The sequence below is a fragment of the Candidatus Marsarchaeota archaeon genome (assembly GCA_023485295.1).
In the GTDB taxonomy this organism is placed as follows: Archaea; Micrarchaeota; Micrarchaeia; order Micrarchaeales; family Micrarchaeaceae; genus Micrarchaeum_A.
On record JAMCZQ010000006.1, the window covers coordinates 109,895 to 166,640 of the forward strand.

Consider the following 56,746-nt stretch of genomic DNA (forward strand, 5'->3'; position numbering starts at 1 on the left):
TGCGCCTGTTTATCTGAGTCTTGTTTGCCGCTGCATGCACCACGAACATGTCTTCGCCGTTGTAGCCCTTGGCTTTGGCATTGCTTATAGCCACGCTTAGGACTTTCCTCGCTATTGCTGCGCACTTCATCGGGTACCTGCCCTTCATGCCTCCAAGCTCGTGCCTTGAGCCCATGCCCTTGTTGTTTGTCCTGAATCTAACTGCTGCTTCGCCGTCTATGACTTTCTGCAGATCTTGGAGAGCCTGGGCCGCATTCTTATAGCGTATGTAGTCGCACACTGCAGCCATGTCCTTGAAACTGGCATTTATGTCTTTTAGACCGGAAAATACAACCTTGTCTGTTTTTATGTTAAAGGAGTAATTCACTTAGCACACCTCACTTCTGCGATAAGAACTTGCTGCCACGAGTTGCCTTTATTCCTGGCGCAGAATGCTGCACGCGCCTTGTAGAGTATACAAACTCGCCAAGCCTGTGCCCAAGCATGTTTGGCTCTATTGTAAGGCGCTGGTATTCCTTACCGTTATAAATATCAAATTGGATTCCGACCCATGAGGGCAGTATTAGCGCTTCCCTAGTCTGCGTCTTTATGGGCTTGCGGTTGCCCGACGCAATGACCCTGGCGACTTTTTCGTTGAGCTTCCGCAGCTGCAGCGAATTTCTTTTCAGCCAGCGCCTCTGCCTTGATTTCACAGTACTTAAGTAGGCTTCGGCGCTAAGCTTCGCTGCCTCTGCTGGAATTCTGCCTCTATATGCTATTCTTTCTGCCATCTGAATCCTTTATCTTTAATTTCATTTCTTCTTGCGGCCCCTTGCCTGCTTTACTCTTGAAACGAAGCCATCGGAATCCACATAGTACAGGTATCCTTCAGCTCTTTCTACTTTTTCGTTGCCTACGCGGGCCTTCCTGCCTGACTTGTTTGCCCTGGTCGGATTCTGCCATACGTAACCATCCTTGCCAAGGTAGTACAGGTATCCTTCCTCTCTCTTTATTGCTTCTCTTGAAATTCTCTCGGCCATGTTAACACCTTAATATTATAACGAGCGAAGCCTTTAAATTATAGACTTTCCGCGTTCTTTACTTTTGTTAAGCGGCCGGATTGCCCGTGCATGGACAAGGATTATATTGATGCCGGAAATATTAATATACCTTTCGTCGCATGCTGCCTGAATTTATTTTACATTTACCTGGTTGAACCCGAACTTTGGCGCGAAATCGTTGTATATGCTTACGGATTCCTTTGCGGTTTCAAGGTCCGGGTCTACATCCATTGCAGTTACGGTGTTAAATATGCGCTCCATCGTCAGCTCCTTGTTTGCAGCAACAAGGAATGTTATTGCTAGTATGTATACGTAATGGTTCTTGTATTTCAGCATGCCTACGCCGTTTATGATTATCCTGTCTACTTCTACGTCAGCACCACGAAATATTCGCTCTATGTTGCTTTTTGTTATTTCTTTGCCTGCAAGGTCTAGCACTCCAGCAGCAACGAAGTACGGAAGCAGCTTGTTCGCTAGCTGCATTGGTATGAGCTTGTTTACCATCTCCAAGCCGCGGCTTTCCTCGCGCTTCAGTAGGTATTCAGACACCGAAGTAAGCATTTTTATTGACTTGTCCATATAGCCTTGAAGTGTTTCGCCTTCTTCCATAAGTTTGCACCTTTGTTTAGTCTGCGAGTATATTGACGCCAGAGGATGTTATCTGGTACGGGACATTAGACAGCCTGTGCGAAGAGTTTCTGAGCTTTGATATCTCTATCAGGTATTGCGCAGATCCGTTGGACTGGTTAACCGCAAGCTTTATGAGGCCATCGAACATTGAGGTTCCGTAGAGGCCTGTGTCGCTTACAAGCACCCTTTCCGGTGTAGCTTCCGCAGTTATGAATGCTGTGATATTTTCCGACTTGAATGCTTCTGTCATGTAGGTTATTGCGCGTGTGTATGTCCTGTCCGAATCCATTACCGGCCTGAGGCTGCTCATGGAGTCGAATACCACTATGCCTGACTTGTTCTCGTTAACAACACCTATTACGTCGTCAGCCACAAACTTCTGGAAATTTTCCCTGCCTTTGAATTCCTCTATGATTGGTTTGTGCACTATGTGTATGAGCTTTTTATCGACAAGGTCCGAAAAGTCCTCAAACGCATAAAAGGCGTTTGTCGCATTCTCGATTATGTCCTCGGCAGTCTCTTCTGTAGTTATGAATGTCGTCGGCCTCTCCAGCCTGGCGTTATGATATAATATTTCCAATGTCATAAGGGTTTTGCCTGTTCCAGGGCCACCCAGAATCAGCACCTGCGAATTTATAGGAATGCCGCCCGCTATTATCCTGTCCAGACCAGGTATGCCGGTCTTGAGCCTTTTTGTCACGCCAGATTCTTGATCCACGTTCATAACAATCACCATTTAGCTTGATCCTGGAATTTTTATTACGAATATGCCTTCGTCCTTGAATTCATAAGGCACGACATTGAAGCTGTGTCCAGTGCCCCTCATTTTTATGACCTCTAACGAAAGCGTGCGGTTGCTTCCCTCGCCGCTCAGATAGAGAGCAATTATTCCGTCGTAAATGAAAAACTCAGGTTGAAATATGAGATTTTGCGACATGGGCGTGCTTACCTCTACAGTAAGCATTGAGGTTACATGGAGCCTGCGCAGTATCTTTACCAGGTCCATAGAAATATTCCTGTATTCCAGCGGGTCTTTTATAAGCAGGCTGACTGCAGATATAGAATCTACAACGACCCTCGATGCTCCGGTAGAAGTTATTACCGATTCTATATTCGATATCCACGTGCCAAATGCGTAGGTATTGTTGTCTGTATTCTTAGCTATGTATCCCTGCTCTACGTCGTTTCCGAATATCTGCAGCTTTTTGCTAGCAATAAGGTCGTCAATGTCCGTCATTTTAGGGAACGCGGTTTTTGCGTTCTCTATGATCATGTTTGTCTCCTCTTCCAGGGAGAATAATATTCCTGTTTCGCCGTTTTTTGCATTGCTGTACAAGAATTCGAATGCCATTAGTGTTTTGCCTGCACCGGGGCCGCCGGCAATGATTACCTGATTTCCCTCTGGTATGCCGCCGTCTATCATTAAGTCTAGATTTTTTATGCCAGTCGCAACGCGGTTCCTCATGCTATCCCGTAGGCTATACTTTTATTATGTACAGCTATTTAATATAACTTTTTGTTTTTGCTTTAACGCGTTTGATGGCAATGTGCATTGCAGCACATTATTTTTTCTTTCTTCCTACGCGCCTGGCTGCTATATGGCCTACCTTCCTTCCTGGCGGTGCATTTCTGGAAGTCATGCTGCTTTTGCCTTTATGATGCTGTTTGCCTCCAAATGGGTGGTCCACCGGATTCATTTTGACTCCACGATTCCTTGGCCATGTGGTATTAAGCACATGGTACATATAGTGGCTCTTTCCCGCTTTTACTATCGGCTGGTCTGTAATTCCTCCGCCAGCAGTCATGCCTAATTGGGCCCTGCACCTGAGATTTAGCGTCGTTGTGCTTTTTGATGGAAGTTGCACGGTTGCCCCTGTGCTTGATTTTGATGTTATTATTGCGAATGTGCCTGCCGAGCGGACAAGCTTGCCCCCATCTCCCGCAGTAGCCTCCAAATTGTATATTGGTATGCCTTCAGGTATGTCCTTGAGCTCTAGTATGCTGCCAAGCGTTGGCTTTGCGTCAGGGCCAGCATAAATCTTGTCCCCTATCTTTATGCCTTCAGGAGCTATTGCGAAGCTGCGGTCAAAATTTTCATACATTAAGCACATGAGCGGCGCAGTGTGGCCGGGATGATTGAAAATGTCTACCACTTCTGCGGTTGTAGACTTTTCCGGGCTTATGTCATAGCTTACGCTTATGTCGAAAGTATTGGGCAGTTTCCTGTAAAGATTTGAGCCCTTGCCTCGCCTTTGCTGCCTTAATTTTTTACCCATGGTTCTACACCAACTTTAGTTTCATTGCAATATCGCTGGCCTTGCTATCCTTTGAAAGGGTTATAAATGCCTTTTTGTCGTTGTACGGCATCCTTACAGTATGCACGCTGCTGACCTTGACTTTGAACACCCTTTCAAATTCATCTTTTATCTCTTTTTTTGTAGATCTGCTGTCCACTATATACACAAGTGTATTGTTCTTCGATATCATGTTCACTGCTTTTTCAGTAGCAAGTGGATATTTTAAATTTGACATGCTCATGCCTTTTTGGATTTTATAAGCGCTGCATTATCTATTGCGGAATCAAGCCCTTCGATGGCGTTTTTGCTCCAGATGACATTCCTTATCGTAGTGCCACCGGGTGCCAGCGCCGAGACTGTCAGCTTTGATAGCGTGCTTGTTACTACCCCTTTGATATTTCCTGCTGGCTTGAAATTGCCTTCTTTGTCTGACGTCACTACGAGCACAAGTTTTCTGTACTTGCGTGCGCCTGTTGGACTTGACCTTTTTTGCTTCATGTTTTCTATTTCTTTATAGACTTCTATTGCCTTAAGGAATTTTACGAAATCCTTGGTCTTGGACAACTTAGAGATTCCCTCAACGACCACTGTGTGCTTGTCCTTGGATTTTGAATATGATGCTGCGACTGCGCTTTTTAAGGCGTTCGAGTACTCTTTGTTATTTACATATTCGACCAGCTTCTTTTCGACCATGTGCGGGTGTGCGCGCTTGCCGCTTACTGCAGAAGGTATTCGCCTTACCCTCCCTAGGGCGCCGCCGCCTAGCTTTTCCCTTGGCCTTATGGCCCTGCCGACGTGCCTCCCTGTTCTGTAAGAGGACATTGCCCCGAAGTACGCTGCTGTTGTCTGCATTCCTGCAAGAACGTAATGCCCCTGCGGCTGGAGCTTCGTAGTCCTTTCAGCCAGGGCTGCCCTTGAAATAAGCCATGGCTTCGGCTCGGCTTCGAACGCGTGCGGCAATTGCACTGTGCCTATGCGTTTCCCGTCAACGTCAATAACTTCAAGTTCCGGCAAGCAGTCACCTTATTATGCTAAGTTTCGGCTCTTTTATGCCACGGCTGTTTCTGTTTTCGACTGACTTCTTCAGTCTTACGATCCTTTTTGCTGGGCCGGGCACTGACCCTTCCAATATGATATAGTCACTTCTTACGAGTCCATAATTCTTAAAGCCCGAGGGTGGGTTTATTTCTTCATTGGATTCCTTTTTGCCCAGTTTAAGTATCCTTTTGTTGTGCTCCGTCCTGTAATTGAAGCCCATCTGGCCTGGCATTGGTACTGTATAGAATGTTTTACCTGGAGTGAATGCGCCAAGCGTGCCGACGTGCCTTATTTTGCCTGTAGCTTTGTGATTGAGTCTTTTTATACCGAAGCGCTTTATCGGGCCCTGCCAGCCCTTGCCCTTGGACACGGAAACTGCATCTACGAATTCGCCGTTCTGGAAAAATTCCTGTGCAGTTATCTCCTTTCCCAGCTTTTCTGAAGCAAATTTTAGCCTTTCTTCGATGTTGCCGCCAGTAATTTGCGCTTCGAATCGCTCTTTGTGGTTTACGCTCGCACCGGTCTGCTTTGGGCTTGACACCACAAGCAACGATACTGCTGTTATTCCGTCTTGCTTTGCAATTTCAGGCAGCTTGGATTCATCAATTTTTGCTTTCTTTGAGCCTATGTGCTGCAGCAATTGCTTGCTGAGTATATCGACTGATGCTTTCCTATATCCTGTGTTCTTGTCTGTTTTGTAAATTCTTATCCCGTAAACTTCCATATGTGGAAGTTCCAGCACAGTGCATGCCTTTATGACCTCTTGCCCTTTTGTAGGAGATTCGCTATCGTCCATTATAGAAACAGACAGCATGCCTGCCTTGTAGGCTACAAGGTTGGATGGGGCTACCGAATCCTGATGCCCTACGCCCCTTATGCGGGGCAGCCTGCGCTGTGCCCGCCTTCTAGGCCAAAACTCTAATGAACCTGCCATTTTGAACACTTATGAATATATATTAGGATTTACAAGATGGGCTTGCTATGCAAAACCGTAGGCTTACAGTAACCAGCGCTTTTATATTTGTGACTTATATTTATATATTTTTACTTTTTTGCGATTTATGGAATTGTCGCTTACACTGCTGATTTCTTCCATCAGCCTTATCTCGTTCAGCGTGCTTTTCAGCGCTGCGTAGAGCGCTGGCGTGTCGGTCGCTTTTATTTCTATGTCTATGCCATCCTTGTTTTCTTTTATGATTATTGTGCTGCGCTTTTGCTTGATTGGTTGCATGGCTTTGCTGTAATAAAACCCTGTGCGCTTTGAAATGTGCAGCACAGCAGTACATTCCATTTTTCCACTATTAATGCAATCCGCGCATCCTTCTGCCAGAAGCAGTCAATGCACGCTCTGCCCTTCTTGGGCTCCTTATTATATTTTTGTAAGCGCTGTCGTTTTTCAACGCAGGGCTGTCTTTAGATGCAAGGATGACCTCATAATATCTCTTTGTCCCTGTTTCTCCTACAAAGTAAGAATTTACTACTTCGTAGTTAGTGAACTTTTTTGCGACTCGCTCTTCGGCTATAAGCTGCACGCTTTTGTGTCTTGAAAAAAACCTGCCGCTTTTTGAGGGCTTTCTGCCACCACCGGCAGTTTGCCTTTTTCTGGTGCCCTTTCTTACTCCGGTCCTGGCTATTATTATGCCTTCTTTGGCCTTGTAGCCCAGCGCCCTTGCCCTTGGGAGATTTGATGGCCGCTCTACTCGTGTTATTGCTGGGTCCTTGGACCAGGCAGCAAGCTTTTTCTTGTAAACATCGCCGCGGTTCTTATAATCATTTATTATAGTTTCTCTTATGTATTTATTTGCGCCCATGTAATCAACGCCTTATTTATATTAGCAAAAGTTTGCACAATATTATGAGCAGAAAAGTTATTAAAGTGTTTGACGGTGTGTTTTGCCATTGCAATGCCAAGGCCTCAATATAGCATAGATCATGCATGCAGCAAGCAGGTGTGATAATAATATTGCTATATTCTTTGGAAATATGCTATGCATGCATAGATTTGAAATTTGATTCTTATGCATAATTTGGATTATATTTAAAATTTATAAAAAAGTAAAGATAGATTTAAATAATAGAAAAGTCATAATATATAAGCACTCATTCTGCGCGGTGCTTCTATGGCTAAAACAAACAAAAACACTAAAAAAAGATCGTCTGGGCCTAAAAGTATTAGGCATAAAACGCATAACAAAAGAGACCAGAAAAAAACGCACAGCAGCTTTAAGAAGATTTCCAAAAATATAAAGAAAGAAAGACAGGTTAGTCGCGCGGCAAACAACGCCAAAAAAAACAGGGCAGGCACGCATTTAAACAAAGTTGCATATGCATCAGAAAATAGCAAAGCCAGCAAGAGCAGCAAGGCCAAAACGACCGCCTTAAAAACTTCGCAGGAAGCTGAAGAGCGCTATACGTCCAACGCAATACAGTACATAGACATGCTCGTAAATGATGCAACAATTGCAGATTATCTGAATAAAAACGTAAGCAGGCATGCGCAAGAAGTTTTGCGGCTTCTGGACACGCCGAAAACGGACGAAGAAATTGCGGCTTCGCTGGATCTTAAAATAAATGCTGTCAGGAGGATATTGAATATAATGCAGGGCTACGGAATAACAAATTACAACATACTCAAAAATGTTGAAGGATGGCTTTCGTTTGCTTGGTATATTAATGGCAATAAGATAGACCAGTTTTTTGACTATGTTAAGAATACTGATATGGCCCAGGGCATTTTGAAAGACGACTGCAACGATTATTTTATATGTAACAACTGCTACAACGAAACTAAATTCATATTCACATTCGACGCAGCTTTCGAAGCAGGATTCAAATGCAACAGTTGCGGGAAGCCCTTGAATCAGGTAGATAAGTCAAAAGTAACTGAATTGCTCAATGCAAAGCCTAAAAGCTTAACAGCATTGCAAAAATAGCTTTTGTAATAGTATTTTGCGTAGCGAGGTAGGGTAGTCTGGAGTGCCCGCCGGGCTCATAACCCGGAGATCGATGGTTCAAATCCATCCCTCGCTAATTCCTGCCACGCACCCCATACTTCCGCTATTCGCAGCTGTTTGTTATATATATAAGTTAATAAATCAACAGTTTATAATCTAAATCAGTAACCGAAAAACAAAAATAAAGATTAAATTTCTAAAACAGCATCAATAATACCGGAACTGAGGGGTAAGCATGGATAGCAAGGTAGCATACCAGTTCGTATGGGATGTATTGCAAAAGGAAAGATCTAGCAACATGCTTCAAATACTGCCAAAAGAATTTTATGCCAATATAAAAGAAGAAATAAAGAACATCAAGTCCCAAAAAATCACAGAAGAGCAGGAACTAGCATTACAGAATATACAAAAAATAACGCAGGAAATATTCGAAAAGAGAAAGCAAAAAATTTTATTGTATGTTGCATACAAGAGGCAATTGCCTTCTCCTGCAATAAAAGAAGAACAGGAATTATACAATAAAATAGCAGATGTATATGCAAATGCAAAATTATGGCTGGATTCAAGCCAAAGGCAAGAAACACAAAAAGAAACACTGCGTGTGATAATAGATCAGCTGCCTGAGGTGTTCTTGCCGTCTGGCAGAAAAATAGGGCCTTTGCAGAAAGGCCAATTTGTAGAAGCCGAAAACGATATTGACAAAGAATTTTTAATTAGTAACGGACTATGTATTAACCAGCAATGATCAATAAACAAACCAGAAAAGAACCTATTTAAGTGATTTTCATGAAAATAGCACGAGAACTCAATGCATACTGCCCAAAATGCGGAAAGCATACGCCTCATAAGGTCTTGATATACTCAAAGAAGCAAGAAAGCGGCTTAAATCTCGGCAAGCGCAGAAGGGCAAGAAAGCTGAAGGGATATATAGGAAAGGTAAAAGGCCAGGCAACAGTGGTCAAAATCGCCAAGCGGCAAAAGGTACTGCTGCAGTGCGATACGTGCAAGTACAAGGTAGAGCGTGTACTTGGCTCCAGGACTAAGAAAAAACTGGAATTCGCAATATAAATGATATAAATGGAAGGAAAGCTGCAACCAAAGAAGCCAGCGCCAAACGAGCTCGCAATAGCCCAGGTCACCAAAATAACAAGGTTCGGGGCGTACTGCAAGCTCTTGGAATACGATGGCGTAGAGGTATTCATACCGATAAGGGAAGTATCGTCAGGCTGGATAAAAAACATACACGAATACCTGCACCAGGGCCAAAACATAGTCTGCAAGATAACCTACATAGACAACCAAAAAGGCACAATAGACGCTTCCATAAAGAAGGTAATGCCGAGGCAGGCTAAAGAAAAGCTTAGCGTATACAATCTCGAGAAAAAGGTAGCTGTTCTGGTGCAGAAAATCCTAAAATCGCTTAACGAAGAAAAGCAGAAAGACAAGGTAATAAGCACAATATTCTCAGAGTTCGGCGGCTACGCGCAGATGTACCAAAACCTGGTAGAAAATACCGAGCAGTTCGACAATTCCAAGCTTCCAAAAAAAATCAAGACGGCACTGCAGGACTTTGTAAAGGAAAACGAGGCCAAAAAAACACACAAGGTATCATACGTCCTCAAGATCCTTAACGAAGAAACCGAAAATGGCATTACCACAATCAACAATGCCCTTTCAGACGCAGAAAAAAGCAACGTAGAAGTATATTATCTAAGCGCGCCGAATTATCGTATAACTGCAGAGGGCAAAACATACCAGGAATCCGAGCAAAAGATTAAAAGGGCGATAAACACAATAAAAGCAGAAATGAAAGGCGTTGACATATCTGTGGAAAAAGAAAAGCTAAAGCGCGACACAGAAAATGTGATGGACAATATATAATAACAGGTAGCTCTTAATGATGGAAACGAGAATAAGGTACAAAAAAGGGCTTAAGCTCAAAAACCCTGTGCTAATTGTAGGGCTTCCAGGCATAGGCAACGTGGGCAAGCTGGTGGCCGAGCACTTGATAAAGGAATTCAAGGCAAAAAGAATCGCAACACTTTACTCGCCGCATTTTCCGCATGAGGTATTTATGACAAAGCACGGCGGAATAAGAATGGTCAGCAACAGGTTTTACCTGATTCAAAGAAAGGGCGGCAATGACATAGTCATACTTACTGGCGACGCACAGGCACTTACCCCGGAAGGGCAATACGAAGTAAACGACAAAATAGTGAAATTCTTTAAGGAAAAGCTTTCAGGCAACTTCATATATACGCTCGGTGGCTACAATGTCAACGGAAGCGTTGTGGCAAAGCCAAAGGTGTTCGGCAATGCCAATTACAAAAGCGTAATAGAGGAATTCAGCAAAGACGGGATTATATTTGGCAAGGCACATACTGTAATAATCGGATCAGCCGGGCTGATACTGGCATTTGCAAAGATGGAAAAGGTGAAAGCGATATGCCTGATGGGCGAATCCACATTCTTTGACATGGACCCTGCAGCCGCAAAAGCAGTGCTTGAATTTTTAATGAAAAAACTGAAGATCCAGATAGACACTTCGAACATAGACGCCATGATAAAAAAGACAGCAAAAGCACTAAAAGACCTGGAAAACCAGATAAACAACACAGTGCCTTTCCCGAGCACTGGCGACCAAAATCCAGACAAACCGTCATACATACGCTAAGCGCCAATAAAATGCGCCAGTAATCTAGCCTGGTAGGATATCAGCTTCCCATACTAGATGCGATGGAAAAAGCTGAATGCCCGGGTCCAAATCCCGGCTGGCGCATCATACGGCAAAATACGGTGGAAAAATGGCAAAAAGCACTGTTTTTACAGACACTGTGCATATATACGACACAGACGCGCAAGGCATCGTGCATTATGCCGGCTATTACAGATTTTTTACTGATGCCACTGAAAAATTCATGCGCGAAGTAATAGGGATAAAATACCCTCTCCTGAACGAAAACATATGGTTCGTTGTTGTGGAATCAAACGCAGTATACAAAAAGCCTGCAAGGCTTGGTGAAACGCTCACTGTTACTGTAACTCCGGAAATGCTCTCAAAAAAGGCGTTAAAATTCAATTTTGAAATAAGCGGCATAGCGGGCGCCATTTGCAGCGGCTATATAACGCAAGTATCTATAGACAGGCGCAAGTGGCATGCGGTAGAAATGCCCGCAGAGGTCGTGCAAAAGCTTTCAAAGTAAGCCTGTTGCGGCCGCAACTATCACGCTAAAAGCTACAGCAAGCACCGCCGCGAAGAAATTAGAGGTAAACTTATTCCCGAACCCTTGTTCTTCGAATACCCCAAGCACCGAATCAAACACCGTCCCTAAGAACCCTGATACAAGCGTCAGCAGGATCAGGGCAGAGAATGCTGGGCCAGGCGCAATAGAAGCCCCAAGCGGCCCAAAATATATCGAAAACGTAATCAGGAGGCTGCCCAAAAGCCCAGCGCCCAGGCCTGCAAGCGTTATGCCGCCCGAGGTGCCCTTTCGCACATGCTTGAACGTTATTATTGATCTGGGCTCTCCGTCAAGCACGCCGAGCTCGCTGCTGAATTTGTCTGCAGCGACTGCTGCAATGGCCGACACAAAGCCCAGGGCTGCGAACAGCGAGAGCAGCTGCAAATGCCCAGCATTTGCAAAAAAGTAAAGCAGCGCCAAAGCCACAGGCAGGATCCCGTTGGCTATTACGTTTTTAACGCCACGGCTCTTCTCATAAAGCCCCTTCTTTTTCTTGTAGCGCGTGCCTGCCACCGTGGCGATTGCAGATATGAGCAGGAACCAAAGCATGGACAAAAAGAAATAGGGCCCATAGCTGTAGCCGCCGGCAAGCAGCAGCACTACGCCCATGCCCAATGCCACCAGAGTTGCCTTATAATCCAAAGTCAAAAACGATTTCATACTGGAGCCTTTAATAATATTCCACTATTTAGAAAGCTTTTTAAAAGTTATCTTTCATATTATATTACGGGTTCTCTACTGTAGGAAGGTCGTGAAGAACTGGTCGCCTTGCCAGCGTGCAATGCACGCTGGCACTATTTCTTCTTAATGTAGTAAAATGCCTAGCACTTCAGCCGTTGTGCTCTTCAATCGCCATATCCAAACTACTGTATATTAAGCTTAGAAAGGTATATGAATATGCAATACGTAGAATTTGATAGTGAATTTTTAAACGGTGATGCTTTTGCCTAAGGAAAAAGGTGTAAAAACACTTGAAGATTTGCCTGGGATAGGGCCAACAACTGCGGAAAAACTGAGAAATTCAGGCATAGACACACTGGAAAAGGTCGCTGTAACCCCACCGTATGACCTGTCCGAGATTGCAGGGATAAGTGCGGAAAATGCAAAAAAGGCCATACAAGCGGCGCAGGAGGCCACAACAATAGAATACGAGACAGGCAGCGCCATACTGGAGAAGCGCGATGTACTTGGCAGAATTACAACAGGCTCGAAAGACCTTGACGAGCTAATAGGCGGCGGCGTCGAGACAAACGCCATAACGGAAGTTTACGGCAAGTTTGCCAGCGGAAAGACGCAGCTCGCCTTCCAATTGGCTGTCAATGCCCAGCTGCCTCCAGCCCAGGGCGGCCTTGGCGGGGCAGTGCTTTTTGTAGATACTGAAGGCACGTTCAGGCCAGAAAGAATCGTTGAGATATCAAAGGCAAAGAAGCTTGATCCCAACACGGTGCTAAGCAACATAATAGTCGTAAGAGCAACAACAACAGAGAAGCAGATGCTTACTATAGACCGCGCAGACAGCCTGATAGTGGAGAAAAACATAAAGCTAATAATAGTGGATTCGCTTACCTCGCTGTTCCGCTCAGAATTCATAGGAAGGGGCTCGCTCGGGGAAAGGCAGCAGAAGCTCAATGTGCACATACACAAGCTTCAGGCCCTGGCAGACAAATTCAGCCTTGCTGTATACATAACCAACCAGGTGATGGACAACCCTGGCATACTGTTCGGCGACCCTACAACGCCAATAGGCGGCAATATAATAGCTCATGCTGCGACCACCAGGCTGTACATGAGAAAAAGCAAGGAAGACAAGCGCATAATCAGGCTGGTTGACAGCCCAAGCATGCCTGATGGCGAGTGTGTAATAAAGGTTACTCCAGAAGGCATAAAGGATTAAGCAGAATGCTACTGCTCTGCGCCTTCAGACAGCAGCTGTGCGTCAACCACAGTAGCATCGTCAAGCTTCATCAGCCTTACGCCTTTTGTGCCCCTGCCTGTAGTCCTTATAGAATCAACGCTGAACCTTATCGACAATCCGCTAGAGCTGAGCAGCAGTATGCTGTCAGATGTGTTGCAGCGCAACGACTTCACTACGGTGCCCGTCTTCTCGCTGACTCTTATGTTTATGACTCCCTTGCCGCCCCTGTTCTGCAGCCTATACCTGCCTATCTCGGTTATCTTGCCATAGCCCAGAGTGGTTATGCTTGCAACCATGTCGCTCGGTTTTACGGCTATTATGTTTGCAGCAACATCCTTCTGCGAAAGCTTGATCCCGCGCACGCCCATGGCTGACCTGCCCACGGGCCTTACGTCGTCTTCATTGAAGCGTATTGCCTTGCCCTGCCTAGTGGTTATGAAAAGCTCTGACTTCCCGTCAGAAATGCACACATCTGATATGCTGTCGCCCTCTTGCAGCTTCAGCGCTATTATGCCGCTTGCGCGCGGCCTTGAGAACAGGGTGCCCTCGCTCCTCTTAATTATGCCGTGCGAAGTCAGGAAGTTTATGAACAGGCCCTCAAAGCTTCGCGTGTTTATTATCTTTTCTATACGCTCGTGCTCGCCAAGCGGTATCAGGTTCGGCGCTGCTTTGCCTGAACCGTACCTGCTGCCCTCAGGTATCCTGTATGCCTTGAGCCAGTAAGCCCTGCCAAGGTTCGTTACTGCAAAGAGGTAGTCCTTTGACATGCAATGCACTGCCTGCTTTACATAATCGCCTTCCTTCAGCTCCATTGTTATGACTCCCTTGCCGCCCCTGTTCTGCATTTTGTATGCGCTGTCAGTAAGCCTTTTCATATACCCGGCAGCCGTGAGTATCACAGTGCTTTGGTAGTCCTTTATAAGCTCCTCGTTCTCTATATCAGAAGCATCCTCGTATGCAATCTCGGTTCTCCTTACTGTGCCGTAGTGCTCCTTAATTGCTGCAGTTTCGTCCTTTATTATCCTGTACACCACATCCTCGTGCGACAGTATATCATTGTAGTACTCTATGCTTTTGTCAAGCTCGGCCTTTTCAGCGTCTAATGCAGAGCCCTCAAGCTTGGTAAGCTTTGAAAGCTTCATATCAAGTATTGCTGCCGCCTGCTTCTCGGACACGCCATAGCTGTGCATAAGCGCCTCCTTCGCAGCCTTTGTGTCAGAACTGGATTTTATGGTAGTGATGATTCCGTCTATGTCATGCAAAGCTATAATGAGGCCTTCCACTATGTGCCTCCTCTCAGAAGCTATGTTAAGGTCGTAGGCAGTCCTTTGCCTTATTACGGCAACCCTGTGCTCCACAAAAATCCTTATGAAGTCCCGTATATTCAGCGTGAGCAGCCTGTTTCCAAGCACTGCAATGTTCATGACCGGCATCGAAACCTGCATCTGCGTGTGCTTGTAGAGCTGATTTAGCACAACATCCGAATTGGCATCCGACCTTAGCTCAACCACTATGCGCATGCCGCTTTTATCGCTCTCGTCCCTTACTGCACCAACGCCGTCGATGAGCTTTTCCTTAGCAAGCAGGGCAATCTTTTCCACAAGTGCACTCTTATTCACAGTATAAGGTATTTCATCTATGACGTACTGCCTCTTGTGCTGGTGCTCTTCTATATGCGCCTTGCCGCGTATGATGACGCTGCCTTTGCCGGACAAGTACGCTGTCTTTAGCCTTTCGTCCATGAACACAATGCCCCCAGTCGGGAAATCGGGGCCTTTTACATAATCAAGCAGCTCAAGCGGTGTGATCTGCATGTTGTCTATATAAGCCGCTATTGCACTGCACACCTCAGACATGTTATGCGGCAGTATGTTTGTCGCAACCCCTACTGCTATCCCCGATGAGCCATTTAGCAAAAGGTTAGGCACCTTAGAAGGCAGTACAACTGGCTCCTCTTCTGTGTTGTCGAAGTTTAGCGAGAACGGCACTGCACGCTTCTCAAGGTCTGAAAGCATTTCTTCCGCAACCTTGGTCAGCCTTACCTCAGTGTAACGCTGTGCCGCAGGCGGATCGCCATCTACCGAGCCCATGTTCCCCTGCCCTTCTACAAGCGGATAGTTCATTGAAAAATCCTGGGCCATCCTCACCAGCGTTTCATATACGGCTGCATCACCATGCGGGTGGTACTTGCCTATGACCTCTCCGACAATCCTGGCGCTCTTTTTTGTGGGCTGGTCATGCGTATTCCTAAGCGCGTACATTGCATAGAGGATCCTGCGCTGCGCGGGCTTGAGGCCGTCCCTTGCATCAGGAAGAGCCCTGCCCACAATCACGCTCATGGCATAATCTATGTAGCTGCTCTGCATTTCGTTTTCAACAGATACGTCAAGCACATTCGGGTTCTGCTCTTCTGCCATAAATATCACACATCAAGGAACGAAACCTCAGTGGAATGCTCCTCAAGGAATTTTCTCCTTATTTCAACATCCATGCCCATGAGTATGTTGAAAAGCGTATCGGCAAGCTCCGCATCCTTTATTGTTATGCGTTTCAGTATGCGCCTTTTCGGGTCCATTGTGGTCTCCCACAGCTGTTCCGGATTCATCTCTCCCAAGCCCTTGTAGCGCTGCACATTCGCCTTCCCGTCATACGCTTCAAGCATCTTGTTCAGCTCAGCGTCGCTATAAGCGTACTTCACCTCTTTTCCATGCGCAACCCTGTATAGCGGAGGCTGTGCAGCGTAAACATTGCCTCTTTCTATCAGGGACCTAAGGTACCTGTAGAAAAAGGTCAGCAACAACGTCTTTATATGGCTTCCGTCAACATCGGCATCAGTAAGGAATATGATTTTGCCGTATCTTAGCTTTTCAGGATTGAAGCTCTCCTTTATGCCAGTGCCCAAAGCGGTTACTAAGGCATGAAGCTCTGCATTGTTGAATATCCTGTCTTCTGTGGCTTTTTCCACGTTAAGTATCTTGCCCCTAAGCGGAAGTATGGCCTGGTAAAACCTGTCCCTGCCCTGCTTGCTCGAGCCCGCAGCGCTGTCTCCTTCGACTATAAATATCTCGGATTTGACAGGGTCTGTTTCAGTGCAGTCAGCCAGCTTTCCAGGCAGTACTGTCCCTTCAAATGCATTCTTCTTTCTTGCCAGCTCGCGCGCCCTTCGCGCGGCTTCACGCGCTGAAGCTGCCTTTATTATCTTTTCCAGCATCTTGCCTGCTTCGCCAGGATTTTCCTCCAGATACTCTGACAACTTCGAATAAATAGTGCTTTCTACAATGCTCTTTATATAGGAATTCCCAAGCTTCTCCTTTGTCTGGCCCTCAAATTCCGGATTTGGCATAAGTATTGATATTATCGCAACCAGCCCTTCCCTTATGTCATCCCCCTCAATTTCAGGCATTCCCTGCTTTTTGTAATTTTTTTGCATATATGATACTACTGCGCGTGAGAGTCCGGACCTGAAGCCCATCACGTGTGACCCGCCTTCAGGGGTTTTTATACGGTTTACAAAGGAATACAGGTTTTCCCCGTAATCTTCAGTATACTGTATGCCTATCTCCACCTTTACTCCTTCGACGTCCTTTGCTATGTACATCGGTTTGGTCAGCGTGCTCTTTGAAGTTGTCAGGTATGCCAAAAAATCCATTATTCCGTTTTGTGCATAAAATTCCAGTTCTGACTTTTGACCTTCCCTCTCGTCTATTAGCTTTATGCGCAGCCCTGGGCTGAGGAATGCAGTGTCGCGCAGCCTTTCCACAAGCGCTGTAAAATCAAATTTGTTTGTGGAAAATATCTCAGAATCAGGCTTGAACCTTATCGTAGTGCCTGTTTTGCCATTGCTGCTGCCCACCTCTTCAAGTTTTGTTATGGGCATGCCCCTGCTGAAGCTTTGCGAATAAACCTTGCCATCCCTCATAACTGTTGCGTCTGTCCTTTCGGACAGCGCATTTACCACAGTCATGCCGACGCCATGAAGCCCGCCAGAAACCTTATATGCCTTGTTGTCGAACTTTGCTCCTGCATGTATGGATGTCATAATCACTTCCAAAGCAGGCTTGTTCTCCTTGGGTATGATATCTACTGGTATGCCCCTGCCATTATCAGTGACTTCTGCAATATCGCAGCCGTCAGCGTCACGCTCCAGATGCACTGTTATCTCAGTGCATACTCCAGCAAGCGATTCGTCTACTGAATTGTCAATTATCTCATAAAGCAGGTGATTCAGGCCCTGCACGCCGGTAGAGCCTATATACATCGCCGGCCTTTTGCGTATGCCCATGGTTCCGGAAAGGACAACGATGTCTTTAGCACTATACTCATTTTCACTCATAAAACCAACCAGACTAAGGCATGCAGGCAGCAATAAAATGATGCGCAATATCGCCTAATATCTATTGGCATTTTACATTTAAAACCCTTTTGGTAAGCCAAAACATGCAAGACGCTACCAGACACTGGCTGAATGCCAGCCCCAAAGGAATGTCATAAATCAGTCCATGCGCTGTGAAAAGTAAGGTATAAATACTTAACGATGCATAATTATATGAATACATGTATATAAAAAATGTAGATGCTTATTATAAACGACCGGATAAGATGTGAGGGCAAATTTGATCAATTCAAACCGACGCATCAAAAACGGCAGGCATGTTATATACTATAAATAGGTGTAAAAATGGCAGAAAATAACTCAGGACAGGTTGTATTGCTTCCAGAGGGAGCAACAAGACTTTTAGGCAGAGACGCGCAGCGCACAAACATTGCGGTTGGCGTAGCAGTAGCGAATGCGGTAAAGACCACCTTAGGACCAAAGGGCATGGACAAAATGCTAGTAAGCGACTTGGGAGACATAGTAATAACCAACGACGGCGCTACGATACTGGAGGAAATGAATGTAGAGCACCCAGTGGCAAAAATACTCGTAGACGTGGCAAAAACCCAGGACAGGGAGGTTGGCGACGGCACCACAAGCGTTATAATAACTGCAGGCAGTCTGTTGAAGGGCGCCGAGGAGCTCATAGAGCAGGGCATACACCCAACGATAATAATAAAAGGATATAAAATGGCAGCTGCACGTGCTGCTGAAACACTGGCCAAATATTCAAGGAGCGTAGATCTAAACGACGACCAAACGCTGCAGAAGATAGCTATGGTGTCAATGGGCTCAAAGAATATAGGCGATGAAAATACAAAAATGCAGATTGCAAAGCTTGTGATAAAGGCAATCAAGCAGGTAATGGAAAAGGACAAGGCAAACCACGTGCACGTGGACCACGACTTCATAAAGGTAGAAAAGAAAGCAGGCGGCAGCATATCAGATACATCCCTGATAAACGGGGTGCTGATAGACAAAGAAGTGGCGCACCCAGGCATGCCGAAGTCCATCAGCAACGCAAAGATTGCGCTTCTTGACGTAGCGCTGGAGATAGAGAAGACAGAGACAGACGCAAAGATAGAGATAACGTCGCCTGAGCAGATACAGTCCTATTTGCAGCAAGAAGAGCGCATGCTCAAGGAAATGGTAGAGAAAGTCAGGAAAAGCGGCGCTACCTTTGTTGTGACGCAGAAGGGCATAGACGACGTTGCACAGCACTACCTTGCGAAGGCTGGCATAATGGCAGTAAGGCGCGTCAAGAAAAGCGACATAGAGAAGCTCGCAAAGGCAACCGGCGCAAAGATAATAACAAGCCTCGATGACCTATCGCAGGATGACCTTGGCTTTGCAGGCCTCGTTGAGGAACGCAAGATAGCTGGCGAGCAAATGGTATTCGTGGAGAAGTGCAAGGATCCAAAGAGCGTTACCATATTCATAAGGGGCGGCTCTCAGCAAGTAATAGACGAAGCCGAAAGGTCCATAGCAGACGTTATAGGTGCGGTTGATGCTACCGTAGAAAACGATGGCAAGTATGTCATAGGCGGAGGCAGCATAGAAATCGACCTTGCAGACGAGCTTAGGGAATACTCTAGCGAGGTAGGCGGAAGAGAGCAGCTTGCAATACAGAAGTTTGCAGACGCACTCGAATCCATACCAAAGACCTTGGCAGAAAGCGCAGGCATAGACGCTATAGACACTCTTGTACAGCTAAGGAGCAAGCACAAGAGCAAGGAGGGCAAGGTATATGGAGTAGACGTATTCAGAAACGCAGTAGGTGACATGAACAAGGCAGCAATATACGAGCCTACAAAGATGAAGATGCAGTCCATATTCAGTGCAAGCGAAGCCGCGGAAATGATCCTCAGGATCGATGACATAATAAGCTCGAGGAGCAAGCCTGGGGCATCAGGAGGCGGAATGCCAGGAGGCATGCCTGGAGGAATGGAATGAAGGCCCAAGCCTTCATCCCAGGCAAACCTGGGCTTAGTGCTTTAAGCTTTTTCTTCTTTATACCTATGGTCTTGCATGCCCAAAACTAAAAATACCGTAATATTGGTTCTTGGCTCGCCAGGAGCAGGCAAAACCACCCTGATAAACAGCCTTCCAAAAAGACCAAACACCAAAGTAATAAACATAGGCACCCTAATGGAGCATGAAGCGGCAGCCGAAGCAGTTACAAGGGACAGGCTTAGGTATCTTAGCACAAACAAGATACGCGCCCTAAGAAGAAAGGCTTTCAAGCGGATAGGGGCAATGTCAGGCACAATAATAGTGGATACGCATGCAACTGTTGAAAAAGGAAATAAATTTATATTTGGACTTCCAATAAAAGATTTACATTACATGGGCAAAATATCAGGTATCATATATGTAGACGCAACGCCTGACGAGCTTGTAAAGCGAAGGCTTGCCGACACGGTGAGGAAGAGGGAGAATGATGACCTCGAAGTGCTCAACCTGCAAAGGCAGATAAACCTTGCTGTAATGAGCGCATATGGGTCTGAATTTGACATACCTGTATATATATTGCACAACAAGGAAAACAAGCTTGAAAAATCAATCGAGGATTTCAGCAAGTTTGTTACAGACATACTGGAAAATACATGATAAAACAGCGATTTTATGGTTGCAACAATAGCGCTTAACACTGCAATGCCGTTTACTACAATGGCGATAATAATAGCCATAGGCCTTGCTTATATTGCTTTTTCAACATTTGCCCAGAGGAAAGTCGGCAATCCGAGAAGGATGAGGGAGCTTCAAAAACGCATGAACGACCTCTCAAAGGAGCTCAACGCCCTGATAAAGGCGCATGCACCGCAGGAAGAAATAAGCAAAAAGCAGAGCGAACTGATGCCGCTAATGAGCGAAAACATGAAGGTTTCTATAAAGCCAATGCTCGTCATACTGCCAGTATTCTTTGCGCTCTATTACCTGCTGCTTCCTATGGCATTCGGCTCAATGGCAAACGAGTACGTGATGTTCCTGGGGTCTTTTAAGCTTAATTACCAGGGGGTATTTTTTGCATGCGTTTTCATAATAGGCATAATAACTTCGATATCGATAGTAATCTACGACAGGGTGAAAATGCGCAAGGAAAGCCAGAAGGAACCCCAGTCGCAGCCTGCAACGCAGTAGAATAATTATAAATAGCTTTACGCATAAACCTATTCTGTCAAATAACAAATTGGTGTTTATTTTGCCAAAACCGATGTATAGATCGCATAGCATGAAGAAATCGCAGCGAGTGACCAAGTCCAAAAGGACCGTCACGCATTACCGCAGGGGCAAGAATTCCATGCCTCACTGTGCAATCTGCGGCTCCGAACTTAACGGCATTTCAAGCCATGGCGGCAAAAGCAGGCGCACCAACAGCAGGATTTTTGGCGGCGTCTTATGCGCCAAATGCACTGCCCAAATAGTAAAACTTGGCAGCCGCGTTGAAAATGGCGACATAACCCTTGATGACATAGGCATGAATCAAAGGGCGTATGTGCTGCAGCTTGTTGCTCACTGATAAAAAGGGCAAAATAATGAAAATATGCATATCTGGCTTCACTGCCAGCGGCAAAACAACAATAGCCCAAGCAGTATCAGAGGGCATGGGCATAAGCCACATACACAGGTCATACAAGGAATTTGTTAAAACCGAAGGCGACATTGCTGCCTTTGTTAGTAATGCAGACCCAAAATTCACTAAGGCCTTCGACAGGGAAATCATAAAATCCGTAAAAGCAAAAAGGGACTGCGTAGTAAGCACATGGCTCTCGCCATGGCTGGTTAAAGACGCCACACTGAAGATATGGCTTGCAGCAACCCTTGAAGAGCGCTCAAAGAGGTGGGCCCGCGATTACGGCATACCTATTAAGAAGGCAAAGAAAACTGTTGCCGCAAAGGACAGCAGCACAGTAGAAATGGCAAAGCGCACATACGGCATAGATTTGCGCGATATCAGCGCGTTTGACATAATTATAAATACTGAAAGAACAAGCAAAGAAGAAGCAGCTAAATTAATAATATACTTTGCTAGATTGCGTTTGAACAAGGGAAAAGGTGCGTAAAATGTTGGTAGAACCAGGAAGAGTCTGCATAAAAAAATTCGGAAGGGACGCAGGAAGCAGAGCAGTTATAACTTCAATAGAGCCAGACGGCTTTGTAAAAATCATAACTGCAAAAAGGCCTAAAGAGCGAAAGTGCAACGTAAGGCATTTGGAATTCCTTAAAGAAGCCATAGATCCAAAAAACAAAGAGCAGGTAAACAAAACGCTTGGAATAGCAGAGCCGGCAAGGGCAAAAACAAAGTAGCAATCAGCTTTCCAAAAACTGCAATGCGGCTTCTATCATTTTCTCCTTTTTTGAAGGGCCAAGGTCGGAAAGGATGTCAAAAAGCTGTTTGTAGTCTATTTTGCTGTCAAAGCCTGTTTCTATCAGCCTTTCTTTCAGTGCCTGAAGCCCTGCGTCTTTCACGCTGAGGTCATTAAGCCGGTTTTTCCTAATGTTCGCAATTCCCTCTTCTATTGACGGTTCTGAAAGCTTGGCTGTGTCAATTTCTACGATTGCTTTGCCTGCATATTTGGATGCAAGGTTTCTCAATCCCAATTCATTGCCGGCACGCTCAAACGTTCCTTCAAGATATAATTTTACTATTGGCTTTTTTTCAGGAAATTCTGATATGCAGTCCAGAATTGCACCTTCACACCTTTCCCTGACCTTCGATGGGTTTTCTCCAGAGAATGCCAAATGCTTCACAACGAAAGGCCTGCTGTTTATCTCTACAAATTCGTATTTGTACTCGCTGGTGTCGAACAGTATGAAGCCCTTGCGCTCCTGCTCGCCCTCCTTCAGCTGTGTAAGGACAGTGCTGCCTGGTATAAGGAAGAGCTTGCCATAGAGCTTAGATGCAAGCCTGCTGTGTATGTGCCCGCATACGTACAGGTCGTATCCTTTCGGGAGCTCCTCATAATGTATAAAGTCCTTGTCGAATGGTAATATCTCATACACCGACTGATGGAACATGAATATATTGAAGGATGAGCTTACTGGCTTTGGGTCAAGGGATCTTAGGGTCTCACGCACCCTCTCTTCAGATACGCCGCCAAGGCCGAATACTGACACCTTTTCGTCGCCCTTGCTTATTGTGGCTACAGATTCGCTCACGTCTATGACGAGGCCTGCAAGCGCCAGCACGCTCAATGGATTTTCCTTCCCTGCAGCTGTCCTTTCATGCGTTCCGGATATTGCTATTACTGGTTTGTCGGTATAAGCACTGCCGCTTCCAGAAAAAGATACAGTCCGCGCCCCAAAATTCCTGGTAGAAATATCCCTGAATATGCGCAGTGCCTGGGCCATAACGTCAGGCTTCGGCGCTCTTTTGTCGAAAATGTCGCCAGGCAGCAGTATCGCATCAGCCATTTCCGCTGCTTTTTCAAGCGCTTCGCGTGCTTGGTTCTGTGCGTCTTCAAAAAAGCGCTCGTATCCTATGTGCAAATCGGAAACTATTGCAATTTTCATGAAAATCACTTGTAGAAAACTTCGTTTTCAAACATTTTGATGAATTCTGCCTTGCCCTCCTTCTTTGTTCCGTACGCTCCAGCAGCGCATGGATGCCCGCCGCCGACGCCGTCAATCGTTTTGGCTATGCTCTTCATGATTTTTCCCAAATGGAATTGGCGCTCTTTATCCAGGGGCGGCCTGCACCTTGCAGAAAAGGATATCTCCTTCTCGGATTCGGAAGCAACCAGCGCTATATCAACTCCAATTTTGATCGCGTCATCAGCTGCAGCGGCCGCATGTGACTGCGTCTCGCCCTTCAAAAATAGCATTTTGTTTATGACTGCTATCTCAGAATTGAAAAGGTCCTTGAGCGTGCCAAGCCTTATTTCAGGCGGAGCCACATGCGAGAACTTTTCCGTTAGCTCCTGATAGCTTAGCCCTGCGTTTGAAAGCAGCTCGCCAATCTGCACAAAGCTGTGCGCCGTGGCATTTTTGAATTCAGCTGAATCTGCAATAATTCCTATTGCCAGCGCCTCGGCCATTCTTTTGTCAGGCGCAACCCCCAGATTCTTGAAAATGTCATAGACTATGCTTGCTGTGGAATTATAGCCTTCATCGTTGAATATCAGCAAGTCCCTGTCCACCTTGGAGGGTGCATGGTGATCTATTACAAGTATTTCGCATGAAGCATTGCGCAAATCTGTTTCAAAGCTGCCGCAGTCCTCGAAATTGTTTACGTCAACCATCACTATGAGTTCTGCATCCTTGATAAATCCATTTGTTATGTCCTTCTGATCCATGCCGAAGCTCTCCAGCACAAGCCTTGCATTTGCGCTCAAGAAATCAGGCGAGGAGATGTGTGCGTTTCCGAGCAATGCGCTTATGCCTAGCGCAGAAGAGATTGCGTCGGTGTCGCCTATGCTGTGAAACGTTATCATGACTTTCTTGTTCTTGCTCTGCTCTATCCTCTGGCACAGTTGTTCAAAACTCAGCACGCAAACCGCTCATTACTTTTTAGACTCATTAAGCGCAGAAGTTATCTGCTCCCTCAACTCCTGATCCTTCTTCTTGAGTTCGTCAATCTGCTTTTTAAGCATGCTTAGCCTCATGTCTATGAGCTCGTCTTTGTCCTGTATCTCTTTCAAGGCCTCCTCTTTGGTCGTTTCTATTATTGCCCCGCCAACTGCGGAATAAATCTTCCCCGTCGCCTTTTCTATCTGCTCCTTAGCCTGCTTGTACTCATCTTTCTGGGTTGAAAATTGCTCTTTTTGTGCGCTTAGCGCCTGCAGCTGCTCCTGGACCTTTTGATAGTCTACAGTGATTTTCTCCAATTGGTTCTGATCCATAATAACACCGAACTTAGCATGTACCTGTGGTTCACTATTTATGGCTTAGATAAATATATGATACTTACTAAATTTTACCAGAACCTTCACAATCACTTGTCTATCTCAGCCATTATGACGTCAAGCCCCCCAAGTATGGAAAACAGGTCAGCAAATTTCTGCCCTACTGCAATTTTTTCTAGCAGTGAGAGATTCATGTAAGTCGGCGAGCGCATATAAATGCGGTATGGCCTCTGCTTGTCAGGCACCATGTATATTATGCCCTCTCCTCTGGGCAACTCATGCCTTACTAAAACAGGCGCAGGATTTGCCTGCGGCCCTATAAGCTTTATCGGCATGCCAGTCACATCAGGCACTTCCGGCAGCGCGTCTAATGCCTGCCTTATTATTTTTATGCTCTCAAACATCTCTTCGTACCTTACCCTATACCTCGCGTATGTATCTGACTTATTGCTTGTCGGGATCTTGAACTTCAGATTGCCATATTTGTAGTAAGGTGCCGCCTTCCTCACATCTTCCTCAATGCCTGCAGCACGCAGTACAGGGCCAGCCGCGCCCATATTTACTGCATCATCCCTCTTCAGTATTCCAACCCCCTTTGTTCTTTCTAGGAATATTGAGTTGCCGTCCAATATGCCTGGATATTCAGTTATATGGTTTTCAATATAATCTGTGAGTTTGTAAGCCCTCTCCTTAAAGTTTGGAGGCAGGGGCTTGTCAAGCCCACCTACGCGCATGTTTACATAAAACATCCTGCTCCCTGACACGTCTTCCAAGAATTTTATCACCTGGGCTCTGTCCCTGAAGCACCACATAAACATTGTAAACATCTGCCCCAAGTCATTGCAGAAAGTTCCTAGCCAAAGCAAATGGCTGGCAATTCTTTGGAATTCATTTAAAATTACTCTTGCGTACTGCGCATCATCCTTTACTTCCTTCCCCTGCGCCATCTCTACCGCATTAACGTATAAGTCATCCCAGGCAAGCGGAGCCACATAATCCATTTTTTCAGTATAAGAAGGGTTTTGCATGTACATTCTTGTTTCCATAAGCTTTTCGATTCCCCTGTGCAAAAACCCTATATGCGTTTCCAAATGCTCTATCGTATCTCCATTTACATCGACTACCAAGCGTAGCACTCCGTGCGTGCTCGGATGTATCGGCCCAACATTAAGTCTCATCACAGGCATTCAATCAAGCCTTTTGTAATCCTTACCCCAGACAAAGCTTTTTCTCAGTGGGGCTTCAGCCCCGTTCCATTTTTCAAGCAGAAGCCTCTTGACGTTCCTGCTAATTATTTGTATGCCGAACATTTCTGAAAGCTCGCGCTCCAGCCAATTTGCCGACATGTAAAGCATAATTACCGAATGTATGCTGGGATTTTTAGGATCCAGTTTTACAGTAATCAGTTCCTGCTCGTGCGTCTTCAGGTTGTACAGAATATAAATTACCTCTAACCTGTCAGTGTAATCCACTGCAGTTATGCCCTTGAGGTAGTCAAACCCCTTTTTCTTCATTTCTTCTAATGTCGTCAGTAATGCCTCTTTCTGTATCTCCATCAGTTTTTCCACCTATCTTTTTTTGCAAGTTTATGAGCGCTTGGAAAAGGTTCTCGGGCTTTGGCGGGCAGCCAATCGCGTACACGTCGACAGGCAACACCTGGTCTATGCCTTTTATTATGTTGTAGCTCTCCCACCACGGCCCGCCAGATGTAGCACATTCACCATAAGCTATGACATACCTAGGTTCTGACATCTGCTCATAAAGCCTTTTTACCCTGGGCACCATTGATTTTGTGACCCACCCAGCAACAATCATTACATCACACTGTCTTGGTGTGCCCCTAAACAGCAGGAAGCCCTTTCTTTCTGCATCGATCCTTGCTGCTCCGAAATCCATAAGTTCCATGGCGCAGCACGCCAGGCCGAATTGCAACGGCCACAGCGACTTTTCCGCAGCCCACTGTATTACGCCAGATGCCCTTGCCTTTGCAAAGTCGCTGAGCTTTAGGAACAGTGCGTTGGTCTGGACCTTCCTGCCCTTTAGGCTGCTGGCTAGCAGGCTGTTCATCTCCTGTTCTGCGTTCTCAAAAGCCTCCTTAGTATAAGGCGCATCTTCACTCATCATGCCCACCTATTAGCTTATACCCTATTATCGATAAAGCTGATGCAGCTATAAGCATTATGAAGAAATAAATGCCCAAATACCTGCCATCAGTTTTAGAAACCAGAGCCCATAACAATGTGAGAATGGCAATTACCTCAAAAGGCAGGAAAAGCATCAGAAACGGGAAATATTCCACATCCATGTCCCTGCTGGAGCCTATCGACTTTTCGCCGCTTTCATAAGGCGCGGTTTTTACGTCGTTTAGATTTGCCGCCCTGCGCAAAAGCTTTGATGCAAAAAGGAATCCTGCAGGTATGGATATGCCAAGGAGTGCAAAAAGCACAATAGCTATATAATTATAAAGCATGCTTACACTGCTATACTTTGCATTGGTAATTATAAAAATATATGCGGCACGGGGCTAACTTAAAAAGCGAGTTTCTTGAGTGCTTCTTTGTTGTCGTTTGCTGCAGCAACCACTGTTTTTTGCTTTTTGCACGAGAGGCATAAATAGTCTATCCAGTACGCTCCTCTCCTGTCAATGCTTACCCTAATGGGCTTCATAATACCCCTGCATTTGTTTAGCCTGTCGCCTGGGTTTATATCTACGTGCAGGCTGTGCAGGCAATTAGGGCAATGGTCGGTATAACCATTCCCTGTTGCCTCATACCCACAAACAATGCATTTGAAGTTTTCAATCCTGCGCGAAAATTTTTTAGCCATAGATAGCATCTTATTTCAGATATAATGCTTCATATTTCTTAATATAAATAATATCGCTTTGTTATCGGACTAACGCCTTCGTATTGGCATTGCCAAATGCTTAATAATATTTTTAAGCGAAATAATACAGTGCAACCATGCAAATAGTATACACGACCACTGATACAGTGTCAATGAACGCAGGTTCATATTTGGAATCCAAGCGCCAAAATAATGACAGCATCAAAATCACCGTTACAGATACATCGCTGCTGGATTTTAGCTGCGATGCCAATGCCAAAGACCCTATAATATTTTTAAGCAAGCACGTGAGCAGCAAGAACATACGCTCCTTCACTGTTCATTCTGAAGGAAACTGGGCTAGCGAGGCGAAGCTTGGCGGGAAGCCTAACGAGTTAAGCACAGCCGCTCCAATACCAATGTTCAGTGTACTGAAGCGCATGAAATCTGCAGCCCCAAAAGACATGAATGTAACTTATGAAGCCACACATCATGGCCCATTGCTAAATGTTCCGTCTTTTTTCGCAGAAGTAGGCGGCGATGAAACCACTATAAAAAACAAAGAGCTGGCAGAGTTTCTTGCAGACTCGGTATTGGAAGCGATAGAGAATCCAGAGAGCCCAAGGAAGGTCGTTGTAGGGATTGGGGGTAATCACTATGCATCAAAATTCACAAAGCTTGCAATAGAAAACGATTATGCGTTTTCTCATATAATGCCGCGTTACTACGTAAGCGAAACAAACGTTCTGCGACAGGCATTTGAAAGATCCGTACCTAAAGCAGAATCCGCAGTAATAGAATGGAAAACATTAAATTCTGCGGAAAGGCTAAATGTATTAAACGAATTAAAAAAACTTGGAATCGAGTATGAAAAGACTTAAATTTTTTATAGCCGTTGCTGCTTTAGTCCTGCTTGCCATCGCCCCGCTTTCGGGCGCTCAATACTGGTTCCAATCAGGGGTCCGTGCATCATCGTCTGACGCTTTTAACAACGGCGCAAGCGTGAGCATCGAAACAATAACTCCACAACTGCCCTCTTCCGGATCGTTCGGCTACTGGATAGGAGAAACACTTTCTAATGGCGCTTTCATACAGGTTGGTTATGAAGTTCCTAATGAAACTGGCTATTATCCAGACAACTGCACGTTAGATGGCTGCTCCGGCAGCGTTTTCCTTGCCCAAGGATACCCTACGTGGTTTTGGGAATACTTCCCAAAAGGGTATAACGGATCTTCGTTTTTTGGTGGCATCGGCGGAAACAATAGTGTAGGCAGCAACGGAGAATACAACACTTACTCCTTCCATTCAATAAACGACGTTTGGTATATTTATTTCAACAGCCAGTTGATCGGAAGCGTAAATCTGGGCACGTCAAATTCAGGCCATAATGCGCCTGCGGCATTTGCTGAACTGGCATCCACATATAGCAACACCACGTACATGCCGCAAGTCAGGTTCAAGAACATGTCCATATACTTCGGCAACACAAAAGAAAATGTCCAATCCGCATTCTCTTATATAGGCTACGGTGTCGGAAGCGAGACTCTGCTTGCAAACCCGTATGGCGTCGAAGAAATAAGCCCGTATAACAACTACTTTGAAGTTGGTTCGTTTTTACCTGAAGAACCAGACAATACACAGCTATGGTCCATTGGCTACTATCTGCAGGTGAATTCCCAATACGGCAATCCTTCATCAAGCAATAATTACCCAGCTTATACCACTGCAAATATAAGCGAGCCGAAATACGTTTACATAAACAGTACAACCAGGGAAAAATTTGTAAAGTGGGTTGGAAGCGGCATAGGCTCATACACAGGTGCAGCAAATTCCACAGCAGTAACAATGTCAAGCAATATAACTGAAACCGCAATATGGCAAACGCAGTATTTAGTAAGCTTGCAAAGCACCTATAATGGGACATACGGCTCTGGGTGGTACACTGAAAACTCTACCGCCAGATTAAACATAACAGAGCCGAAGGTTCCAATAGGCAGAGGGACGCGGGCAAGTTTTCGTGAATTTAGCAACGGCGCCACAGCTACAAATTACTCATTTGTCGTTGATAAGCCTGAAAACCTAAGCGTTATTTGGGGAATACAATATTTAGTAAATGCGTCAACCCCGATAGGCAAGGTCCAGGGCACAGGCTGGTACTATGCCAATTCCACCGCCACTCTTACGCTTACGCAGCAGCAAAAGCAAATAAACTCAACATCAAAATTGATCTTTTATTCATGGTCTACAGGCCAGAAAACGCCAAGCATTAGCTTAACAGTAACTTCGCCTGAAAATATAAGCGCAACATACATAAAGGAATTCAAGGTAAACATAATCCCACAGACAACGAACGGCACCGCCATAAATATAACCTCGATTTACGTCAATGGCATGCAATATAATTTCACGTCAATATTTTTACCTACTGGAATTAACATAGTAAACAACGCCACCTATGGTGGTGTAAGCGTAAGCTCGCAGACCCCAACAATCAGTGTGCTTGGTCCAGGGAACCTGCCTGTCAAATTCTCAGTATATAATGTGTTTTTCAAGGCAACCGACATTTTTGGCAAGCCGATAAGCGGAATTCTTACAGCAAAATTTGAAAACGGTTCCGAATCAGAAATAAATATAGGACAGAATGGCAGATATGTATTATACAACGTTCCAAATGGCAATGTTACCGGCACCTTTGAATATTTCGGAATAAGCGTGCCTGTAAGCGCCAACGGCGGTTCAAGCATAAAAGTAATAATGTTGACACCCCTAGTGATAATAGCAATAATAATACTGCTACTTTTTGTTGTTTCATTTTGGTTCTGGCTGTCATTCAAACACAAATGAAGATGCGAATGGACATATACGATATATTCCTGAGGAGGTATGGCACCTTCACAGAAATACAAAAAATTTCAATGCCTGCAATAGAAGCGCATAAGAACGTGCTTATAATAGCTCCGACAGGCTCAGGCAAAACAGAAGCAGCAATGCTTCCAATAATAAAGGAACTGTCTGAAAGTACCGAGCGCAAAGGGATAAAAGTATTGTACATAACGCCGTTGCGGGCGCTCAACCGCGACATGATTTTAAGGCTCGAGCAGCTATGCAAATATTTTAGCATAAGCGTCTCAGTCAGGCACGGTGACACGACTAATTCCGAAAGAAGCAGGCAGGCACGCAATCCCCCGCAAATATTAATAACAACGCCGGAAACGCTACAAAGCATACTCCCTACAAAATACCTAGGCGAAGCTCTTTCCCAGTTAAAATACATAGTAATAGATGAAATACACGAACTTTATTACAACAAAAGAGGCGCGCAGCTGTCGCTGGCAATGGAGAGGCTCGAGGAAAAAAGCCATGGATTTATAAGGATAGGGCTAAGCGCAACAATAAGCAACCCCGAGAAGGTCGCAAAGTTCCTTTGCGGAGATCGTGACTGCGAAATTGTCAGTGCGCAAATCAGGAAAATGCCAAAGCTAACCGTTTGCATGCCACAGTCTTCTAAGCTATCCGAAGAGCTAAAGGAAAAATTCGGCCTGGATAAGCCATCTGCTGCGCGCCTGAACCGGATTTCTACAGAGATAGCGGAAGGCACGTCTACGTTGGTGTTTGCAAATACAAGGCAGATAGTCGAGGCCATAGGCAGCAGGCTGCTGTACATAAACAAGATCGAGCCTTTTGGCGGCATAGGGGTGCACCACAGCTCTTTAGAGAGGGATGAAAGAATAAAGACCGAAAATGAGTTCAAAAGCGGCATATTAAAAGGACTTTTAGCCACAAGCTCGCTAGAGCTAGGGATAGACATTGGCAGCATAAACAAAGTTATACAATATGGATCGCCCAGGCAAGCCCTTAGGCTGATGCAGCGCGTCGGGCGCAGTGGTCACTCTAAAACCGGAACGCCAAAGGGGTTGATTGTTGCAACCGGCATAATAGACGCCATAGAGGCATCTGCAGTCTGCATTAACTCTAAGGATGGCATATTGGAAAAGTATGAATGCCAGTTTGGCGCAATGGACGTGCTGGCAAACCAAATATGCGGAATTGCCCTGGACAAGCAATCCATAAGCGCGGAAGATGCACTTGGAATTATAAAGCGGTCGTATATATACAAGAAAGCCACAATTGAAGACCTGTCAGACCTTCTTAGATTTATGGCAAAACAGATGCTCATAGGCTTTGACGGCAAGAACATAAGTGCAGGTCCGCACACACGCACTTATTATTACAGCCACCTTAGCATGATAATCGATAGCAGAAGGCTGCTTGTAAAAAACATAGCAAACAACCGCATTATATCCAGTCTAGATGAAAAATTTGTTGCAAGCAAGTTACAGGAGGGATCAGTATTCATAACAAAAGGCCTCCCATGGAAAATCATAAGCATAGATGAAGACTCAATCAAGGTGGAGCCATCTACGGATCTTGAGGCTGCAATACCCGACTGGACAGGCGAGGACATACCTGTAAGCCTCGACGTAGCAAATACTGTATCAAAAATAATAGGGCATGCAGACTTGATAAAAGAATATGATATATGCGAAGAAAGTGTGATTTCGCAAATAACCAACTTTTCTGAAGCATGCAAGCCCTATTCTTCCGAATCTGGCAGAAAAGCAGTACTCGAAGTCCATCAGGATTATTCTGCGTTATATACCTTCTTGGGCACCCTTGGAAACGAAGCGCTGTCGAGGCTTATTGGCGACATGGCAAGCTTGAAATTGGGAAGAAGCGTTAACATAAAGGCATCACCCTATATGGTGTTTGTCGAAGCGGACAACAAAAAAATTGACATTGTAAAGCTGCTGAGATCAATCGATCCTGAAGGCGTAAGGGGCTTATTGCTGGACATGCTCGAAAAATCCGAAATACTAATGTACCATTTTGTATCTGTAGCCAAGCTTTTCGGGATCGTAGACAAGGAAGCAAAAATATCCAGATCCCTTACAAAAAGACTGATGGCCTTGTTTAAGGACACTCCAGTTTATAGGGAGGCTATCAGAGAGCTCATTGACAATTATTTTGACGTTTCTGCAGTCTCAAATTTTATTTCAATGCTAAAAGAAAGGAAAAAGGAAATCATAGTGCTAGAAATAGAAAAGATAAGCACAATTACCAAGGCAATAATGGATTCGGCGTATTATACAAGAGAGCTCATAATGCCATTGGTTCCGAGCAATGAACTGCTAAATTCGTTTGTAGAATTCCTTACTGCAAAAGAAGCGAATCTTATATGCACATACTGTGCGTTTTATTTTTCTAAGAAGATATCTGAACTGCAAAAATTAAAAAGCATAAAATGCCCTAATTGTGGGAGCCCTATGATAGCAATAAACAAGAATAACATAATGGAGGTAATTATAAAAAGGAAGAATTCCATAATATTAACCAAGCAGGAAACTAAGGCGCTTAAAGACACATTGACAGAAGCGTCACTTATATCATCGTATGGTTGGAAAGCAGTGGCAGCGCTTTCAACATACGGAATCGGGCCGACTTCGGCTTCCAGGGCTCTTATGATGCTTAGAAGAGAAGACAGGCTTTTCTACATGGATTTAATAGAAGCACAGAAGCAATTCGTCAAAAACAAAAAATACTGGTCTATATAGGGTGTATGCATGCTTTACCTAGTTGGTCTTGGCCTGGGCAATTCAGAACTTACCGAAAAAACAATAGAAATAATACGCAAATCAGAAGTCTTTGCGGAAAATTACACTTCAGTTATATCTTCCGAAAAATTCGAGCGTATATCAAGCATTAAAGAGGGCAAAATCAATCTGCTAGACAGAAGCCAGCTTGAGGAGAAAGCCGCAATGCTGGTAGAAAAGGCAAAAGAAAGCAATGTTGCAGTGCTCTGCGGAGGCGACCCGCTAATAGCCACGACCCACAAAATAATACTGATAGAAGCAAGAAAGCGCAATGTGCCGTACGAAGTGGTGCACGGCATATCTATATTGTCCGTGGCAATCGGGGAAAGCGGTCTGGACTTTTATAGGTTCGGGCCAATATGCACCATTGCAAACTGGTCTTCGCATTACAGGCCTGTTTCATTCTACGAAACAATAAAATTTAATCATGAAAATTCGCTGCACAGCCTAATGCTGCTTGATTTTGACAGCAATCTGCAGAGTTCAATCCCGATTTCCAGAGCGTTGGAAATAGTGCTGAATGCCGAAGATCATTACAAAGGAGGCATATTTAATACGCATACAAAATTGATAGCGCTGTTCGATTTGGGGACGCAGAAGCAGGAAAAGGCGTATGCAGAAATAGGCCAGCTCATTAAGGAAAAAAGCAACAGGGCTGCAACGCTAGTGCTTCCATCAAAATTATCAGACATAGAAAAAGAGATGCTTACCGGCATGAAAGATTATATATAGGGATACAGCACAATAAATAGAAAGTGAGCGTTTTGACACTGCAAATATTATTCAATAAAAAATCAAGGCGCATTTACGCAACTGACCAGTCGACAATAGACACAGTAAGGACTGGCGGCATAGGGGAATTAAGCAGCGGCATGCTAGAACTGATGCCTGAAGAGGGCCTTTACCTGATGGATGTGAGAAAAGCCGAATGCAAGGATTCGGAATCTGGCGAAGGCATCTCTTTCAACGGATTGGCCTCGGTATTTGTGAAAAATAAGAAATTTATGGCGCGGTATTTTACCTACAAGGACTGGCGTGACAGAGGGTTGATGATTACAGATCCGCACCGCGCCAACAAGCCCCAAAAAGATGGCATGCAGGCTAAAAAATATCCCTATTCAAAAATCTCGCTTTCCAGCTATTCTATGCGGGGCATATTCTTCCCTGAAGACCTCACTACAATAATTGATGACAAGGACGCAGGGAAGGAAATATACGAAAAATACTGGTTCGGGCAATATGGCACCTATAAGCTAAGCGATCATGGGATCCTGAATAAGCTGGATGTCTACGAAACCACATACTTGATGGAAAGCAATGCGCTTTCCGTGGAGGGTTACACAAAAAATGACATCATGCGCGCAGCAATGGCTGTAAGGAAAGACTCGCAAAAACTTTATGATGTATACAAGGACTGGCGCTCTAAGGGGTATGTTGTCAAAACCGGCTTCAAGTTCGGGACGCATTTCAGGATATACTTTCCCGGCGCCCAGCCAATAAAAACCGATCAAAACTGGATACACTCAAAGCACGTACTGCATGTATTTCCACGCGACTCCAAACTGCTTACATCTGAATGGGCTAGAGCCATACGCGTTGCGCACTCTGTCAAGAAGACTTTCATACTTGCAATACCTGGCAAAAGCAGGAAAAAACGTCTTGACATAGATTTTGTGCTGTATGGCAGGAACCCAAACAACAACGTTGGCAAAGAAAGCCAATCGCCAAAATATGCGATGCTGTCCTTGAGTGAAAACGAGTATATAGGTGGCAATGAACTATCTGCAATAATCAACGAGGCTAAAGAAAGGGCGCTGGAACTTGTTATAGCAATAGCCGACAGGGAAACTGCTGTTACATACTACAAGATAAAGCGCATAGATCTTCCAAAGAGCGAGTACGAATATTATGAGATAGACTGGATGCAGCCTTAACCGTACAGAATCTTAATAAGTTTTTGTGTTTCAAGTGAATAACGACTTTATATGCTATATATAAAGAAGGGCATAGAATTTCCCACAGATTCGATTGAGATTGCGAATAAGCTAATTTTTAACAAAGATTCGCAAAACAAGCAGCCAAACCTGTACGGCATGCTGCGCTTTGTTGAAAGCAGGTACAGGATAACAAAAATGCCGATAATTAACGGCAAAGGCCCAATAAGGCTAGTTGGGGTATGCTACACCGTTGACAAGGACCTTGAAGGGAAAATATTCAATATTGACATAGTTGAAGATAGGAATATAAACATAGGAACATACAGAACTGAGCAGCCGTCAAACCTGTTTGGCATGTTTTCCGATGCAAATTCAGATATTGCAATCAAGGTTTTTAAAACACTGGTAAGGGATGAAAGCCTAGTTGGAGTTCCAAATGATTTTAAGGGCCAGTCATTTGAAATGAAAAAGCGCACCTTTCTACTAAAAGAGAACCCTGTCTTAAAAGATTATGGCAGTCTTGAGCGAAAGTGACGGGCCCAGGGGGATTTGGACCCCCGACCTACTGGTTAAGAGCCAGCCGCTCTACCAAACTGAGCTATGGGCCCAATATTGCGTATGTTGTTTGTAGCGACATTATAAAATCTTTTTCATCGCATCGCTTACTCGCTTAACAAATTTTCGTTTGCATGCAACTATAATTATTTTCCGCCTTTCTTGTATCATTGACAGTGTTTTAAATATCTGCGACAATTCGTCAAAATGCCTTATGCTAGAATCCTCTTTGAACACTATGTTTATCGGGTTTTCAGCAGCCTTAAACGGAATTATATCTGCTATATACTCGCTTTCCTTTAAGCCTGCCTTTTCAACAGCTTCGCATAATTCCGGAATTTTTATGCTACCCTTAAAATTTGGGTAATAGTATGCTCTTTTAAACAGCTTCCTATTAAGCAAGTCGTTTATCATTTGCTTAGACGCGTCAATGGCTGATAAAGCATTCAAAGCTTTGGTATCGTCATAGTAAACGAATTCGTACGGGTCTACACTGCCGGATTCCAGAGCCAGAGCCAGCGCTTTCTTGTACATTCCATTGGCTATCAGGCATGCATGGTGGAAATACACCGAAGAGTACATATAGTACCTTGCGGCCAAAAATGACTCCACAGCCTCAATCCCGTTGTCGAATACTGCTGGCTCGCCCATTGCGTATGTTATGACGTTTCTAAGCCTGTAGTAGTCTATCACGCCGTAGGCAACTCCTGTGTAATAAGCATCCCTCATCAAGTAATCTATCCTGTCAGAGCCTATCGCTCCTGTGATTATCTTGCCGTACGAGTTACCATCGAAATAGTTTAGCACTTTCTTCTTTGACAAGCCAAAAGAGCTTAGGCAGTCAAGCATGCCTGTATCTGTAATTATCTTCCTGCCAATATCCTCGTGCAGCATCTTTGTCTTGGCGTATATTGGCCCTTCAGATTCATGTGACATTGGCATATGGCCGACATCATGCAGCAGGCCAGCAATACACAGCTCTTCATTTTCCTCAATAAGAAGCCGTTTTGAAATCTCATTTGTTATGCTCCATGTTCCAAGCGAATGCTCAAATCTGGTATGGTGGGCGCCGGGAAAGACGAGATATGAGAAGCCCAATTGCTTTACATAGCGCAACCTTTGGAATCTTTCATCTTCGATAAGCTTAGCTACAACCCCATTAAGCCTCAAGTCCCCAGACACAGGGTCTCGTATATAAAATGCCTTTTTCCTGATTTTCATTTCAAACGCTTGTTTTGTGCAATCTAAGTTTAAAGGTTGCAAGCAGCACGATTGCAATAATACATACGTCTAGCGTTGTGCAGTAGATACAAATCTTGCCGATAAGGTACTGCGCAGTAAAAGAGTACCCCACTCCGAATAACCCCACAATATACCATATCGGAGCCAGGAATGCAGTTAGTTCATCCCGCTTATATGAAATGACTAGCATTATCACGACCCATGCAAGCCCAAGAAAAGCAATAGGAATTCCGAAAACACTTGAGAAATTGCTTGACAGTACCTGCGCGCAATCCACTATTCCTGTATCCGGGCATGCGAGCACACCATTGTCAAAATGCTCCACGCTGAGGTATACGCTATCCAGCAGGGCAATCGCCACAAACACTATAAAAATCGCATTGCTGAATTTCATATTATCACATGCCAATTTACTATCAGTAAACATTATTTAAATATATAATATCTTGGTGGTAATTGCAGTGACGGCTTATGCATTAGAATCTTTCAAAAAGCAAAAGGCAGCTAAACGCAGTTCAATATAGGGTCCTAATCTCAGCATTCTTTAAATGCACCGGTTTACTGCTGATTATACCTATCTTCTCTCCGCAATTTATGCATTCTCCATTCTCGTTCAAATTGTATTCCAATATAGAAAAGCCGAAGCGTTTAATTGCCAAGCTTCCACATTTTGGGCAGTATGTGTTTTCGTACTTATGACCTGGCACATTCCCTATATACACATATTTCATACCAAACGATTTAGCTATGCTGTAATGTCTTTCCAGCGTTTTTAACGGTGTGCTTTCTATATAATCCATCTTATAATCCGGATGAAATCTGGTAAAATGCAGCGGCACATCAGTGCCTAAATTATGCACTATCCAACTGCACAGATCTGTGCAGGCCTTATCTGAATCGCCGACGCCTGGTATAACCAAGTCTGTGATCTCAATGTGTATGCCTGCATCTTTCAAAGCTACCAATGCCTCTTTTATCGGAGCTTCGGAATAAACCGCCATATACTTATTAGTAAAAATCCTTTCGGCATTGCCCTTAAAATCCACAACCACAGCATCTATTTTGCCTTTCATTAGATCTATGGCTTCCTTAGTCATATAGCCGTTGCTTACGAATACTGCATAGAGCCCGTGTTTGTGGGCTTCGGTCGCTGCGTCAAGAGCGTATTCTATGAATATTGTAGGCTCGTTATAAGTGAAGGCAATGCCATCTGCATTCTGTTCCAAGGCGAGCTTTACCAGGTCTTCGGGCCCTAAATAGACCCCCCTTACTTCGCTTTCCTTGCTTATATTGTGATTTTGGCAAAACATGCAGCCAAAATTGCAAGAGGAAGTGCCAACCCCCAGCACCGCAGTTCCTGGCATATAATGGTTAAAAGGCTTTTTTTCTATAGGGTCCAATTGTATAGCGTCTAAAATCCCGTAATTTGCCAAATACAATTCCCCTTCAATATTCTTCCTTACGTAGCAAAACCCGTGGCCGCCATTTGGTATAAGGCACCTTCTAGAGCATGCATTGCACCTTACCTTTCCGGAAACTTCTTCCCAAAGCAGCGCCTTTTTGATCATGATATTACATCGTTTCTGAAATACTTATACTTTTATCTTTTTTATTATTTCAACAAACGTCTCACGCAGCGCGTCGCTTTCTAAAACAGGTATTCTGCCCTCATCCTCCAGATCTGCAATTCGCCTGTCAAACGGTATGTGCCCCAAGACCTCGGCGCCTAATTCGTTTGCAACTTCGATGGTGTTTTTAGACAATGCAGAATCTGACATATTTTCGATTATGCCTAGAATTGGCTTGCCCAGTCTTTTTACCATTAAGCCAGACCTTATAGAATTTATCGAGGCTATTTTTGCAGGCGTAGTCACCATCACAAAACCAGTCATGTCAAGCAGTTGCATTATCGAAAGAGGCGAGTCTGAAGTGCCTGGTGGCAAATCAATTATAAGATAATCCAAGGCACCCCATTCAGTATTTTCAAAGAAGTCACCAAGCATTTTTGCAATCAGCGCCCCTCTCCAGATTATTGGCTTCTTTGTATCATCTACAATCATAGCAGTAGAAGCAACCTTAACATTATTCTTTGTCAAAGGCTTTAGGGGGAATTGCGATATGTCCATGCGTTCCTTTATGCCCATGAAAAGAGGCACGTTCGGGCAGTCTATGTCTGCATCAAGCAGCCCAACAGAATACCCAATGCTGGCAAGCGCAACAGCAAAGTTTACAGATACTGTTGTTTTACCAACGCCGCCCTTTGCACTGTATACGCCTATCTTATTCTTTATGCCTGACAGCTTTTCCTTTATGCGTTCCTTCTGCCTCAGCACTCCGGCAAATGAAGGATGCACTGTGTTTACTTCGCTCATTCTACCAATATATGATTGTGGCAACCATATTTTATATTTTACATTCTACGCATGTTAGGATAATACCACAAATGTGCACGTGCTTTAAAGCAAAGATTAAATAAGCTTTATATAAAAATATTGATAAACTCAGGTGTTCAAATGAAAATAAGTGATCTTAAAGCAGGCACTGGAAACGTCAGCCTTACGGCAACCGTAATCCAGAAGGAAGAGCCAAGGGAAGTAGTCAATAAATTTGGCAAAAGACTGACTGTAGCAAACATAACCCTAAAGGATGAAACAGGCACCATAAACATGTCTCTATGGGGCGACGATATAAATACCGTAAAGACTGGAGACAAGATAGAGCTGTCTAACTGCTATGTCAATGAATTCCGTGGCGTGCCTCAGCTCTCTACTGGTAAATTTGGCAAAATAAAGGTAGTATCGTCTGGTGCGTCTGATGGCGAAGGCGAATCTGAAGACTCAATGGACATGCCAGATCTTGATGAAGACAGCGAGGACAACGAGGATCAATAATCGACTCTTTTGATTCAAGCTTTTTGTCTTTTACGCCTGCGAGGGGCGGTCCAATACCTAAAGCTATAAATTAACAGCGCGCCGCCTATCAAAATGCCGAACCACAACGTTGCCAGCCTAGTCATTATTGTGACTGCCGAAGAGGTTGCGGCAGTGGTTTTAAACAAAGTACCTATCAAAGCCACTAGCGAACCGTCAGTGACCCCTATATTTCCGGGTATCCCTGTTATCATGCCAAATAAATTGCTTGAAGATTCTATGAATGCGCTTCCCACAACGTGCGGTGCCAGGCCTACGGCAAGAAGCGTGAAATATAGGGCCATTGCATTAAGGAAAGCAGCAGGCAAGGTAACTGCTATTGAAACAAGATAGGTGCTTGGCTTATTAAGTGTGCTCTGTGAAGCGAAATATTCGTCCCCATAGAGCGTGAATGTTTCTATGAATCTGCGCTTTTTGAAAAGCCTTTTTATGAAATTGTAAAACCAGTCGTTCAATATGAAAAGGTAGGGCAGGGTAAGAACAGCATCTATAATTACTACGTATATGACGAATTCATCAAAATATAGTGCCGATATCAATGCCAGCAAACCTACACCCAAAAAATCCGTAAATATGTCTATAGTAACTACAGGCAGGATTGTGGAGGTCTTTATGCTGGTTAGGCGCCCCAGCGTATAGGCTACCAATACACGCCCAATTTTCCCAGGAGTTATGTTCATCGAATATTGCGACATGTAGACGATGAAGTTTTTTGAAGCAGGCACGTGGATCTTGAGCTTCTTAATGTAATAATTCCATTTTATGAATCTCAGCAAATACCCTGCAAACACTGCTGCAAATGCCAATAAGTAAAGTTCCATGTTGGCACTTAAAATTATATTGAAGACATGCCCTATCCCGCCTATTACTGCAATAACTATGAATACGGCAAAGCTTGCAATGAAGCCAAGCCCAACGAAGAACGCAACGCGCCTAATCAGCTTTATATACTCCTTCCTACTCAAGCTGTTTATGTTCGTGATTGTGAACCATATGGACTTGTTTTTTTGCGTTTTCATCATTTTACCCTAAGCTTTCGAAAAGGCTTCCGTATTCATTTGCTATTTTATCCCAATCATGCTCCTTTATTATCGTGGTTTCTCTGCATGTGCTGGCACGCTCCCTGTATTCACTTATAGAACTCAAAACTTTTAATATGGCTCTTTTTAAATCGCCACTGCTCTTCGGAATAATATATTCGCCGTAATCTTTTACAACTTCAGGTATGCCGCCTACTCCAGTAGTTATCACAGGAGTGCAGCTTGCCATGGCTTCCATAAGCGCCATCCCTGCAGGTTCGTATAACGATGGGAAAACAAATGCGTCAGCCGCATTGTAATAGAATGGCAATTCACCTTCTGAAATCCCTTCTACTATCCTTACTCTGTCTAATATGCCAAATCTCCTTGAAAGTTCAAGCATCCGGTCTTTAAGCGGACCCTTGCCTATTACAATAAAATTGATCTGCATACCCTCTTTTGCTAGTTCGCCTAGCGCCTTTATTATATATTCATGGCCCTTTTGCTTTGTTAACCTGCCGTTGCTAAGCAGGATAGGCCCTGGGTCGAAATTTAAACTTTCTATAACGCTTCTGACTTCTTTTGAGCTCTTTTCTCTAAATCTGAAAGCAGCATAGTCTACGCCATTGTATATTACGCGTGCTTTGTCCATCATACTTTTCGGTACCGTTACCTTCACTGCATTCTCAGAGACTCCACTTATGGCATCCGCGGCTTTCATGACTTTCCTTCCCCAAAAAACGTCATAAGCCAGCCCGCCAAAGTCTGTAATAAAGTCAATTCCTTTTGGCAGAGAGTTGTGTATCGTTAAAACGAGCTTTTTGTTTTGGCTCTTTATGGCATTTATTGTGCCTCCAAAATACTGGTACCTGTTATTTATATGGTATGCGTCGGCATCCAGTTCGATTATCTTCTTATTAAGCTCGTCCATGGCAACCAGTGGCAAAGGCGCAAAAGGCACATTTATCTTCCTAGACTTCAATCTTACTATGTTTATGCCCCTTACTGATTCATTAGGCTCTGTGCCTGGAATCGCAGAAGTTAATACGGTAATGTTGTGTTTTTTTGAAAGCCTAGAGTAAATCTCAAGGAGTACCTTTTCAGTTCCTCCATAATATGGGTAAAAAAATTGGTTCAATACACAAATATCCATTCAGATCACAAATGTGCCTTATTCCTATTAAAACAGAAGTGAAACCGTTTCAAAATAATATTTATATAGTGTTTCTGCATAATTAAAACCGGTCAAAAATGCAAATCAATAATAGCTCAAAGGCTGCAAACAAAAACATCATAGTATTCCTGCTGGATACCGCTAGGTCTGATGATGTATATGGTAATAAATCATTAAAAAACATATCTAACATATCAAAAAAGGCCGTTGTATACCGGAACGCGATTTCTCCTTCAACATGGACTGTGCCTTCTCATGCTTCTATATTCACTTATAAAAAGCCATCAGAAATACCGCAGGTGTCAAAAGACTTTATGCAGGACTCTTCGATAGACCCGTGGTATGTAAAAATCAAATTTTTGCCTGACAACGCGGAAACAATTGCTACAAAGCTCCGCAGAATGGGTTATTATTCTGTGCTTTTTTCAAACAATCCGTTCCTAACCAGCTATACCAACCTCGCAATAGGCTTTGACAAGATCTACGATTTATGGATGCAGTCGAATATAAAATATAACCCAAAGAAGGCAAAATTTCTAACAAAATTCATAAAAGGAGGTAAAAGATCAAGGGCTGCCATGTACGCCGTTACGTCTGCTATAACCAACCTGTTTCCCAGGCCATTTTTGGACAAGGCGTACCTGAAGCTAAGGATAAAAATGGACATTGGCGTTGCAAGGGCAGACGGCACATACGCACTAGACCGCGGCGCTATAGATACCAATGCTGCATTAAAAAGCTATATGGAGAATTATTACAATTATAAACCCCAATTCATTTTTCTGAATTGCATAGAAGCCCATGAAAACTACCCTGTTGCTGACAGATCAATTATACAGGACAAATGGCTGTACCTGAGCGGCATACTTGAAATGAATGACTATGTAATAAAGCAGCTCCATTCAGCATACAGGAAAAGGCTCGTATACCTTGACAAACAGATATCCAAAAGCATCGACATATTAAAGGAAAACGGCATTCTTGACAACGCAAAATTGATAATAACCTCTGATCACGGCCAGTTCTTCGGGGAGCACAGCATGCTGTACCATTCAATGTTTCCATACACCCCTGTAACGAACGTACCTTTGATAGTTGCAGACTATGAAGGGGGTAAAATCGCATCTTCGCACAGGGTCGAGGAAGACCCGATAAGCCTTTCCGAGATGCATAACATGATAATGAATGCTGCGGCTTCAAAGCAGTACCAGAATGTGCAGCGCGGTCCAGTAACAAGCGAGCATTTAGGCATAAGCGAAGGGTGGGACAGCGCCCTGCTGAGCCACCTTGGAAAGAGGTCGGTTTACGCGTCAAGAATATACAAGGCAAAATTGGCCTTCAATATCAGGTCTACAGCGATAAATTACAAAGGCTTCAAGCTGATTCATTATTTTGGCATGAGAAAAAGCGAATTGTATAAAGCCGAAGATTCAAGCGAACAGGAGGATCTGTTGCAAAAATACAGGGGCGTTGCAAAGCGCATGGCAGTATTCGCGTAAGCGCTTAAGAAAGGCTTTCCCCAAGGCTTACAAACTTTTGGCTGCAGACGCTAGCAGGCTTGCCTCCATCAATAGAGCATATCTGCGCTGTATACATGTTTGCCTCGCCTATTATGCCCTGTGCTATTGCTGAGTTGGGATTATTCAATTCCGATATGACATAGCTCCAGTTGTAAGGGTTCGTCCCTCCTGGATTTATTACTTCAGGACTGCTCTCTGCGCCAATCTGCACAGTTTTATTTGCAAAATCGATGAACGGTATGGAGCCATTCACGTCAAAATAATCGATTATTGCAGTCTGGTTTGCAGTTAATGGCTGCAATGTTTTATATGTATTGGTCAATGTTTCTACAGGAACAAAAGAAAAATAGCTGCTATGGTAACTTGAGTTGTAAAAAGTAAAAGTAGCGGTATTTGGAGAGTAATCTGTAGCGCTTGAGGTCATGTAGTGCAGGTCTGAAAAGTTTCCGAAGCGCATGAACGCTATTATCATGCCCCATCTGGTTATTGCGCAAAACGGGCAGTAATCTGCACCTATATATAAGACTTCTGGCTTCCCAGAAGAAGAAAGATTAATTTTTGTATTTGCTGATACTGGATAGTTTGTCGCAGCACCAAGTCCTATCGCATCAGCCAGGCTCATGTTTTTGGATATGTTCTCCAAGCTTGCCATATTCGACTGCGTCACGGCTACGTTATCGAATTTTATGTCAGCGGTCCTTGCTGCACCTGCATAATTGAGGTAAATTGCCAAACCTGCAAGGATTATTATCAGAAAGGCAATCACAGAATAAATTGCCTTTTTATTATTCTTGATTTTACTGGCATCCATTGATTCACTTCTTTATCGCCAATATTGGAAATATCTTTTTAGCGATGTTATTCAGAAGCCCATTTATATATCCCTTTCCCCTGTAAATTATATACGCGACTAAAAGGCTCAATCCTACGCCTGCAAGTATATCAGTGAAATAATGAAGCCCAAGATATACTCTGCCAAAAAGTATTAGCAAAAGCCAAGCGATATAGGCTACTCTAAGGTACTTGTAATCCTTCAAGAATATTGCAAGGCCTGTAAGCACGCTTGCGTGGTTGCTTGGAAAAGAGAATGTGCTTTCACAACTTATGTAATTTATTTTTATTACGTCGTCTAAATAGGGTATGTTGCAAGGTCTTGGTTCTTTAGTGAGTATCTTTATCGTATCAGATATAACATAAAGCAGTATGCCCAGAACCACTAAGGAATAAACGTTCATGTCCTTCTTAAGGAACATGTATATTACCAGAACAGGTATTACGACCAGGAAAGACTTTGCGAGCCAATACATCACAAAGTTCATATAAGGGCTTACAAAAAGCTTTGCAGCCTCGAAAGCCCATATGTTGATACCTATCTTGTATGCCTCAATCAGCAAAACCATAGTATTACCAAACATGAGTTAAATCAAAATGCTGTGTTTTTGTCAAGTCAAGAAAATTCATCATAGTAGAGGACAGCCGAAATCGTCTTTTTGTCTATTATCATATTCGACTTTATCAATCTGCGGACTTCTGATAGCGAATGTTTCTCTATGTAAAGTTTTTCATCCTTATCCTTATTATACCTGCTTTTTTCTAGCCCTGTGGCAACATAGGTGTAGGACAATGTTGTCATAATGCCAGGGTTGATATAGCCCTTAAAAAGGAGGGCCATATGCGCAGCCTTGTAGCCTGTTTCTTCCATGAGCTCGCGCCTTGCAGCGTGCGAAGGGCTTTCACGTTCATCAACATGGCCTGCAGGGAGCTCTAACAGCCACTTCTTCAAAACGGGCCTATAGTGCTTTTCCATTATTACCTTGCCGGAATATAGCGGCAGTATTACAACAACGTCAGGTTCGGCAACTCTGAGCAATTCCTTGTTTGCATGCTTAAAAGTGCTTACTGTGGCTATTTTCCCACGATAAAGTGTTTTCATGCGTTTTGATTTAGGATAAAAGGTTTATAGCAATTGCTATAGGAATAATACTGCATAGAGGGGTTGTGGCGTAACTTGGCAGCGCAGCAGGCTCCAGATATTTAACTTGAAATGAGCCAATAGGCAATGATGATAATCTGGAAAGCAGATATGATATGAAGTAACCTGCTGGTCCGGGTCCAAATCCCGGCAACCCCAACCACAACATAGTCTGCTAGCAAGATAGTAAGCGCAAGCTGGTCAATAGGAGGCGCTCATCATATGCTAATTTTTCTGATTACAAGAAAAAGGGAGAGCACTTACCAATTTATTATCAGAGTAAAGTGTTTGAGGACACAAATTCATATAAGTATATAAAACTTGTTAAAAAATAAAACATGTGGTTTTATGGACAATGAAAGAGTTATAGGATATGTAGACAATCTTACTGCATTCGGCATAATAGCACCGGCAAGAAAAAGCCTGATAATTACTGATAAGCGAGTGCTAATTCTAAATGCAAGTACCATTTCATCCACGGCTGCTTCTGCTGGGTTCGCATACGCCTTTGGTGTCTTTGGCAGAGCCGCAGCTAATAAAATATCCAAGGACGAAATAAGGGAAACGACAGAGAAGCTGGCACAAACCAATCTTGACGATTTGTTAAAGTCAAATGCAGATAATGTTGCACTCAATATCGCAGACATAGAAAGTGTAGAAATAAGCAAAAAGAATATAGCAATAAAAACAAGCCAGAAAACATTTAAGTATGGGCTTTCAAATCCTGATGTCAAAAACAAGAATAGTGACGTATTCGATAGTTATGTACAGGTGCTGCAGGCTGCTTTGGGAAGCAAAGTGGTAGCAAAGTGAATGCATGGGGCATCATTCTCTTCCAAGCTAGGCGAGAAACTCTCTTCTCACCACGAGCCATGAATACTGCGTATCATCACAGACGTGCAATTATTTTCTTTGATCCAAAGGAACGTATGGCAAGTCAAGCTGCCCTGTGTAGTAGTCTAAGGGCCTCAACAGCCTGTTGTCTTGCCAGTATTCAAGCATATGTGCGCACCAGCCAGGCATCCTGCTTGCAGCGAAAAGCGGAGTAAAAAGGGCTTTTGGTATGCCTATGTATGTATACACCGGACCTGAAAAGAAATCGACATTTGGCCAGATTCCCTTGCTCTTGCCAAGCTTGTCAATCATCATTTTTTCTGCCTGAAGCGCTATTGCAGTAAGGGTTTGAACCTCAGGGTTGGAATCATTTTGGATATCCTCAAGATAGGCCTTTATTATCTTGGCCCTGGGGTCATAGGCTTTGTACACCCTGTGGCCGAATCCCATAATCCTCTGCTTGCCTTCAAGAGCCTCGTCTATGTATTTTTCAGTATTCTCGGGTGTGCCTATTGCCTTCATCATCTCCAGCGCTTTTTCATCTGCGCCGCCATGCAGCGGCCCCTTAAGCGCCGATATGCCTGCAGTCACAGCAGAATATATATCGGCCAACGTAGACCCGGCCACAATAGTGCAGAATGTCGAAGCGTTAGAACTATGCTCAGCATGTAATACCATCATCGTGTCAAGCATCTTGGCCTTTTTATCATCGCCTACGCCTGTAAGCATCCTTATTATGTTGGCAGCAACTCCAAGGCCCATGTCTGGTTTTATGTAATTTCCGCCTGCCAAAAACCTACCTATCGTAGCAACAATCGCTGCTGCCTTTCCTATGAGCCCAATGCTCCTCTGGATGTTGGCAGAAGCCTCGTCCTGGTATACTCCATTCTCATATACTGAGAGGGAAGACACAACAGTCCTCAGGATGTCCATAGGCACTGCCCTGCCGGCAAACGATTTTATCATGCCTACAATATCTGCTTCAAGATCCATAGAGCGGATTAACGCAGATTTAAAGTCTTCGAATTCTGCCTTGGTTGGCAGCTTGCCATAAAGCAATAGGTAAGAGACCTCTTCAAAGCACGAATCCTTTGCCAAGCTCTCTATGGTATAGCCCCTATACCATAGCCTGCCGTTAACGCCGTCAACCTTGCATATCCTGCTTTCAGTGAAATATACCCCTTCCAAGCCCTTGTTTATTACTGGTGCAGCTTCAACCAAAGAATCACCAATAGGTAATTGCTCTCAAAACATTTATTTATTACCCCAAATTATGCAGAGCAGGCAAAGCTTCCTTTAGAACATATTATAAAATTTTATACAGAATAAGTATAAGGTGTAAAAATGGCCCAGCAGCATTCAAAAGAATCATTCATCTCAAAATTTAGTACATCTTCAGGCAAGGAGATATCGTATTATTCGCTGCCAGCCCTAAGCAAAGCAGGCATAGGCAATTTGGCAAGGCTGCCATTTTCCATACGCGTTTTGCTAGAGTCGCTGCTCAGGAATGTGGACGGAAAGGCAATAACCATGGATGATGTTGAAGCTCTTGCCAATTGGAACGCCAAGGGGCCTGGTGATAAGGACATTCCATTCAAGGTCTCTAGAATATTAATGCAGGATTTTACTGGAGTTCCTGCGGTTGTTGACCTTGCTGCGATGCGGCAGTACGTGAGCAAAAATTCTGGTTCTGCGGAAGCGATCCAGCCAATAATAAACGTGGATCTGATAATAGACCATTCAGTCCAAGTCGATGCATTCAATGTTGTGGATGCAATATCAATAAACCAGAAAAAGGAAATAGAAAGGAACAAGGAGCGCTACCAATTCCTTAAGTGGGCCTCAAAATCGTTCAGGAATTTTCGCGTATTTCCGCCATCTGCAGGCATATGCCATCAGGTGAACCTGGAATACCTTGCAACATGCGTCTCTTTGAAGGAGGAAAATGGCACGACTTTTGCAATGCCTGATACGCTTGTCGGCACGGATTCTCATACTACCATGATCAACGGCCTTGGGGTGGTCGGCTTTGGCGTTGGCGGCATAGAAGCCGAAGCTGCATTGCTTGGCCAGCCGGTTTCCTTTTCAACTCCAAAGGTAATAGGCGTAAAACTGACGGGCAAGCTCAACGATGGGGTAACAGCAACAGATTTTGCCCTGACGCTTACAAGGATACTAAGGGATTATGGCGTTGTAAACTCTTTTGTAGAGTTTTTTGGCGAAGGCCTTAAAGCACTCTCACTTCCTGACAGAGCAACGCTTTCAAACATGTGCCCCGAATATGGAGCAACTGTGGCAATATTTCCTCCTGACGAAGAGACATTAAGATACATGGAGAGCACCGGAAGGAGCGCCGAGCAGATAGAACTTGTAAGAAAATACTATGAAGCTCAAGATTCATTCGGCATAGACTACGACAAAGTAGTGTATACAGACACGATAAGCGTGGACCTGCATTCGATCATTCCTAGCGTTTCTGGCCCAAGCCAGCCAAAGCAGCAGATACCCCTGCAGGAAATAAGGTCAGAATTTACAAAATATTTCATCAAGGCTGACGGGATTAAGGCCGACGAAAAGATAAGCATGGAAGATTATACGCGCTGGTCATCGGAAAGTGAAGCCCCCGAGAACGGCCCGATAAAAGACATTGTAACAAGCGAGGACAGCATAAAGCACGTGAAGATAAAGTATGAAGACGGCCACGAGGAAATATTGTCTGACGGGGATGTGGTTATATCGTCTATAACTAGTTGCACCAACACAAGCAATCCATCAGTAATGATTGCAGCAGGACTGCTGGCTCGCAATGCATTGGCAAAAGGACTGAAAGTAAATACTAGAAAGGTGAAGACAAGCTTCGGGCCAGGCTCTAGGGTCGTGACAAGATACCTTGAAAAGGCAGACCTGATCAAATACCTGGATAAATTGGGCTACGAGCTCGTAGGCTACGGCTGCATAACATGCATCGGCAACAGCGGTCCGCTGATAGACAAGCAAAGTGAAGCAATAAACAGCCATGGCCTTGCAGTGGCATCTGTCTTGTCTGGCAACAGGAATTTCGAGGCAAGAATACACAGGGATGTAAGAGCCAACTATCTGATGTCGCCGCCGCTGCTTATAGCATTCGGTATAGCAGGGACAGTGCTTAAGGACCTGACAAAGGAGCCGCTAGGCACCGGAAGCGCTGGCAAACCTGTCTACCTAAAGGATATATGGCCATCGAATGAAGAGATTAACGATATAATGCACAAAGTCATAACCGAAGACATGTTTGAAAAGGAATACGGCTCCAATATATACGATGTCAATGCATACTGGAACGACCTTGAAAGCACAAGCGAAAGCATATATGCATGGGATCAGGCCAGCACATACATAAGGCTGCCGCCATTCTTCGACAGCATGGATAGCTCCGCATCAAGTCCCAAAAGCATAAAGGACGCTGCAGTCCTGGCAGTTTTTGGCGATTCTATTTCTACAGACCACATTTCGCCGGCAGGCGCAATAGGCGTAGACAGCCCAGCTGGCAAATACCTCATAGAGCATGGCGTAAAGCCGCAGGATTTCAACACCTACGGTTCAAGGAGGGGCAACCACGAAGTTATGATGCGCGGCACATTTGCAAACAACCGCATAAAGAACCTAATGGTTGGCGGCAAGGAGGGCGGTTATACTATATATTTGCCAGAAGGCAAGGAGATGCCAATATACGATGCCGCAATGAAGTATAAGCAGCTCGGAAAGCCGCTGATAGTCCTGGCATTAAGCGAATACGGCTCAGGGAGCTCAAGGGATTGGGCGGCAAAAGGCCCTATGCTGCTCGGGGTTAAGGCCATAATAGCAAAAAGCTTTGAAAGGATACACAGGAGCAACTTGGTAGGCATGGGCATCATCCCTGTAGAGTTTAAGCAGGGCCAGGATTACAATACATTGAAAATAGACTACACCAAGCCTATTTCGATAGATATATCGGAGAACATGGGTCCTCGCGCCGAGCTGACAATGCATTACACAAGCAAGGAGACAGGGAAAGAAACCACAGCCACGGTCAAAAGCCGCATAGACACGCCGATAGAGCTAGAGTATTATAAGCACGGGGGAATATTGAAATACGTCTTGAAAAACATTTCTGGCAGGTGAACAATTGGACAAGTATTATGACATGATAATAGTGGGTGCAGGCATAACAGGGTCGGCACTTGCATACGTTGCCTCCAGGTATTCCAACATAAAGGACATACTAATACTGGAAAAGTATGGCAAAATAGCCCCGCTAAATTCGGACAGCACCAACAATTCACAGACGCTGCACTTTGGCGATATAGAAACAAATTACACCGTAGAAGAGGCAGCGCATACAAAGGAAGCTGCCGAGCGCGTCATAAGCTATACATCGGCCCTTAGTGCAGCAGAACGAGAAAGGATAATATCACCAGTGCAGAAAATGGTGCTCGGCGTAGGCGACGAAGAGATAGCGCACCTTGGAAAGATATATGATTCAGGCATAAAAAAGCTCTTCCCTGGCTTAAAGGAGATTGGCCTCAAAGGCCTAGAAAAGATTGAGCCGATGGTGATAAAAGGCAGGCCTAAAGAGCAAAAGGTAACTGCATTGCTTTCTGACAAGGGCTTCATGGTGAATTTCGGGCTTCTTGCTAGGTCGTTTTCAGAAAAAGCCATCAAGTCAAAGAGCGCGCGGATTCAAATAAAATTCAATTGTCCTGCAATATCCGTGCACCCTATTGAAGACGGTCACGAAGTCATCACAAGCAAAGGCACTTTTAAAGCGAGATTTGTCGTGTTTGCCGCAGGCACATACAGCCTTTATTTTGCAAAGCATTTGGGCTACGACCAGAACCTGTCAATTCTCTCAGTCGGCGGCGGGTTTTACATAGCGCCAAGAGTATTGCGGGGCAAGGTCTATCGCGTACAGGCGGGCGGGGTTCCTTTTGCTGCCATACACGGAGACCCAGACATAACAAACAAGGCCATAACGCGCTTCGGCCCCACAGTGAGCTTCCCACTTTCCCTAGAGGTAAGGGAACGCGGTTCGACCGTCGATTACCTGCGCACATTCGATTTTGATATACCGACAATTGAAAGCCTTTTCAATATAATTTCGAACAAAGACATAAGGCGAATCATGCGTCGCAACATGATATACCCTCTTCCAATAATAGGCAAGCACTTGTTCATAAAGAATGAGGTGTCGCTAATAGTCCCATCCCTAGATCCAAGCAAGATATATTTCGACAAGAATGTCGGTGGAATAAGGCCGCAAATAATAGACGAAAACAAAAGATTCCTGACACTAGGCGCTTCAAAAATAAGGGGCAATAACATAATGTTCAATATTACTCCATCCCCTGGCGCCACTTCAAGCCTTCAAAGTGCAATAGACGATATAATATACATATCTGAGATTTTGGACAAGAAATTTGACGTACAGAAATGCGAGCGCGAGCTTGGAAAAATAGATTATGAGCATTTGAGGTACAAGATAAGCCAGCATAAGCAGATATAGGCATAATTATGAAGTACCACCTTGCATGCATAGATTGTGGCCGCACATACGAAGCAGATTACAATTCGCAGATATGCAGCAAATGCAGCGGCTTGCTGGAAGTAATATATGACGGGAAGCTTAAGCAGGCAGAATATAAAGGAAGCTTTTGGGACTTCAAAGGCGCGCTCCCTGATTCAAAATACAAAGAAGTATTTGTTGGAAGCACACCTGCAATCAAAAGCGTTTTTACAGGCCTGGACCTTAAGCTTGAGTTTACCAATCCCACTCACTCGTTTAAGGACAGAGGCTCTGTAATAGAGGTCGCAAAAGCCCACGAGTATGGCTTCAAGGAGGTTGTCTGTGCTTCAACTGGCAATATGGCATATTCAATTGCATATTATTCAAAACTCTATGGTATAAAGGCCCGCATATTCATAGGCAAGAGCGCAAACGAAGACAAGATCAAGGATATAAGAAGCGTAGGCGATACAGAGATTACAAAAGTCGATGGCGATTTTACAAAAGCGCAGTCCCTTGCACTGCAATACTCTAAAAGGAATGACGTATTCTTGTGCGGCGACTATTGTTATAGAAAAGAAGGCCAAAAAACCCTGATGTATGAAATAGCTTATTCGCTTAAAGGAATAGAAAACATAATAATCCCTGTAGGGAACGCAACGCTCCTCAGCGCTACATACAAAGCCATAAACGAGCTTGCTGACTCAAAAAAACTGAAGTCAAAGCCAAAGATAATGGCAGTGCAGGCGCAGAAATGCAGCCCGCTTGTTACTGCAATCAAATCAAGGAAGAAGATAAGATATATAGAGCCTAAGACAAAAGCAGATGCCATAGCAGTTGGCTATCCAACCTACGGGTATATGGGAATAGAAGCGATACTGGCGACCAAAGGCGCAGCCATTGCTGTTTCTGAGAAGGAAATGCATGACGAGCAAAAGCTATTCTACAGGGATTATGGAGTGCTTGCAGAACTGGCATCCGTCTCTACGATAGCTGCATACAAAAGGATTATGCCTAGGTTGAAATCAGTCGCTGTTATAACTGGCTCTAACGTCTGAGGGGTTTAAACTTCCGCGGCAGCTGCACCAATTTAAGTTTTAGCCTTTTATCCACGTGGAAAGATATTGGCTCATCCTCGTCTACCTGCACTCCTTCGCTCCCTGACATGCCAAAAAGCATCTGGTTCGCCGACCTTTTTATCTCAGCTTTTACCGTCATTTTTACACCACCAATGTACCTGAGTACCTGCTTTGCCGGAGCTCCATTTATGCTGCAGTAGATCTTTACGGGCAGTATGTGGCATACTCCTATGCCGCTTATCTTTGTCTTACGCCGCCCCATTAGCACGTCTATGTATGAGAAATAGCCAGTGGACCCCAAGGCGGTAGTCACGATAAATCCGTTTGAGATTGCAAATGTCTTGCATACTCTACTAGAGTCCTTTGACACCATCGAATACCTTATTGCTTCCTTTGTGCTTTGCCTTTCAACAAAAAAGTCATAAGCAGTTCTGTATGTCCTTTTTTTGTATTCTGCACAAAGAATAGGCTCTTCGCTGATTCTTATATCATTGGAATTTATAGAGCTTATTATGGCACCGATGTCCTCTACATAGCCCTCGGCGTTATAAGCCACGCTGATGTCCGTAGTGCGCTTTCGTTTTGTAAGGAACAACACCGGTCTGTCAATAAAATCTATTACATTGTCGGAAAAGGTTCCATCTCCGCCAACGAATACCGTCATGTCATAGTTTGATTTTGACACCTTTGCTCCTATTCTTTCAAGCCTGTCTGCAAGCGCTTCGTAACTCTCGTTATAATACTCATCTACAACTAAATTGAGTCTCATAATTTATATTTTTTAACAACATATAAATAAATACTAAACAGAAGGTTCTCATGAACGACGATAGCAACCAAGCTTCGGACAATAAAATGCCTGCATGGATAATTTGCGAAGATCTGCTCGTAAAAATGCGCGAGGAGCTGTTAGAAGAAGCTATGTCTATCCTTGATAAAGAAAGGCAGGCAGGCCATATAGAGGTAAATGGCAAGCCGCTTTCAACAGGGGAATCAGGCAATTATACTGAAGAAGCCCTTTACATCATAAACAACCTGATAGCTGATGCACCAAAATTGCACGAGGAATATGCAAGGTACATTAGTGTGCAATCCGATAAGAAACTGAGCGAGGCAGATGCAAAAAGGTTCAAGGAGCTCAAGGATTTTGTCCTGGCCATAGACGAGCTATCACTGCTTATGGACTACAGCAGAATCCTGAGCGCATGGGCCGAAGAAGTCGCGCATTACGTCAAGGACACAGACCCGGCGGAGATACTGAAGAAGACATCTAACGACCCAGAAGAGCTCAGAAAGGAGGTCCTTAAGCTTTTTATAAGCAACAAAACATTCGCCTCAAAAAGCCCGCTCTCAGAGCACGAGATTAATATAGTGAGTAATGCTTTACTCTAGGTGTTTTACCATAGCGGCAAAAAAGCACGCGGAAAGCGAATATGACATGGCAGAGGCAGCGCGTGAAAGGCGCTTCGGAAAGAATTATAAATGGATCGCCTTATCAAACACCACATTAGGGGCGCTAATGTCTTCGATAAACGGGACCATACTTATAATATCTCTGCCGGCAGTTTTCACTGGCCTGGGCGTCAACCCGCTTGTGCCAAGCAACATAACATTGCTTTTGTGGCTGCTCTTGGGATATATGCTTGTATCTGGGGTAATAGTCGTTTCAATAGGAAGGCTTTCCGACATGTTTGGGAGAGTCAGATTATACAACATAGGGTTTGCAATTTTCACAGTGGGCTCTGTAGCTCTTTACATATCTTCTTTCTACATCACTGGAGTCGCAGGCGCTTTATCACTGATAATATTGCGATTGGTACAGGCTGTCGGCGGCGGCTTCCTATTTGCAAACAGTGTAGCAATACTGACCGACGCATTCCCTGCTACGGAGCGCGGCAAAGCAATAGGCTTCAATCAAATAGCAGGCATAGGCGGAGGGGTTTTGGGCCTTATACTGGGCGGAATACTATCCAGCTTCAATTGGCATTTGATATTCTTGGTAAACGTTCCGATAGGCATAGCAGGAACAATATGGGCATATCTGGCCCTGCACGAGCTTGCTACAATAAAGAAAGGGCAGAAGTTCGACATAGCGGGCAACGTAACATTCGGAGTCGGCCTGACGTTGATACTATTAGGGCTCACATACGGCTTTTTGCCATATGGCACGCATTTAATGGGCTGGACAAGCCCGTATGTATTGGCAGCAATAGTAGTAGGACTCGTAATGCTTATATTATTCTATATCATTGAAAGGGCTGCATCAGATCCGATGTTCCACCTGTCGCTTTTCAAGATCCGTGCCTTCCTGTTCGGCAATTTAAGCTTGCTGCTTGCAGGCATAGCCAGAGGCGGCCTGCAGTTCATGATAATAATATGGCTTCAGGCAATATGGCTGCCATTGCATGGGGTGCCCTTCTCACAGACGCCATTCCGCGCAGCCATACTGATACTTCCGCTCCTGTTCGGTTTCCTTATTTTCGGGCCTATATCTGGGTACCTGTCTGATAAATATGGCGCAAGGCTTTTTTCCACGCTAGGCATGGTCATAAACGGGATTGGCTTTCTATTACTCATTCTGGTTCCTGCCAATTTCAGCTACATATATTTCGGAGCAATAATTGCATTGATAGGCATAGGGCAAGGCTTATTCGCAGCGCCAAACACCACAGCAATAATGAATTCCGTGCCGCCTGAGCAGCGCGGCCGTGCATCTGGCATGCGTGCCACATTTACGAACGTTTCGCTCATATTCAGCATAGCAATATTCTTCACGCTACTTGTAGTCGGCGTATCATCGAGCCTAAGCTCGTCACTTTATGCAGGTTTGATAAGCCAGAGCGTGCCGGCCTCCGAAGCGCTGAGGGTATCATCCCTGCCGCCTACGTCTGCCTTATTTGCAGGGCTTCTTGGCTACAATCCAATGAAGTCATTGATAATGCCTGGCGTCCTTGCCTCAATGCCTGCGGCAAACGCGACATACGTAACGGGCAAAATATTCTTCCCCACGCTGTTATCAAGCCCATTCCATGACGGCCTGAGCCTTGTTTTCATAATAGGTGCCATAATGTCTTTCATAGCTGCGCTAGCTTCTGCATTTAGGGGCAAAAGATACATTTATAGTGGTTCATAATAAATTTATTTGGCTTTATATAAAATGCAATTAATGCGTGTTGAAGATGCAGCCGAATCTTTATGACTCGATAGAGAAGATTATAGCCGGTAGATGGATATCAGGCCAAAGAATAGAGGACGTGATACACGACTCCAAGCACTTCAATTCCATAGGCATAGGCACTGTAATAAACTACCTCGGGGAAGAGCTTACTGACAGCTCTGCAATTGCAAACACGATAAACACTTATAAGAAGCTCATGCGTTATGTAAAAAACTACAAGCTAGACGCACAGCTTTCAATAAAACCTACGCAGATAGGCCTTTCGATAGACGAGAACACTGCAATGGAAAATTACGCTGCACTTGTTAATGAAGCCAAGCAAAGCAACATATTTATTTGGCTTGACATGGAAGCAGAGTCAACGGTAAGCAGCACAATAAGCATGTACATGTCACAGGTCCAGTCAGGCATGGTGGGCATATGCCTGCAGGCATACCTAAAGCGCACTGAGGATGACATACTCAAAATAACAAAAAACGGCGGGATAATAAGGCTTGTCAAGGGCGCCTATGCAGCAAGCAAAAACAGGGCATTTTCATCATGGGAAAGCACTACCAGGAATTACCTTAAACTGCTTAAGCTATTGTATGAAAATTCCACCACATTTACCGTTGCAACGCACGACATGAATATGGTAAAGGCATCCACGGAGCTAAATAAAGAATTCAACAGGAATGTAACATATGCCATGCTAAAGGGGATAAGGAACAGGCTACTCGCCCAGATGGCCAAGGATGGCTTCAAAACAGCTGTTTATCTGCCCTTCGGTGAGCAGTGGATCCCGTATTCGTACAGAAGGCTTAAAGAAGCTGGACATTTAAAACTTATAATGAGGTCATTTCTTGAAAGACAGGGTGTATGACGCATGGAAAATCCAATAGATGCAGAGAAGCGTGCAATAACCGCAAAAAAAGAGGAGAACTTTTCGGAATGGTATACGCAGGTTGTAATAAATTCCGAGTTCGTTGACTA

62 protein-coding genes, 4 tRNA genes and 1 pseudogene (2 of these 67 cut by a window edge) are annotated in these 56,746 nt (G+C 44.3%); 32 read left to right on the forward strand and 35 right to left on the reverse strand.

Going from position 1 to position 56,746, the window contains the following annotated elements; translation table 11 throughout:
• The 12 genes from M1125_03375 to M1125_03430 form a co-directional block, all read right to left on the reverse strand.
• Positions 1–367 carry the 5' portion of a hypothetical protein gene (locus M1125_03375; GenBank protein ID MCL5404850.1) on the reverse strand. It extends 311 nt beyond the left edge of the window, so 367 of the gene's 678 nt are visible here — the first part of the coding sequence; its start codon is at positions 365–367; its stop codon lies beyond the left edge, outside the window.
• Positions 368–377: 10 nt separating this feature from the next.
• Positions 378–770 (reverse strand): ribosomal protein S19 family protein, encoded by a 393-nt coding sequence (locus M1125_03380; protein ID MCL5404851.1) that lies wholly within the window; start codon positions 768–770, stop codon positions 378–380.
• Between the two features lie 21 nt (positions 771–791).
• Entirely contained in the window at positions 792–1,019 is a 228-nt protein-coding gene (locus tag M1125_03385) for a hypothetical protein (GenBank protein ID MCL5404852.1), read from the reverse strand.
• Between the two features lie 153 nt (positions 1,020–1,172).
• Positions 1,173–1,649 (reverse strand): hypothetical protein, encoded by a 477-nt coding sequence (locus M1125_03390; GenBank protein MCL5404853.1) that lies wholly within the window; start codon positions 1,647–1,649, stop codon positions 1,173–1,175.
• Positions 1,650–1,665: 16 nt separating this feature from the next.
• Positions 1,666–2,394, reverse strand: a complete 729-nt coding sequence (locus M1125_03395) for a hypothetical protein (protein ID MCL5404854.1) — start codon at positions 2,392–2,394, stop codon at positions 1,666–1,668.
• 12 nt (positions 2,395–2,406) lie between these two features.
• Complete coding sequence (locus M1125_03400) at positions 2,407–3,135, reverse strand: hypothetical protein (protein ID MCL5404855.1); 729 nt, start codon at positions 3,133–3,135, stop codon at positions 2,407–2,409.
• A gap of 97 nt (positions 3,136–3,232) precedes the next feature.
• The gene (locus M1125_03405) at positions 3,233–3,946 is read right to left on the reverse strand and encodes a 50S ribosomal protein L2 (GenBank protein ID MCL5404856.1); all 714 of its coding nucleotides are present in this window, start codon (positions 3,944–3,946) and stop codon (positions 3,233–3,235) included.
• A 4-nt stretch (positions 3,947–3,950) separates the two neighbouring features.
• Entirely contained in the window at positions 3,951–4,202 is a 252-nt protein-coding gene (locus M1125_03410) for a 50S ribosomal protein L23 (protein ID MCL5404857.1), read from the reverse strand.
• Positions 4,203–4,204: 2 nt separating this feature from the next.
• Positions 4,205–4,981: a 50S ribosomal protein L4 gene (gene rplD, locus M1125_03415; protein ID MCL5404858.1), complete on the reverse strand. Its 777-nt coding sequence runs from the start codon at positions 4,979–4,981 to the stop codon at positions 4,205–4,207.
• Between the two features lie 4 nt (positions 4,982–4,985).
• On the reverse strand, positions 4,986–5,939 hold the full coding sequence (gene rplC / locus M1125_03420; protein ID MCL5404859.1) for a 50S ribosomal protein L3: 954 nt from the start codon (positions 5,937–5,939) through the stop codon (positions 4,986–4,988).
• A gap of 81 nt (positions 5,940–6,020) precedes the next feature.
• Positions 6,021–6,296 carry a hypothetical protein gene (locus M1125_03425; protein MCL5404860.1) on the reverse strand — a complete coding sequence of 92 codons (276 nt, stop codon included), beginning with the start codon at positions 6,294–6,296 and terminating at the stop codon, positions 6,021–6,023.
• Between the two features lie 10 nt (positions 6,297–6,306).
• Positions 6,307–6,816: a 50S ribosomal protein L15e gene (locus M1125_03430; GenBank protein ID MCL5404861.1), complete on the reverse strand. Its 510-nt coding sequence runs from the start codon at positions 6,814–6,816 to the stop codon at positions 6,307–6,309.
• A gap of 309 nt (positions 6,817–7,125) precedes the next feature.
• Here M1125_03430 and M1125_03435 point away from each other — a divergent pair, with 309 nt between their 5' ends.
• From M1125_03435 to M1125_03470, 8 genes are all read left to right on the forward strand, one after another.
• Positions 7,126–7,938 carry a hypothetical protein gene (locus M1125_03435; GenBank protein MCL5404862.1) on the forward strand — a complete coding sequence of 271 codons (813 nt, stop codon included), beginning with the start codon at positions 7,126–7,128 and terminating at the stop codon, positions 7,936–7,938.
• Positions 7,939–7,960: 22 nt separating this feature from the next.
• Positions 7,961–8,035, forward strand: a tRNA-Met gene (locus M1125_03440).
• A gap of 159 nt (positions 8,036–8,194) precedes the next feature.
• Complete coding sequence (locus tag M1125_03445) at positions 8,195–8,704, forward strand: hypothetical protein (GenBank protein MCL5404863.1); 510 nt, start codon at positions 8,195–8,197, stop codon at positions 8,702–8,704.
• Between the two features lie 41 nt (positions 8,705–8,745).
• Positions 8,746–9,027, forward strand: a complete 282-nt coding sequence (locus tag M1125_03450) for a 50S ribosomal protein L44e (protein MCL5404864.1) — start codon at positions 8,746–8,748, stop codon at positions 9,025–9,027.
• Between the two features lie 9 nt (positions 9,028–9,036).
• Positions 9,037–9,840: a S1 RNA-binding domain-containing protein gene (locus M1125_03455; protein MCL5404865.1), complete on the forward strand. Its 804-nt coding sequence runs from the start codon at positions 9,037–9,039 to the stop codon at positions 9,838–9,840.
• Positions 9,841–9,856: 16 nt separating this feature from the next.
• Positions 9,857–10,633 (forward strand): proteasome assembly chaperone family protein, encoded by a 777-nt coding sequence (locus M1125_03460; protein MCL5404866.1) that lies wholly within the window; start codon positions 9,857–9,859, stop codon positions 10,631–10,633.
• A 13-nt stretch (positions 10,634–10,646) separates the two neighbouring features.
• Positions 10,647–10,738: transfer RNA gene (locus tag M1125_03465), tRNA-Gly, on the forward strand.
• A 25-nt stretch (positions 10,739–10,763) separates the two neighbouring features.
• A complete protein-coding gene (locus M1125_03470) occupies positions 10,764–11,162 on the forward strand; it encodes an acyl-CoA thioesterase (GenBank protein MCL5404867.1) in 399 nt (132 codons plus the stop codon).
• Here M1125_03470 and M1125_03475 read toward each other — a convergent pair.
• Entirely contained in the window at positions 11,154–11,861 is a 708-nt protein-coding gene (locus tag M1125_03475; GenBank protein ID MCL5404868.1) for a DUF92 domain-containing protein, read from the reverse strand. The two genes, M1125_03470 and M1125_03475, sit on opposite strands and share 9 nt — an antisense overlap.
• 283 nt (positions 11,862–12,144) lie before the next feature.
• Here M1125_03475 and radA point away from each other — a divergent pair, with 283 nt between their 5' ends.
• Positions 12,145–13,095 (forward strand): DNA repair and recombination protein RadA, encoded by a 951-nt coding sequence (radA, locus tag M1125_03480; protein MCL5404869.1) that lies wholly within the window; start codon positions 12,145–12,147, stop codon positions 13,093–13,095.
• 8 nt (positions 13,096–13,103) lie between these two features.
• On the opposite strand, the gene gyrA is transcribed toward radA, so the two are convergent.
• Positions 13,104–15,533 (reverse strand): DNA gyrase subunit A, encoded by a 2,430-nt coding sequence (gyrA, locus tag M1125_03485; protein ID MCL5404870.1) that lies wholly within the window; start codon positions 15,531–15,533, stop codon positions 13,104–13,106.
• 5 nt (positions 15,534–15,538) lie between these two features.
• Positions 15,539–17,449 (reverse strand): DNA topoisomerase (ATP-hydrolyzing) subunit B, encoded by a 1,911-nt coding sequence (gene gyrB / locus M1125_03490; protein MCL5404871.1) that lies wholly within the window; start codon positions 17,447–17,449, stop codon positions 15,539–15,541.
• 345 nt (positions 17,450–17,794) lie between these two features.
• On the opposite strand from gyrB, the gene M1125_03495 reads away from it, so the two are divergent.
• The 6 genes from M1125_03495 to M1125_03520 all read left to right on the forward strand — a co-directional run bounded on the left by M1125_03495 (position 17,795) and on the right by M1125_03520 (position 21,799).
• Positions 17,795–19,444, forward strand: a complete 1,650-nt coding sequence (locus tag M1125_03495; protein MCL5404872.1) for a TCP-1/cpn60 chaperonin family protein — start codon at positions 17,795–17,797, stop codon at positions 19,442–19,444.
• 75 nt (positions 19,445–19,519) lie between these two features.
• A complete protein-coding gene (locus M1125_03500) occupies positions 19,520–20,101 on the forward strand; it encodes an AAA family ATPase (GenBank protein MCL5404873.1) in 582 nt (193 codons plus the stop codon).
• Between the two features lie 15 nt (positions 20,102–20,116).
• Positions 20,117–20,632: an EMC3/TMCO1 family protein gene (locus M1125_03505; GenBank protein ID MCL5404874.1), complete on the forward strand. Its 516-nt coding sequence runs from the start codon at positions 20,117–20,119 to the stop codon at positions 20,630–20,632.
• 61 nt (positions 20,633–20,693) lie between these two features.
• A complete protein-coding gene (rpl34e, locus tag M1125_03510) occupies positions 20,694–21,011 on the forward strand; it encodes a 50S ribosomal protein L34e (GenBank protein MCL5404875.1) in 318 nt (105 codons plus the stop codon).
• A gap of 16 nt (positions 21,012–21,027) precedes the next feature.
• Entirely contained in the window at positions 21,028–21,555 is a 528-nt protein-coding gene (locus M1125_03515) for a cytidylate kinase family protein (protein MCL5404876.1), read from the forward strand.
• Between the two features lies 1 nt (position 21,556).
• Entirely contained in the window at positions 21,557–21,799 is a 243-nt protein-coding gene (locus M1125_03520) for a 50S ribosomal protein L14e (GenBank protein MCL5404877.1), read from the forward strand.
• Between the two features lie 3 nt (positions 21,800–21,802).
• Here the strand turns inward: M1125_03520 and M1125_03525 are convergent, their stop codons facing one another.
• The 8 genes and pseudogenes from M1125_03525 to M1125_03560 all read right to left on the reverse strand — a co-directional run bounded on the left by M1125_03525 (position 21,803) and on the right by M1125_03560 (position 27,162).
• A complete protein-coding gene (locus M1125_03525; GenBank protein ID MCL5404878.1) occupies positions 21,803–23,005 on the reverse strand; it encodes a metallophosphoesterase family protein in 1,203 nt (400 codons plus the stop codon).
• Positions 23,006–23,010: 5 nt separating this feature from the next.
• Positions 23,011–23,982: a DHH family phosphoesterase gene (locus M1125_03530; protein ID MCL5404879.1), complete on the reverse strand. Its 972-nt coding sequence runs from the start codon at positions 23,980–23,982 to the stop codon at positions 23,011–23,013.
• A gap of 12 nt (positions 23,983–23,994) precedes the next feature.
• Complete coding sequence (locus tag M1125_03535; GenBank protein ID MCL5404880.1) at positions 23,995–24,333, reverse strand: prefoldin subunit; 339 nt, start codon at positions 24,331–24,333, stop codon at positions 23,995–23,997.
• Between the two features lie 92 nt (positions 24,334–24,425).
• Positions 24,426–25,523: an NADH-quinone oxidoreductase subunit D gene (locus M1125_03540; GenBank protein ID MCL5404881.1), complete on the reverse strand. Its 1,098-nt coding sequence runs from the start codon at positions 25,521–25,523 to the stop codon at positions 24,426–24,428.
• The gene (locus M1125_03545) at positions 25,524–25,892 is read right to left on the reverse strand and encodes an NADH-quinone oxidoreductase subunit C (GenBank protein MCL5404882.1); all 369 of its coding nucleotides are present in this window, start codon (positions 25,890–25,892) and stop codon (positions 25,524–25,526) included.
• Positions 25,893–25,905: 13 nt separating this feature from the next.
• Positions 25,906–26,280 (reverse strand): annotated as a pseudogene (gene nuoB / locus M1125_03550) (NADH-quinone oxidoreductase subunit NuoB).
• Positions 26,281–26,449: 169 nt separating this feature from the next.
• Positions 26,450–26,806 carry an NADH-quinone oxidoreductase subunit A gene (gene ndhC / locus M1125_03555; GenBank protein MCL5404883.1) on the reverse strand — a complete coding sequence of 119 codons (357 nt, stop codon included), beginning with the start codon at positions 26,804–26,806 and terminating at the stop codon, positions 26,450–26,452.
• A gap of 59 nt (positions 26,807–26,865) precedes the next feature.
• Positions 26,866–27,162 carry an RNHCP domain-containing protein gene (locus tag M1125_03560; protein ID MCL5404884.1) on the reverse strand — a complete coding sequence of 99 codons (297 nt, stop codon included), beginning with the start codon at positions 27,160–27,162 and terminating at the stop codon, positions 26,866–26,868.
• 137 nt (positions 27,163–27,299) lie between these two features.
• Here M1125_03560 and M1125_03565 point away from each other — a divergent pair, with 137 nt between their 5' ends.
• Genes M1125_03565 through M1125_03590 form a run of 6 tightly spaced genes read left to right on the forward strand, consistent with a single transcriptional unit; the run spans position 27,300 to position 35,284 of the window.
• A complete protein-coding gene (locus M1125_03565; GenBank protein ID MCL5404885.1) occupies positions 27,300–28,043 on the forward strand; it encodes a D-aminoacyl-tRNA deacylase in 744 nt (247 codons plus the stop codon).
• A complete protein-coding gene (locus M1125_03570; protein ID MCL5404886.1) occupies positions 28,030–30,006 on the forward strand; it encodes a hypothetical protein in 1,977 nt (658 codons plus the stop codon). Before M1125_03565 ends, M1125_03570 begins: the two co-directional genes overlap by 14 nt.
• Before the next feature lie 8 nt (positions 30,007–30,014).
• Positions 30,015–32,774, forward strand: a complete 2,760-nt coding sequence (locus tag M1125_03575; protein MCL5404887.1) for a DEAD/DEAH box helicase — start codon at positions 30,015–30,017, stop codon at positions 32,772–32,774.
• Positions 32,775–32,783: 9 nt separating this feature from the next.
• Positions 32,784–33,545, forward strand: a complete 762-nt coding sequence (dph5, locus tag M1125_03580; GenBank protein MCL5404888.1) for a diphthine synthase — start codon at positions 32,784–32,786, stop codon at positions 33,543–33,545.
• A 32-nt stretch (positions 33,546–33,577) separates the two neighbouring features.
• A complete protein-coding gene (gene endA / locus M1125_03585) occupies positions 33,578–34,747 on the forward strand; it encodes a tRNA-intron lyase (GenBank protein MCL5404889.1) in 1,170 nt (389 codons plus the stop codon).
• Between the two features lie 51 nt (positions 34,748–34,798).
• Entirely contained in the window at positions 34,799–35,284 is a 486-nt protein-coding gene (locus M1125_03590) for a hypothetical protein (GenBank protein MCL5404890.1), read from the forward strand.
• Here M1125_03590 and M1125_03595 read toward each other — a convergent pair.
• From M1125_03595 to M1125_03615, 5 genes are all read right to left on the reverse strand, one after another.
• A tRNA-Lys gene (locus tag M1125_03595) sits at positions 35,285–35,358 on the reverse strand.
• 28 nt (positions 35,359–35,386) lie between these two features.
• On the reverse strand, positions 35,387–36,526 hold the full coding sequence (locus M1125_03600) for an HD domain-containing protein (protein MCL5404891.1): 1,140 nt from the start codon (positions 36,524–36,526) through the stop codon (positions 35,387–35,389).
• A gap of 1 nt (position 36,527) precedes the next feature.
• Positions 36,528–36,941, reverse strand: coding sequence for a vitamin K epoxide reductase family protein (locus M1125_03605; protein MCL5404892.1), 414 nt, complete (start codon positions 36,939–36,941; stop codon positions 36,528–36,530).
• A gap of 121 nt (positions 36,942–37,062) precedes the next feature.
• A complete protein-coding gene (gene amrS / locus M1125_03610; GenBank protein ID MCL5404893.1) occupies positions 37,063–38,115 on the reverse strand; it encodes an AmmeMemoRadiSam system radical SAM enzyme in 1,053 nt (350 codons plus the stop codon).
• Between the two features lie 24 nt (positions 38,116–38,139).
• A complete protein-coding gene (locus M1125_03615; GenBank protein ID MCL5404894.1) occupies positions 38,140–38,919 on the reverse strand; it encodes an Mrp/NBP35 family ATP-binding protein in 780 nt (259 codons plus the stop codon).
• Positions 38,920–39,060: 141 nt separating this feature from the next.
• Between M1125_03615 and M1125_03620 the strand changes: the two genes are divergently transcribed.
• Positions 39,061–39,438 (forward strand): OB-fold nucleic acid binding domain-containing protein, encoded by a 378-nt coding sequence (locus M1125_03620; GenBank protein ID MCL5404895.1) that lies wholly within the window; start codon positions 39,061–39,063, stop codon positions 39,436–39,438.
• A gap of 14 nt (positions 39,439–39,452) precedes the next feature.
• On the opposite strand, the gene M1125_03625 is transcribed toward M1125_03620, so the two are convergent.
• Entirely contained in the window at positions 39,453–40,496 is a 1,044-nt protein-coding gene (locus M1125_03625) for a flippase-like domain-containing protein (GenBank protein MCL5404896.1), read from the reverse strand.
• Positions 40,497–40,500: 4 nt separating this feature from the next.
• A complete protein-coding gene (locus M1125_03630) occupies positions 40,501–41,649 on the reverse strand; it encodes a glycosyltransferase family 4 protein (protein ID MCL5404897.1) in 1,149 nt (382 codons plus the stop codon).
• A 98-nt stretch (positions 41,650–41,747) separates the two neighbouring features.
• On the opposite strand from M1125_03630, the gene M1125_03635 reads away from it, so the two are divergent.
• Positions 41,748–43,169, forward strand: a complete 1,422-nt coding sequence (locus tag M1125_03635; protein ID MCL5404898.1) for a sulfatase-like hydrolase/transferase — start codon at positions 41,748–41,750, stop codon at positions 43,167–43,169.
• A 4-nt stretch (positions 43,170–43,173) separates the two neighbouring features.
• Here M1125_03635 and M1125_03640 read toward each other — a convergent pair whose 3' ends face one another.
• From M1125_03640 to M1125_03650, 3 genes are read right to left on the reverse strand one after another with little or no spacing between them, the layout of a single operon-like run.
• Entirely contained in the window at positions 43,174–44,001 is an 828-nt protein-coding gene (locus M1125_03640) for a DUF929 domain-containing protein (GenBank protein ID MCL5404899.1), read from the reverse strand.
• 4 nt (positions 44,002–44,005) lie between these two features.
• Positions 44,006–44,590 carry a phosphatase PAP2 family protein gene (locus tag M1125_03645; GenBank protein ID MCL5404900.1) on the reverse strand — a complete coding sequence of 195 codons (585 nt, stop codon included), beginning with the start codon at positions 44,588–44,590 and terminating at the stop codon, positions 44,006–44,008.
• A 47-nt stretch (positions 44,591–44,637) separates the two neighbouring features.
• Positions 44,638–45,123, reverse strand: a complete 486-nt coding sequence (locus M1125_03650) for an NUDIX hydrolase (protein ID MCL5404901.1) — start codon at positions 45,121–45,123, stop codon at positions 44,638–44,640.
• Positions 45,124–45,182: 59 nt separating this feature from the next.
• Here M1125_03650 and M1125_03655 point away from each other — a divergent pair.
• A tRNA-Trp gene (locus M1125_03655) sits at positions 45,183–45,321 on the forward strand.
• 189 nt (positions 45,322–45,510) lie between these two features.
• On the forward strand, positions 45,511–45,975 hold the full coding sequence (locus M1125_03660; GenBank protein ID MCL5404902.1) for a hypothetical protein: 465 nt from the start codon (positions 45,511–45,513) through the stop codon (positions 45,973–45,975).
• 90 nt (positions 45,976–46,065) lie between these two features.
• On the opposite strand, the gene M1125_03665 is transcribed toward M1125_03660, so the two are convergent.
• Complete coding sequence (locus M1125_03665; GenBank protein ID MCL5404903.1) at positions 46,066–47,217, reverse strand: citrate/2-methylcitrate synthase; 1,152 nt, start codon at positions 47,215–47,217, stop codon at positions 46,066–46,068.
• A 123-nt stretch (positions 47,218–47,340) separates the two neighbouring features.
• On the opposite strand from M1125_03665, the gene acnA reads away from it, so the two are divergent.
• The 3 genes from acnA to M1125_03680 are packed head-to-tail and all read left to right on the forward strand — an operon-like array spanning position 47,341 to position 52,575.
• A complete protein-coding gene (gene acnA / locus M1125_03670) occupies positions 47,341–50,136 on the forward strand; it encodes an aconitate hydratase AcnA (protein MCL5404904.1) in 2,796 nt (931 codons plus the stop codon).
• 4 nt (positions 50,137–50,140) lie between these two features.
• Complete coding sequence (locus M1125_03675; GenBank protein MCL5404905.1) at positions 50,141–51,517, forward strand: FAD-dependent oxidoreductase; 1,377 nt, start codon at positions 50,141–50,143, stop codon at positions 51,515–51,517.
• An 8-nt stretch (positions 51,518–51,525) separates the two neighbouring features.
• On the forward strand, positions 51,526–52,575 hold the full coding sequence (locus tag M1125_03680; GenBank protein MCL5404906.1) for a pyridoxal-phosphate dependent enzyme: 1,050 nt from the start codon (positions 51,526–51,528) through the stop codon (positions 52,573–52,575).
• Here the strand turns inward: M1125_03680 and M1125_03685 are convergent.
• Entirely contained in the window at positions 52,565–53,365 is an 801-nt protein-coding gene (locus M1125_03685; protein MCL5404907.1) for a hypothetical protein, read from the reverse strand. The genes M1125_03680 and M1125_03685 overlap by 11 nt on opposite strands.
• Positions 53,366–53,415: 50 nt before the next feature.
• Between M1125_03685 and M1125_03690 the strand changes: the two genes are divergently transcribed.
• The 4 genes in view from M1125_03690 to proS are tightly spaced (at most 46 nt apart) and all read left to right on the forward strand, a layout consistent with a single transcriptional unit that may run on beyond the window.
• Positions 53,416–53,988, forward strand: a complete 573-nt coding sequence (locus M1125_03690) for a hypothetical protein (GenBank protein ID MCL5404908.1) — start codon at positions 53,416–53,418, stop codon at positions 53,986–53,988.
• Positions 53,975–55,729, forward strand: coding sequence for an MFS transporter (locus M1125_03695; protein ID MCL5404909.1), 1,755 nt, complete (start codon positions 53,975–53,977; stop codon positions 55,727–55,729). The genes M1125_03690 and M1125_03695 overlap by 14 nt, the downstream gene beginning before the upstream one ends.
• Positions 55,730–55,775: 46 nt before the next feature.
• Complete coding sequence (locus tag M1125_03700) at positions 55,776–56,636, forward strand: proline dehydrogenase family protein (GenBank protein ID MCL5404910.1); 861 nt, start codon at positions 55,776–55,778, stop codon at positions 56,634–56,636.
• Between the two features lie 3 nt (positions 56,637–56,639).
• Positions 56,640–56,746: the 5' end (the start) of a proline--tRNA ligase gene (proS, locus tag M1125_03705; GenBank protein ID MCL5404911.1), read on the forward strand. It continues 1,348 nt past the right edge of the window; only the first 107 of its 1,455 coding nucleotides appear in the window; the start codon lies at positions 56,640–56,642; its stop codon lies off the right edge, out of view.

What these genes read in the sequence shown, in the direction of transcription:
- M1125_03430 (MCL5404861.1), bottom strand. Translation starts at nt 6,816, where the DNA reads ATGGGCGCAAATAAATACATAAGAGAAACTATAATAAATGATTATAAG.
- M1125_03545 (MCL5404882.1), bottom strand. Translation starts at nt 25,892, where the DNA reads ATGGAGATACAGAAAGAGGCATTACTGACGACATTAGAAGAAATGAAG.
- M1125_03400 (MCL5404855.1), bottom strand. Translation starts at nt 3,135, where the DNA reads ATGAGGAACCGCGTTGCGACTGGCATAAAAAATCTAGACTTAATGATA.
- M1125_03445 (MCL5404863.1), top strand. Translation starts at nt 8,195, where the DNA reads ATGGATAGCAAGGTAGCATACCAGTTCGTATGGGATGTATTGCAAAAG.
- M1125_03515 (MCL5404876.1), top strand. Translation starts at nt 21,028, where the DNA reads ATGAAAATATGCATATCTGGCTTCACTGCCAGCGGCAAAACAACAATA.
- M1125_03680 (MCL5404906.1), top strand. Translation starts at nt 51,526, where the DNA reads ATGAAGTACCACCTTGCATGCATAGATTGTGGCCGCACATACGAAGCA.
- gyrB (MCL5404871.1), bottom strand. Translation starts at nt 17,449, where the DNA reads ATGAGTGAAAATGAGTATAGTGCTAAAGACATCGTTGTCCTTTCCGGA.
- M1125_03450 (MCL5404864.1), top strand. Translation starts at nt 8,746, where the DNA reads ATGAAAATAGCACGAGAACTCAATGCATACTGCCCAAAATGCGGAAAG.
- acnA (MCL5404904.1), top strand. Translation starts at nt 47,341, where the DNA reads ATGGCCCAGCAGCATTCAAAAGAATCATTCATCTCAAAATTTAGTACA.
- M1125_03405 (MCL5404856.1), bottom strand. Translation starts at nt 3,946, where the DNA reads ATGGGTAAAAAATTAAGGCAGCAAAGGCGAGGCAAGGGCTCAAATCTT.
- M1125_03410 (MCL5404857.1), bottom strand. Translation starts at nt 4,202, where the DNA reads ATGTCAAATTTAAAATATCCACTTGCTACTGAAAAAGCAGTGAACATG.
- ndhC (MCL5404883.1), bottom strand. Translation starts at nt 26,806, where the DNA reads ATGCTTTATAATTATATAGCTATTGTGCTTTTTGCACTCCTTGGCATA.
- M1125_03575 (MCL5404887.1), top strand. Translation starts at nt 30,015, where the DNA reads ATGGACATATACGATATATTCCTGAGGAGGTATGGCACCTTCACAGAA.
- M1125_03650 (MCL5404901.1), bottom strand. Translation starts at nt 45,123, where the DNA reads ATGAAAACACTTTATCGTGGGAAAATAGCCACAGTAAGCACTTTTAAG.
- M1125_03630 (MCL5404897.1), bottom strand. Translation starts at nt 41,649, where the DNA reads ATGGATATTTGTGTATTGAACCAATTTTTTTACCCATATTATGGAGGA.
- M1125_03500 (MCL5404873.1), top strand. Translation starts at nt 19,520, where the DNA reads ATGCCCAAAACTAAAAATACCGTAATATTGGTTCTTGGCTCGCCAGGA.
- M1125_03615 (MCL5404894.1), bottom strand. Translation starts at nt 38,919, where the DNA reads ATGAGCGAAGTAAACACAGTGCATCCTTCATTTGCCGGAGTGCTGAGG.
- M1125_03535 (MCL5404880.1), bottom strand. Translation starts at nt 24,333, where the DNA reads ATGGATCAGAACCAATTGGAGAAAATCACTGTAGACTATCAAAAGGTC.
- M1125_03505 (MCL5404874.1), top strand. Translation starts at nt 20,117, where the DNA reads ATGGTTGCAACAATAGCGCTTAACACTGCAATGCCGTTTACTACAATG.
- amrS (MCL5404893.1), bottom strand. Translation starts at nt 38,115, where the DNA reads ATGATCAAAAAGGCGCTGCTTTGGGAAGAAGTTTCCGGAAAGGTAAGG.
- rplC (MCL5404859.1), bottom strand. Translation starts at nt 5,939, where the DNA reads ATGGCAGGTTCATTAGAGTTTTGGCCTAGAAGGCGGGCACAGCGCAGG.
- M1125_03460 (MCL5404866.1), top strand. Translation starts at nt 9,857, where the DNA reads ATGATGGAAACGAGAATAAGGTACAAAAAAGGGCTTAAGCTCAAAAAC.
- M1125_03525 (MCL5404878.1), bottom strand. Translation starts at nt 23,005, where the DNA reads ATGAAAATTGCAATAGTTTCCGATTTGCACATAGGATACGAGCGCTTT.
- M1125_03560 (MCL5404884.1), bottom strand. Translation starts at nt 27,162, where the DNA reads ATGGCTAAAAAATTTTCGCGCAGGATTGAAAACTTCAAATGCATTGTT.
- M1125_03695 (MCL5404909.1), top strand. Translation starts at nt 53,975, where the DNA reads ATGCTTTACTCTAGGTGTTTTACCATAGCGGCAAAAAAGCACGCGGAA.
- M1125_03660 (MCL5404902.1), top strand. Translation starts at nt 45,511, where the DNA reads ATGGACAATGAAAGAGTTATAGGATATGTAGACAATCTTACTGCATTC.
- M1125_03570 (MCL5404886.1), top strand. Translation starts at nt 28,030, where the DNA reads ATGAAAAGACTTAAATTTTTTATAGCCGTTGCTGCTTTAGTCCTGCTT.
- M1125_03605 (MCL5404892.1), bottom strand. Translation starts at nt 36,941, where the DNA reads ATGAAATTCAGCAATGCGATTTTTATAGTGTTTGTGGCGATTGCCCTG.
- M1125_03700 (MCL5404910.1), top strand. Translation starts at nt 55,776, where the DNA reads ATGCAGCCGAATCTTTATGACTCGATAGAGAAGATTATAGCCGGTAGA.
- M1125_03540 (MCL5404881.1), bottom strand. Translation starts at nt 25,523, where the DNA reads ATGCCTGTGATGAGACTTAATGTTGGGCCGATACATCCGAGCACGCAC.
- M1125_03435 (MCL5404862.1), top strand. Translation starts at nt 7,126, where the DNA reads ATGGCTAAAACAAACAAAAACACTAAAAAAAGATCGTCTGGGCCTAAA.
- M1125_03590 (MCL5404890.1), top strand. Translation starts at nt 34,799, where the DNA reads ATGCTATATATAAAGAAGGGCATAGAATTTCCCACAGATTCGATTGAG.
- M1125_03520 (MCL5404877.1), top strand. Translation starts at nt 21,557, where the DNA reads ATGTTGGTAGAACCAGGAAGAGTCTGCATAAAAAAATTCGGAAGGGAC.
- M1125_03495 (MCL5404872.1), top strand. Translation starts at nt 17,795, where the DNA reads ATGGCAGAAAATAACTCAGGACAGGTTGTATTGCTTCCAGAGGGAGCA.
- M1125_03425 (MCL5404860.1), bottom strand. Translation starts at nt 6,296, where the DNA reads ATGGAATGTACTGCTGTGCTGCACATTTCAAAGCGCACAGGGTTTTAT.
- M1125_03600 (MCL5404891.1), bottom strand. Translation starts at nt 36,526, where the DNA reads ATGAAAATCAGGAAAAAGGCATTTTATATACGAGACCCTGTGTCTGGG.
- M1125_03645 (MCL5404900.1), bottom strand. Translation starts at nt 44,590, where the DNA reads ATGGTTTTGCTGATTGAGGCATACAAGATAGGTATCAACATATGGGCT.
- M1125_03475 (MCL5404868.1), bottom strand. Translation starts at nt 11,861, where the DNA reads ATGAAATCGTTTTTGACTTTGGATTATAAGGCAACTCTGGTGGCATTG.
- M1125_03395 (MCL5404854.1), bottom strand. Translation starts at nt 2,394, where the DNA reads ATGAACGTGGATCAAGAATCTGGCGTGACAAAAAGGCTCAAGACCGGC.
- M1125_03470 (MCL5404867.1), top strand. Translation starts at nt 10,764, where the DNA reads ATGGCAAAAAGCACTGTTTTTACAGACACTGTGCATATATACGACACA.
- M1125_03380 (MCL5404851.1), bottom strand. Translation starts at nt 770, where the DNA reads ATGGCAGAAAGAATAGCATATAGAGGCAGAATTCCAGCAGAGGCAGCG.
- dph5 (MCL5404888.1), top strand. Translation starts at nt 32,784, where the DNA reads ATGCTTTACCTAGTTGGTCTTGGCCTGGGCAATTCAGAACTTACCGAA.
- M1125_03390 (MCL5404853.1), bottom strand. Translation starts at nt 1,649, where the DNA reads ATGGAAGAAGGCGAAACACTTCAAGGCTATATGGACAAGTCAATAAAA.
- M1125_03625 (MCL5404896.1), bottom strand. Translation starts at nt 40,496, where the DNA reads ATGAAAACGCAAAAAAACAAGTCCATATGGTTCACAATCACGAACATA.
- M1125_03690 (MCL5404908.1), top strand. Translation starts at nt 53,416, where the DNA reads ATGAACGACGATAGCAACCAAGCTTCGGACAATAAAATGCCTGCATGG.
- M1125_03635 (MCL5404898.1), top strand. Translation starts at nt 41,748, where the DNA reads ATGCAAATCAATAATAGCTCAAAGGCTGCAAACAAAAACATCATAGTA.
- M1125_03640 (MCL5404899.1), bottom strand. Translation starts at nt 44,001, where the DNA reads ATGGATGCCAGTAAAATCAAGAATAATAAAAAGGCAATTTATTCTGTG.
- M1125_03620 (MCL5404895.1), top strand. Translation starts at nt 39,061, where the DNA reads ATGAAAATAAGTGATCTTAAAGCAGGCACTGGAAACGTCAGCCTTACG.
- M1125_03565 (MCL5404885.1), top strand. Translation starts at nt 27,300, where the DNA reads ATGCAAATAGTATACACGACCACTGATACAGTGTCAATGAACGCAGGT.
- gyrA (MCL5404870.1), bottom strand. Translation starts at nt 15,533, where the DNA reads ATGGCAGAAGAGCAGAACCCGAATGTGCTTGACGTATCTGTTGAAAAC.
- M1125_03385 (MCL5404852.1), bottom strand. Translation starts at nt 1,019, where the DNA reads ATGGCCGAGAGAATTTCAAGAGAAGCAATAAAGAGAGAGGAAGGATAC.
- M1125_03685 (MCL5404907.1), bottom strand. Translation starts at nt 53,365, where the DNA reads ATGAGACTCAATTTAGTTGTAGATGAGTATTATAACGAGAGTTACGAA.
- M1125_03455 (MCL5404865.1), top strand. Translation starts at nt 9,037, where the DNA reads ATGGAAGGAAAGCTGCAACCAAAGAAGCCAGCGCCAAACGAGCTCGCA.